Below are 57,671 nucleotides of genomic sequence, written 5' to 3'. Positions count from 1 at the left end.
GTGGAGCTGACCACCGCGTTGCTGATCAACTCGATCGCACTGCTCGCCGACGCAGGGCACATGCTGACCGACGTGGTTGCGGTGTTCATGGGGCTGGCCGCGGTGGTACTGGCCAAACGTGGCAGCTCGTCACCTCCCCGCACCTACGGCTGGCATCGCGCCGAGGTATTTACCGCGGTCGCCAACGCCACGCTGCTGATCGGGGTCGCGGCGTTCATCCTCTATGAGGCCGTGGAAAGACTCAGCACGGCTCCCGCCGTCCCGGGCATGCCGATGGTGGTGGTGGCGCTGGCCGGCCTGGCCGCCAATTTCGTGGTGGCGCTGGTGCTGCGTTCGCACGCGGAGGACAGCCTGGCGGTTAAGGGCGCCTATATGGAGGTGGTCGCGGACACCGTGGGCAGCATCGGTGTGCTGATTGCCGGTGTTGTCACCCTCACCACGCACTGGCCCTACGCCGACGTGGTGGTCGCCGTGCTGGTGGCGCTGTGGGTGCTGCCACGAGCGATCTCGCTGGCCCGGGCGGCGTTGCGGATCCTTTCCGAATCGTCGCCGGCCCACATCGATGTCGAGGAGCTGCGTTCGGCACTGGGCGCCGTCGACGGCGTCACCGAAGTGCACGACTTGCACGTGTGGACACTTTCACCCGGCAAGGACATGTGCACCGCGCACCTGACCAGCGACGCCAACTCCGCCCGGGTGCTGCATGACGCGCGGGCGGTGCTGGCTGCTCGTGGGCTGGACCACGCGACCGTGCAGATCGAGTGCCCCGACGGCGCCGGTGACTGCTCGGAAACCTTCTAGAGCCCGAGCTCGTTGCGGGCCGCGGAGTCACAATCGTCAAGCAGATCCAGGCAGCGTCGGTACTCGTCGGTCTCACCGATGGTGTCAGCGGCCCGCGCCAACGCCGCCACGCAGCGCAGGAAGCCGCGGTTCGGTTCGTGCGAATACGGCACCGGGCCAAAACCTTTCCAGCCATTGCGGCGCAGCTGATCTAGACCGCGGTGGTAGCCGGTGCGGGCGTACGCGTAGGCTGTGATGGCCTTGTGCGGCTCGTCGGAGGCCAGCGCTCCTTCGGCCAGTGCCGCCCAGGCCACCGACGCGGACGGATGCGCGGCGGCAACGGTGCCCGGGTCCTTGTTCGCCCGCAGCTCCGCCTCGGCGGCGCTGTCACCAGGTAGCAGGATCGGATCAGGCCCCAGGAGATCACCCATTGACGTCATGGTCTCTATTCTGCCGTTCGCCTCGTCGCCCGCGCGTGCGGCACCTCGGCCCACGCCCCAATCCGGGCCGGGTCGCTAAGCTCCGAATACTGACTCGATAGCGGGAGGACAGTAACGCTCATGCCCAATGCACCCGAGCCCGACCGCGGCGTCACACCAAACCGCCCCGGGTTCGCTCCACGCGCTGTCGATAAGGACGTCGTGCCCGATCAACCCGAAACCACGGACGACCCAGCCGACGACCCGGCCACGAATCCCGGTGAAGAGATCACCGAGGGCTACCCGCTGGCACATAGCGACTCCGAGACCGAGACGGTGGTGATCACCAAACCCGAGCCGGACCACGATGCCGAGCCGGACGGACAGCAGCACGAGCGTCGCTTCACCGCACCCGGCTTCGACGCCAGTGCGACCGCCATCATTGCCACCACACCGGATCCCGCGACCGAAGTCATCCACCCGCCCCCGACCGGCCCACCGGAGCATCCCGGAATTCCCATGAAAGCTGCTGTGCCGCAATCGATTCCACCGCGACCGGGGACCAAGTTGCGGACATCGCGGCATTTCAATTGGGGCTGGGTGCTGGCGCTGATCGTGATCGTGTTGGCGTTAGCGGCGATCGCAATCCTCGGCACGGTGCTGCTGACCCGCGGTAAACACGTGAAAGCCTCGCCGGCAGACCAGGTTCGGCGCACCATCCAGAGCTTTGATGTCGCGGTGCAAACCGGCGACCTGACGACGTTGCGCTCCATTACCTGCGGCACCACCCGCGACGGCTACGTGGAGTACGACGAGCGTTCGTGGGACGAGACGTACCGGCGAGTTTCGGCGGCCAAACAATATCCGGTGATCGCCAGCATCGACCAGATCGTCGTCAACGGCCAACACGCCGAAGCAAACATCACCACGTTCATGGCCTACGACCCGCAGGTCCGCTCGACACGCAGCCTCGACCTGCAGTTCCGCGACGATCAGTGGAAGATCTGCCAGTCCCCGAGCGGCTAAGACCCCTGGTCGTCGAACGTGCGGCCAGCTTCACGGTCGTCGCCGAATGTGCGGCCAGCTTCACGTTCGGGCATGGCCCGGGCGGCTAGTCAGCTGGCCGTCACCGACTTTCCCGCGCAACGCAGGTCGTTGCAGGCCTCAATCACTCGCTCGGTCATCGATGCTTCGGCCTGCTTGAGATAGCTACGCGGGTCGTACACCTTCTTGTTGCCCACATCGCCGTCGACTTTAAGCACGCCGTCGTAGTTGGTGAACATGTGACCGGCCACTGGGCGGGTGAACGCGTATTGGGTGTCGGTGTCGACGTTCATCTTCACCACGCCGTACCGCAGCGCCTCCTCGATCTCCGACTTCTCCGAACCGGAACCGCCGTGGAACACAAAGTCGAACGGTTTCGAGCCCTCGGGCTGACCGAGCTTGGCCGCTGCCACCTTTTGGCCTTCGGCCAGGATGTCGGGACGCAGCTTGACGTTGCCGGGCTTGTAGACACCGTGCACGTTGCCAAACGTCGCCGCCAGCAGGTACCTGCCGTGTTCACCGGCGCCCAGGGCATCGATGGTCTTCACGAAGTCCTCCGGGGTGGTGTACAGCTTGTCGTTGATTTCGCCGACCACGCCGTCTTCCTCGCCGCCGACCACGCCGATCTCGACCTCAAGGATGATCTTGGCGGCCGCAGCGGCCTTCAGCAGCTCTTGGGCGATGGCCAGATTCTCATCGATCGGTACCGCAGAGCCATCCCACATGTGCGATCCGAACAGCGGATCCTTACCGGCGGCTACCCTGCTAGCCGAGATCGCCAGCAGCGGGCGCACGTAAGTGTCCAGTTTGTCCTTGGGGCAGTGGTCGGTGTGCAGGGCGACGTTGATCGGGTACTTGGCCGCAATGGTGCGGGTGAACTTCGCCAGCGCTACCGCACCGGTCACCATGTCCTTGACGCCGAGCCCGGAGGCGAACTCCGCACCACCGGTGGAGAACTGGATGATGCCGTCGCTGCCGGCGTCAGCGAAGCCTTTGATGGCGGCGTTGACGGTCTCCGAAGACGTACAGTTGATCGCCGGAAAGGCGTACGAGTTCTCCTTGGCTCGTCTCAACATCTCGGCGTAGATCTCCGGTGTTGCGATAGGCATGAAACTTCCTCCTGAAAACTGGGTCTACCCAGTATCGCAACACCGTAATTGGGCGTCGCGGCCAGTCTGGGTGGCGTTTGTGCCCAGCCCGACAAGTGTCACCGGTATGTTGTGACGTCATGAGCACCGCCGTCGTGGCCTTGCCGCACATCCTCGACCCGATGTTCTGGATCGGTCCCCAGGGCCTTTTCGCATCCGCGGTGCTGCCCACCATCCTGGCCATCATCTTCGTCGAAACCGGCCTGCTGTTCCCGCTGCTGCCTGGGGAATCACTGCTGTTCACCGGCGGCCTGCTGGCCGCGAAGGGGACGCTCGATATTTGGGTGCTGGCCCCTGCCGTCGCGGTGGTGGCGGTGTTAGGCGATCAGACCGGGTATTTCATCGGCCGCCGCATTGGCCCCGCGCTGTTCAAGAAGGAAGACTCGCGCTTCTTCAAACAGCACTACGTGACCGAATCGCACGCCTTTTTCGAGAAGTACGGGCCGTGGGCGATCATCCTGGCCCGTTTCTTGCCGTTCGTGCGGACGTTCACCCCGGTGATCGCCGGCGTGTCCTATATGCGCTATCCGTTGTATCTGGGGTTCGACATCGTGGGCGGCGTCCTCTGGGGCGGCGGCGTCACGGTTACCGGCTACTTCCTGGGCAACGTGGGGTTCGTCCACCAGAATTTGGAAAAAATCATCCTGGGCATTCTGTTTGTGTCGCTGCTGCCGGCGCTAATCGCGGCCTGGCGCGGCTACCGGTCGCGGCGCCAGGCAGCCAACAGCCAGACTAGGTGACGCTAAAGGCGGCCTCCATCAGCATCCACCCGGACAGCTGCACCGACAGGTCCCGCTCGGCGACCTCGGAGCTATGCACGGCACCGCCGACGAACTGTGCCTGCCCGCCGGCCGCCGTGGGTAGCTGGGTGTCACGGTCCCAAAAGGGCCCGAACACGGGCAGTCCGTTCACCGATTGCCGGTAGTCCCACGCCGACTTCGCCGACGACAGCACCACCGTGCGGGCGGTCTGGCGGGCCGCGATGTCGTCGGCCGAGTCACCCGGCAGTGTGGTGGCGACCAGCGCGAGGTATCGCGCGGTGATGCCGGCGAACAAGCCGCCGTCCCCGCCACCGGCGCCCCGCAGCACCCCCGACGGCGCCATGTGCTTGTCGACGGCCGCGACCAGACGATGGACCCGAGCCGCATGTCGGGCCGCGGCGGCGGGGTCGGTGCGGGCCGCCAGCTCGGTCTCGAGCCCCAGCACCACGCCCTGGCAGTAGGTGTACTGGGCACAAGCCAGCGAGCCGGCCTTGATGCCATCGAAAACCAGGTGCGTCTCCGGGTCGATCAGGGTGCGGTCGATCCAGTCGGCCATCTGCTCGGCCCGCCGCAGCCGGTCTCCGTAGCGGGCCAGGAAGATTCCCGCCGGCCCATTGGCGGGTGCGTTGAAAAACTGATCTTGCTTGCGCCACGGGATGCCGCCACCGTCCTCAGGCACCCACGCTTTGACGAGCTGGTCGTTGAGTTTGGTCAGCGCGCGCCGACGCCCGACGCCGGCCATCCGGACGGCACGTTCCAGCGCCAGCGCCAGCCACGCCATGTCGTCGTAATAGTTGTTGGTCCACGACCCGTTGTTGCGTAGCCGGTGCGACCGGACTTGCCGGTTGATCTGGGCGCGCCGGGCCGGCTGCGGGTCGCGCAACTGCGCATCGACCAGGCAATCCAGCAGCTGCGCCTGCCACCAGTAGTGCCAGGTGGCGAAGAGCCGGTCCCGCCGGTTGGACGGCCACGAGACCACCCCCAGCTGTGTTCCCGGCAACGCCCAGAGCCGTTTCAGGTGCCGGCGCGCGATGGCGGCTTCGGCGGTAGCCGCGCGGTTCGCCCATACCTGATCCATACCTGCAGATCCCCTCAACCTGCTAGCGCTGCCGGCCTTGCCTCGATATGGCGTTGCAACGCCCAGTGCTGTGATTCGCAAAAGGTGGAAACCACCTCGACCCCAAGACTTTTCGCACGCCGAACAACTTCAGTGGTCAGTCGAGTCCTGCCCACCGCTCCCATCACAGACCCGCGTCCACCCATCGAGCGATCCAGCGTCTCCACCAATCTCGGGCCCAGAGTTTCTGGATGCTCCCAGAATAGGGCGGGATGGCTAACGACGCCGGCGCTGCTCAGGCACGGCACGGTGCTATTTGGCGGTATTCTCGGCATTCATGCTGTACTTCGGCCCATACAGCTGACACCGGCCCCTGAGAGCAAACTGACATGAGCTACCAGCAAACTATCTCGGGCACCACGTACACCTTCGACGGCCTGGTCGACGTGATGGCAAAAGCAACACCGTTGCGCTCGGGTGATCAGCTCGCTGGTTGCGCCGCCGCTTCCGACGCCGAACGTGCCGCGGCCGCATGGGCGCTTGCTGACATACCCCTGACCACGTTTCTCCACGATCTGCTGGTGCCCTACGAAACCGATGAGGTCACCCGGCTCATCATTGACACCCATGATCACGAAGCATTTCGCCCGATCGCCACCTTAACGGTGGGCGGTCTGCGTGACTGGTTGTTGGATACCGCGGCGCGGGACGACAGCGCGACACGGATCGCCGCGATTGCTCCCGGCCTCACCCCAGAGATGGTCGCCGCGGTATCAAAGCTGATGCGCAACCAGGACCTAATCCTGGTGGCGGGCGCCGCAACCGCGACCGCGGCCTTCCGCACTACTGTCGGGTTGCCAGGCCGGCTCGCCACCCGGCTGCAGCCCAACCATCCGACCGATGACCCGCGCGGAATCGCAGCCGGGACGCTCGACGGCTTGCTGATGGGGTGCGGCGACGCGGTGATCGGCATCAATCCGGCGAGCGACTCGCCGCAAGCAACGGCTGAGCTGCTCTACCTTCTTGACGAAATTCGGCAGCGCTTCAGCATCCCGACCCAATCGTGCGTGCTGTGCCACGTGACGACCACCATGGAATTGATCGACCAGGGTGTGCCGGTGGACCTGGTGTTCCAGTCGATTGCGGGCACCGAAGGCGCCAACGCTAATTTCGGTGTGACGATCCCTATGTTGTTGGAAGCCAACGAAGCCGCACGGTCGCTGCACCGCGGAACGGTCGGCGACAACGTCATGTATTTCGAGACCGGGCAGGGTTCGGCGCTGTCCGCTGGTGCGCATCTCGGTGTGGGCGGCAAGCCGGTCGATCAGCAAACGTTGGAGGCGCGAAGCTACGCGGTAGCCCGAGCGTTGCAGCCACTGCTGATCAACACCGTGGTCGGATTTATCGGACCGGAATACCTTTACGACGGCAAGCAGATCATCCGCGCTGGGCTGGAGGATCATTTCTGCGGGAAACTGCTTGGCCTACCGATGGGCGTTGACGTCTGCTACACCAATCACGCCGAAGCCGACCAGGACGATATGGATACGCTGCTCACCCTGCTGGGTGTGGCCGGCGCTGCCTTCGTCATCACTGTCCCCGGTGCCGACGACATCATGCTCGGCTATCAAAGCCTGTCATTTCATGACGCGCTGTACGTGCGGCAGGCGCTGGGGTTGCGTCCGGCGCCGGAGTTCGAAGCGTGGCTGGCGAGCCTGGGCATGGCCGACAGCAACGGCCGAATGCTGCCCATCGATCTGGCGACCTCGCCGCTGCGGGCCCTGGCGGCGGGTTGATGGACGACGCCTGGGCGGTGCTGCGCAACACCACCCCAGCCCGGATCGGACTGGGCCGTGCCGGAAACTCGCTGCCGACTCGACGCGTGCTGGAATTCAACGCCGCTCATGCCGCCGCTCGGGACGCCGTCCATGAGCCCCTCGACGTTGACTGCCTCACCGAGCAGATCAGCAACGTCGGCCACGGCGTGCCCGTGCGCGTGCACAGTAGGGCCGCCTCGCGTGACGAGTACCTGCGCCGACCCGACCTTGGTCGCATCCCCGCAGACCTGTCGGCTCTGCCGACGACCGGCGCCGACATCGGCATCGTCCTTGCCGACGGGCTCTCCCCGCGGGCACTGACTGAGCACGCCGCCGGCATGGTCGTCGCGCTGGTGCGCGAATTTAACGGCCGCTACCGCGTTGCCCCGCCGGTGATCGCCACCCAGGCGCGCGTCGGGATCGGTGACCATATTGGTCAAGTCCTGGGCGTCACGACAGTGCTGGTGCTCATCGGCGAACGCCCGGGACTTTCCGTCGCCGACAGCCTCGGCATCTACCTGACCCACCTGCCGGCGCCAGGACGCACCGACGCGGACCGCAACTGCATCTCGAACATCCACCCGCCCGACGGACTTGACTACCACACGGCCGCGGTCACCGTCGCCGCACTAGTGGCCGGCGCCCGCAAACTTAGTCGCTCGGGTGTCACCCTCAAAGACACGTCGCGCACCGAACTGGTTGCCGGCGGCGCACTAAACGTCGAATCACCGGGGGCGGGCCGATGGCCAGCTATCGTCAGCCGGGTTCCGCACCGCTAGGTCCTGCAGGATTGATACGTGCCAAGAAGTCGGGCAAGGCATTCCAGTGGTCTGCTCCGGCCCGGGCGTAGTCGCTGCGCGTGAGCACATCTTCTCCGGTTGGTCGATTGACCCGTGGAACTTGACCAAGTGGCGGGCTGGCCGCTCGGCGCGGCGTGTCGTGAACTGCTCGTCGGTCACGCTGACACGCAGATGCAGGCTTGCCTCGAGATAGGCGGCTTGGCCTCGCCGACGGTCTGGCGGATAGCTGCGCACAGTCGAGCGCCCCTTCCTCGATGATGAAGGTTCGGAGCGAACTATGTTGGTTCGCAGACGTCTGGATCAGCATCTGGCGGCACAGGCGATTGACCATGGCGCTAGTTCATCTACCGATAGCCATCTTCCCAGAACCAGGGAAGTTCAGAGACACAATGAAATCACTTGTGTCACTTCGGTATCAGTGGTCACGGGCGGGGATTCTGTCGGTGGCCTCCGATAGTTTCGGGGGCATGGGTTGTGGCGCGGTCGTGGATCGGGAGGCGATCACGGCGGCCTTTGATGCGTTGGATGCCGCCGTCGATGGTGTGGTCGCGCTGGATTTTGATGCGCTGTGCGCCCGGGAGTGGTTGGTGTTGTTGGAGCGGGTGGAGCGGGTGCGCCGCAGGATACCTGCCGTCGAACACCCAATGATCAATCAGCTTGCCCGCCAAGCCACCCCCGAAGAGCTCGGCGGCACGCTTTCGCATGCGATTGCTGAGTGGACGCTGATCAGCCGCGCCGAGGCCGCCAAGCGTATCCGGGAGGCCGCCGATCTGGGGCCGCGTCGGGGCTTGACCGGTGAACCGTTGCCACCCGTCTTGGCCGCGACCGCCGCAGCACAACGCGCCGGGAAGCTCGGCGCCGGTCAGGTGACGGTGATTCGGAAGTTCTGCCACGGGTTGCCCGGCTGGGTCGATACGGCAACCCGCGAACACGCCGAAGCGCATCTCGCGAAACTGGGCTCCCAGTTTCGGCCCGAACAATTGGCCGGGCTGGCCGATCGGCTCGCCGACTGCCTCAATCCCGACGGCACCTACAGCGACACCGACCGCGGCCGGCGGCGCGGCTTAACCTTAGGCAACCAGCAGACCGACGGCATGACGGCGCTGCACGGCTGGCTGACCCCCGAGGCCCGCGCCACGCTGGAGGCTGTGCTGGCCAAACTGGCCGCGCCCGGCATGTGTAACCCCACCGATGACACCGCATGTGTGGACGGCGCACCTTCGCAACAGGCCATCGACAAAGACACCCGCAGCCCCGCCCAACGCAACCACGACGCCCTCACTGCCGCGCTACGCGCCCTGCTGTGCTCGGGAAAACTGGGCCAGCACAATGGGCTACCGGCCTCCATCATCGTGTCCACCACCCTGGCCGAGCTCGAGGCCGCCGCCGGCAAAGGCCTCACCGGCGGCGGCACCCTGTTGCCCATGAGTGATGTCATCCGCCTAGCCCGCCACGCCCGGCACTACCTGGCGATTTTCGACAAAGGCAAGGCGCTGGCGCTCTACCACACCAAGCGACTCGCCTCCCCCGCACAGCGAATCGTCTTGTACGCCAAGGACCGTGGCTGCTCCGCGCCCGGATGCACAGTGCCCGGCTACTACTGCGAAGTGCATCACACCATCCCCTACGCCACCTGCCGCAGCACCGACATCAACAACCTCACCTTCGGCTGCGGCCCCCAACACCGCCTCCTGCAACCCGGCGGCTGGACCACCCGCAAAAACACCCACGGCGACACCGAATGGATACCGCCCCCACACCTCGACCACGGCCAACCCCGCACCAACACCTACTGGCACCCCGAGAAACTCCTGCGCGACGAGGACGACGACGAAGGGGACTAAGCGCGGTAACTGTACTCAGCGTCGGATGACTCCCAGAGCGGGCCGATCGCCCGCCAGCGCCAGCAGCAACCGGCGCAGTCCGCTGATCGAGTGCGCCGGCAGGAACAGATCGCAATACGGCAGCGCAGCCGCCATCGAACCGGCAAGCGGCTGGAATTCGCTGTGCGCCGCACGCGGGTTGAGCCACACCAGCAACTCGGCGCGGCGGCGCAGCCTGGCCAGCGCGTGCTCGAGCACGTCGGGGGAATCGCTGTCCCAGCCGTCGGAGGCGATGATCACCATCGCGCCGCGCAGCGCGTTGCCATGGGGCGGCGTCAGCAGGGCGGCGATACTGCGGCCGATGAACGTGCCCCCGTACCGGTCGGTCACTTTTGCGTTGGCCCGATCCAGCGCCACCTCGGCCGAGCGGTGGGACAGCACCGGGGTGAGCCGGGTCAGCGAGGTCGAAAAAGCGAAGACTTCGGGGCGGATCCGGGCCTGACGCAGCACCGTCGCTCGCATCAGGTGTAGATAGATCGCGGCATAGGGCTGCATCGAGCGGCTCACGTCGCAGACCAGGACGACGCGCCGGGGCCGTCGCCGAGGCCGTGTTCGGGCCAACGTCACCGCTTCCCAGCCGGTCACCCGCGAGGCGTTCATGGTCGCTCGTAAGTCGATCCTTTTGCCGTGTGGACTAGGCTCAGACCGCAAGCTGCGGCGTCGGGGCCAGCGCTGTACCGATCCCTCCAGCCAGGAACCGAGCAACCGCAGATCTTCGGGATCGAACCGATCAAACGGCTCGTCGGCTCGTGCGGCAATGCGGCTGGGCAGCACATCGGGCAGTTGCAGACTCGCGCCGGTGGTGTCGTCGTGATCGGTGACGCTCCGAGTGACCCACGGCAATCGCTGGGCTTCGTGGACTTGGCGGGCACTGGATCGGCCGTCGACGCGATGCACCGTGCCGGCCGCCGGTGTGTGAGGACCAGGGACGGGCGACCGCGAATCGGGACCTGTCGCGCCGTTAGGCTCGACGACCCCGAACACCGCGGCGAACACCACGTCGAAGGCGCTGAGATCGTCCATCCGGTTGACCAACGTCAGCCTGGCAGCCCAATACAGCGCCGACGGGGTCGGTGGCGCCAAATGCCGCAGCGCCTGCACGAAATCCGCTGGGCCGCTGGCAGATACCAGCACTCCCGCGTTGCGCAGCCGCGCCACTAGGGCAGCTGCGAACGTCGCCAAATCGACGGCCCGAAACAACAAGGGGGTACTCATGGCGGCTCAGCCCCGGTTTAATCCCGGCGACGCAACACCCGGATCAGCAGTAGCACGGCGAGCACCACCAGCGCTGCGGCGGCGTACTTCTTGAGTTGGCCACCACCGGCGAGCTGCAGCAGATCGATGGGAGCGGGCTCGGCGGCCGGGGCCTGGGCGCGGGGTACGTTATCAGTGGTGCTCACCGGGCTTTCCGCGGTCGACGGGCTGCTGGCGCTCGGCGCGCTCTGCGCCGCCAGTTTCGCTTCCAGCGACTCCACGAACTGGCCCAGCAGTTTCTCCGACACCTGCTGCAGCATGCCGCTACCGAATTGGGCCAGCTTGCCTACAATCTTTAGATCGGTGTCAACGGTGACGTTGGTGTGCTCTCCCGCTTCGCGTAGCTGGGCGGTGACCGTGGCGGCCGCGTTGCCGGTGCCGCGCGACTCCTTGCCCTTACCGTCGATGACCGCGCGGTGCTGGTCGCGGTCCTGCGTGACGAAACGCACCTTGCCACTGAACTCACTGGTGACCGGCCCGACCTTGACCTTGACCTTGCCGAGATAGTCGTCACCCTGGTGGCCGATCAGCTGTGCCCCCGGCATCAACGGGATCACCTGCTCCAGGTCAGACAGCACATCCCAGGCCTGCTCGATCGGCGCACTAACGGTGAACTGGTTGGCGATCTTCATCCGGCGCGTCCTCTCAGGTGCGGCTGTACTCGATAAAGGCGTTACGAATCAGGGTACGGTCGTCAGGTGTCTTGGCCAGCGCCCCCAAACTGGCCAGTGCAGACTCGACCGAATCAGGCGGGGCGAGGTCCGCGACACCGAGCGACACCAGTGCGGCAACCCAATCGATGGTCTCGGCCACCCCGGGCGGCTTGTCAAGATCGAGATCGCGTGCGCTGCTGACAAATTGGGTAGAGTTCTCAATCAACGGCGCAGTTGCTCCGGGTACCGTCCGGCGGACAATCGCGGCAGCCCGGGATGGCTCCGGGTAGTCGATCCAGTGGTACAGGCAACGTCGCCGCAACGCGTCATGGAGGTCTCGGCTGCGGTTGGACGTGAGCACCGCGATCGGCGGGCGCTCAGCGACAAAGGTGCCCAGCTCCGGCACGGTGACCGTGGACTCACCGAGGAACTCTAGCAGCAACGCCTCGAATTCGTCGTCAGCACGGTCGATTTCATCGATCAACAGCACCGGAGGTGTCGGACCACGATGCCGCACGCACTGCAGGATGGGCCGATCCACCAGGTAGGTCTCGGTGTAGAGATCTGCTTCCGAGATATCCGAGCTACCCGTACCGCGCGCCTCGGCCAGCCGGATCGACAGCAGCTGGCGTTGGTAATTCCAGTCATACAGCGCCTCGTTCGCGGTCAACCCCTCGTAACACTGCAGCCGGATCAACTTGGTATTCAGCACCGCTGCAAGAGTTTTCACCGCCGTCGTCTTACCGACGCCAGGCTCGCCTTCCAGCAGCAGCGGCCGACCCAAACTGACCGCCAGATAGATCGCCGATGCGGTGCCGGCGTCGAGCAGGTAATCCTGCGTATCAAACCGGCGGATCACCTCGTCGGTGTCAGCGAACATCACGACGACTCCACCAGTCGCTGGTAGTCGTCCCAGGTGTCGACGTCAAGCGGGATGGGACCATCGACCGCGAGTTCGCGCACCTCGTGGCGCCCCGATTCCACCAGTTTCCAGACCCCCTTGTCGCCGTGCAGGTGGCCGAGTTCGCTGAACATGCTGCGGCTCAACCAGAACGGATGCCCGATGCCGTCGTCGTAGCGGCAGACCATGATGCCGGTGACCGGTCCTTCAGCCGCCAGCCGCCGCACAGTTGCGGGATCTACCCGCGGCTGATCGCCGAGCATCAGCACGATTCCTGCGGCCTGCGGGTCCACCCGCTGCAGCGCGGCGCGCAGCGAGCCCGAACACCCATTCCCAGAGTCGTTGACGGTCACCACGTCGGCTCCGTCTAGCGGTACCGCAGCACGCACCGCTTGGCCAGCGCCACCCAGAGTAACGATGAGCTGGTCGAATCCCGCGCCGCGAGCAATATCGAGACTAGCTCCGAGCACGGTCGTATCACGATATGGCAGAAGCTGTTTGGGTGTACCTAACCTACTGGAACCGCCGGCCGCGAGAACAACACCGGTGACCCGCCGGGCGGTCATGCGTCGGCTTCCTCGGGAGCAGGCACGATCAGGCTGCCTCCACGGAGGGCAGCGATGAGTTCAGCGGCGATCGACACCGCAATCTCCGCCGGGGTCTTGGCGCCGATGGCCAATCCGGCCGGGGTGTGGATGCGGGACCTCTCGGCCGCGGAGAGTTCGAGCCCATTCACAATCGACGCACCGCGCACCTTGCTGGCCACCAGACCGATATATCTGACATCGTTATCCAATGCGGCGCGGATAATTTCGGCTTCCGGACCACCATGGCTGGCGATCACCACTGCGGCGCTGCCGGCTAGATCGCTGTCGCGCCGAACGTCGTAACCGACTACCTCGCACAGTTGGGCCAGGGCGTCGCCGATGGGTGTGGCTCCGTAGATCTGGATCAACGGGGCCGGCAGCTGGGGCGTCAGAAAGATCTCCAGCGACCCGCCGGATAGGCACGGGTTGACCACCACACAGGCGCCAGGGGCTTCTGGAAAGTGCACGTCCCCGTCGGGAAGCACCCGCAGCAATACACTTTCGCCTGCCTGCAGCACCCCCAGCGCTGCCTTGCGGACGGAATTCTGCGCGCACTGGCCGCCGATGAATCCCTCGATTGTCCCGTCCGCCAACAGAATTGCTTCGGCACCAGGATATGACGAGGTAGGCGGCTGGGCCCGCACCACGGTCGCGTGCACAAACGGTGTCCGGGCCGCCACCAACTGCTGAACGCGCTCGCTGATCGTCATTGACAGCCTCTAGATCGGCGGTCTGGCACGGCCTTGCATGGCCTCCCAGACCCGCGACGGTGTCAACGGCATATCGGCATGACGAACCCCGAACGGCGCCAACGCATCCACCACCGCGTTCACCACCGCCGGCGGCGACCCGACGGTGGCCGATTCGCCGATTCCCTTCGCGCCGATCGGGTGGTGCGGCGAGGGTGTCACAGTATGCCCGGTCTCTAGATGCGGCACCTCGAGCGCGGTCGGGATCAGGTAGTCCATCAGCGACCCGCCCAAGCAGTTGCCCTCCTCATCGAAGGCGATCATTTCCATCAACGCCATCCCGATACCATCGACGATGCCGCCGTGTACCTGGCCCTCGATGATCATCGGGTTAATGCGGGTGCCGCAGTCGTCGACCGCCAGGAAGCGCCGCACCTTGACCACCGCGGTGCCCGGATCAACGTCCACCACACAGAAATACGCCCCGTACGGGTAGGTCAGGTTCTCCGGGTTGTAGCAGACCTCGGCGTCCAAGCCGCCCTCGATGCCCTCGGGTAAATCGCCCGCCCCATGCGCGCGCATCGCGATGTCCTGGATCGTCACCGACGCCGACGGGTCACCTTTAACGTGGAACGAACCCTTCTCCCACTCCAAGTCGGCGACCGATACTTCCAGCATGCCTGAGGCGATGATCTTCGCCTTGTCGCGCACCTTGCGGGCGACCAGGGCGGCGGCCGCACCCGACACCGGAGTCGACCGGCTGCCGTAGGTGCCTAGCCCGAACGGTGTTTGGTCGGTGTCGCCGTGCACCACGTCGATGTCGTCGGGCGGGATACCCAGCTCCTCGGCAACGATCTGGGCGAACGTCGTCTCGTGGCCCTGACCCTGGGTCTGCACCGAAAGCCGCACCACGGCTTTGCCCGTTGGGTGTACCCGCAGCTCGCAGCCGTCGGCCATGCCGAGGCCGAGAATGTCCATGTCCTTACGCGGGCCGGCGCCGACGGCCTCGGTGAAAAAGGACATCCCGATACCCATTAGCTCGCCACGCGCGCGCCGCTCCCGTTGCTCGGCGCGCAATGCCTGATAGCCGATCATGTCCATGGCCTTACGCATGGTGGCCTCGTAATTGCCCGAGTCATACACCCAGCCGGTCTTGCTCTTATACGGAAACTGCTCAGGCCGCAACAAGTTTCGCAGCCGCAGCTCGGCCGGATCCATCTTCAACTCGAACGCCAGGCAGTCCACCAGCCGTTCCACAAAGTACACCGCTTCGGTGATCCGGAACGAGCACGCGTAGGCCACCCCGCCAGGTGCCTTGTTGGTGTACACCGCGGTCATGTGGCAGTAGGCGGCCTCGATGTCGTAGCTACCGGTGAACACCCCGAAAAACCCGGCCGGATATTTCAAGGGCGCAGCCTGACCGTTGAACGCCCCATGATCGGCCAGCACATTGGACCGGATCGCCAGAATCTTGCCGTCGCGGGTGGCGGCGATCTCGCCGACCATGATGTAGTCGCGCGCAAACCCGGTGGAGGTCAAATTCTCGCTGCGGTCCTCCATCCACTTAACCGGCTTGCCCAGCACTAGCGAGCCCACGATCGCACACACGTAGCCGGGATAGATCGGCACCTTGTTGCCGAACCCACCGCCGATGTCGGGTGAGATCACCCGGATCTTGTGTTCGGGCAAGCCAGCGACCAACGCGTACACCGTGCGGTGTGCGTGCGGCGCCTGCGAGGTGGTCCACAGCGTCAGCTTGCCGGTGACCGGATCCAGATCGGCTACCGCACCGCAGGTTTCCATTGGCGCCGGGTGCACCCGGGGGTAGACGATCTCCTGTTTCACGACGACATCGGCCTTCGCGAATACCGCCTCGGTAGCCGCCGCGTCGCCGGTCTCCCAGTCGAAGAGGTGGTTGTCGGTCTTGCCGTCCAGGTCGGTGCGGATTACCGGAGCCGACGGGTCCAGCGCCGTGCGAACATCCACGACCGGATCCAGCGGGTCGTAATCCACATCGATTAGTTCCAGCGCGTCCCGGGCCGAATACCGGTCCTCGGCAACGACGAACGCCACCTCCTGGCCCTGGAAACGCACCTTGTCGGTGGCCAGCACGGCCTGCACATCGTTGGCTAGCGTCGGCATCCAGGCCAGACCTTTTTCGGCCAGGTCGGCGCCGGTCACCACCGCTTTGACCTTCGGATGTGCAAGGGCCGCAGTCACATCGATGCCGACGATGCGGGCGTGCGCATACGGCGAGCGCAGGATCGCCAGGTGCAGCATGCCCGGCAGCGCGACGTCGTCGACGTAGGTGCCGCGGCCGCGGATGAATCGCGGATCCTCTTTGCGCAGCATCCGGCCGTGGCCACACGGCTTTTGGTCGTTATCCGCAGTGTCTTCGGGTGAAGGTGGCCGGGACTCGATGGTCGTCATGAGCTGACCGCCTCTGTCTTGGAGTGCTGCGCGGCCCATTGGATAGACCGTACGATCGTCGTGTATCCGGTGCACCGACAGATTTGCCCGGAGATCGCCTCCCGGATGGTCTGCTCGTCGGGGTGGGGGTTGCGGTCCAGCAGGGCGCGGGCGGTGATCATCATTCCTGGTGTGCAAAAGCCGCACTGCAGCCCGTGGCAGCGCATGAACCCTTCCTGCACCGGGTCGAGAGAGCCGTCTGGTCCCGCTAGCCCTTCTATGGTCCGGACGCTGTGCCCGGATGCCATCGCGGCGAGCATGGTGCACGACTTCACCGGTACCCCATCCACCTCGACGACGCAGGTTCCGCAGTTGCTGGTGTCACAACCCCAGTGAGTTCCGGTGAGCCGCAACTGATCACGCAGAAAATGCACCAGCAGCATCCGCGGTTCGACCTCGGCGGTCACCTGCTCGCCGTTGACGGTGATGTTTATCTGCATCGCCTTCTCCTTTTTGGCGGCGACCCGCTGCGCCCGGCTTCGCCGCGCTTGCGATCGCCTTAATTTCCTTCCGGCGCAGGCTGGTTGCGCACGCGTTCGGCCGCCGTGCGCAGCGTGCGGATGGTTAGCTCAGCGGCCAGGTGCCGCTTGTACTCGGCGGTCCCGCGGACATCGGTCACCGGATCGCAGGCGTCGCTGACTTGCCGACCCGCCTCGGCGAACACCTGCTTGGTGGCGGGCTGGCCGACTAGCGCCCCCGAGATCTCGGCTAAGGCGGCCCAGTCGGGATTCACCGCGGTCAACCCCACCCGGGCAGCCACTATCGAGTCACCGTCCAAGGTGATGGCCGCTCCTGCTGCCGTGACCGCCCAGTCGCCAACCCGCCGCTCCACCTTCGCGTAGGCGTTGGACGTCTTGTGCCGCACTGGGATCCGTACTTCAACGAGCATCTCATTGAAGGCGAGCGTGGTCTCGTATGGCCCGGCTAGAAAGTCATCGATGGCTATCTCGCGTTCACCCGACGGTCCGCGCGCCAGACACACCGCACCCAGCACCAGGCACACCGTCGACAGGTCCTCGGCCGGATCTGCCTGGCAGAGTGAACCGCCCAAGGTCCCGCGATTACGAACCACCGGGTCGGCGATCACCCGTTCGGCGTCCCGAAAGATTGGGCACACGGCCGCCAAGCGGTGCGACTCCAGCAGTTCGCGGTGCCGGGTCATGGCGCCAATGCGCACCAGGGTCGGATCGGTGATCACATATCCAAGCTCGAGCGCCAGGTCGTTGATATCGACGAGGTACTCGGGGTTGGCGATGCGCAGCTTCATCATGGGCAGCAGGCTGTGCCCGCCGGCAACCACTCGCGCACCTTCCCCCAGCCGATCCAGGAGTCCGATGGCGTGGTCAACACTGGTAGCACGTTCATATTCAAAGGGCCCAGGCACTTGCATTCCGTCAGTGTCGGCCGCCTGCTGAATGGCCGTCAATATCGAGTTAAGTGATCCTTTAATTCGCCTTCTACCTGCGCGTCATGGTGAATGCTGCCGACGATTTCGGTCAGCGGACGGCCCCCGCCGCCCCAGCGTCGGGCGATGATGTCGGCCGCGATCGAGACCGCTGTCTCCTCCGGGGTGCGCGCGCCAAGGTCTAGTCCGATCGGGCTGGACAACCGACTTAGCTCGGCGTCGGTCAGTCCCGCCTCTTTCAGCCGGGTCGTCCGGTCGTCATGGGTCCGACGCGATCCCATCGCCCCCACATATCCGACGCGGGGCAGGCGCAGCGCCACCGCGAGCACGGGGACGTCAAACTTCGGGTCATGGGTGAGCACGCAGATCACCGTGTGCTCGTCGATGGCGCCCGCCTCGGCCTGGGCGGCGAGATACCGGTTGGGCCAGTCGACGACGACCTCGTCGGCAGTCGGAAAGCGTGCCGACGTGGCGAACACCGCGCGCGCATCGCAGACGGTGACTCGGTAGCCGAGGAACGACCCCTGCTGCGCGAGGGCAGCAGCGAAGTCGATCGCGCCGAATACCAGCATCCGCGGGCGAGGGCTGTAGCTGGATACGAAAACCTCCATGCCTTCGCCGAGACGCTGCCCATCGGGGCCGTATTTAAGGACCTCACTGCGCCCGACCGCGAGCAGGCCACGCGTATCGTCGGTCACCGCGGCGTCGGCGCGAGCCGAACCCAGTGATCCCGCCACGGGTATGTTCGGAGCCGGCCGGACGACGAGCCTGCGGCCAACCCACTGCGGGTCAGGGTGGGCGATGACGGTCGCGACCGCGACCGGCCGGTGCTCGCCGATGTCGTTGGCGACCGAGCCCAGTTCCGGAAATGTCACCCGCGACATGGATTCGACGAAAACGTCGATGATGCCGCCGCAGGTCAGGCCCACCGCGAAGGCATCGTCGTCGCTCACCCCATAGCGTTCCAGCCGTGGTGTTCCCATCTGCACCACCTCGGTGGCCAGCTGGTACACCGCGCCTTCCACGCATCCCCCCGACACCGACCCGCTCACCGAACCGTCCGGCGCGACCACCATCGAAGCCCCTGGCGGTCGCGGCGCCGAATGGAATGTTCGGACCACCGTGGCAAGCCCCGCGGTGTCACCGGCACGCCAGATCGAGATCAGCTCGGCAAGCACGTCACGCACGAATCCCAAAGTAGGCTCACAGTCATGACTCCGGCTCAACTTCGAGCCTATTCGGCGGTGGTGCGGTTGGGTTCGGTGCGAGCGGCCGCCGCGGAACTGGGCGTTTCCGACGCCGGGGTGTCCATGCATGTCGCGGCGCTGCGCAAGGAACTTGACGACCCGTTGTTCATCAGGACGGGCGCCGGGCTGGCGTTCACGCCCGGCGGGCTGCGGCTGGCCAGCCGCGCGGTGGAAATCCTGGGTCTGCAACAGCAAACCGCGATCGAGGTCACCGAGGCCGCCCACGGGCGCCGGTTGCTGCGTATCGCGGCGTCCACCACCTTCGCCGAACATGCCGCCCCGGGGCTGATTGAGCTCTTCTCGTCACGAGCCGACGACCTATCTGTCGAGTTGAGCGTCCATCCGACGAGCCGATTTCGCGACCTGATCTGCTCACGCGCCGTCGACATTGCGATCGGCCCAGCCAGCGAAAGTACGGTAAGTACGATCGGCTCCGACAGCTCAATCTTCGTGCGGCCCTTCCTGAAGTATCAGATCATCACCGTGGTAGCGCCGGATAGCCCGTTGGCTGCGGGTGCGCCGACACCCACGCTGTTGCGCCATCAGCAGTGGATGCTGGGCCCGTCGGCCGGAAGCGTGGACGGCGAGATTGCAACCATGTTGCGCAGCTTGGCAATTCCGGAGTCGAGGCAGCGCATCTTCCAGAGCGACGCAGCGGCCCTCGAGGAGGTGCAGCGAGTCGGTGGTGCCACGTTGACTATTGGCTTTGCGGTCGCCAAGGACCTCGCGGCCAGGCGGTTGGCGCACCTGACGGGTCCTGGTCTGGATAGGTCAGGCGAGTGGTGTGCGATGACCCTGGCTCCATCGATGCGCCAACCCGCCGTGTCCGAATTGGTTCGCTTCATCATCACCCCGCGATGCATCCAGGCGATGATCCGAGGAACCGGCGTCGGAGTGACCCGGTTTCGCCCGAAGGTACACGTCACCTTGTGGAGCTAGCGGCGTTGAATGTGCGTCCAGGGCGGGAAATCGCCGAAATCCCGCCGTCAGCGCACACTCGACGCCGTCAGTGCACACTCGACGCGTTCACCAGGCGCGGGACAGGTCCGCGTGCTGCCTGATCCAGGCATGCATCGCGATCCCGGCGGCGACACCGGCGTTGATGCTGCGGGTCGAGCCGAACTGGGCGATCGACACGGTCATCGCCGCGCCCGCCCGGGTGTCGTCGGTGATGCCGGGGCCTTCCTGACCGAACACGAACAGACACTGCCGCGGCAACGTGGTCTGTTCCAGGCGCGCCGCCCCCGGAACGTTGTCCACCGCGACCACGGTCAAGCCGGCGCCCGCCGCGAAGTCCAGCAGCTCGGCGGTGCTGTCGTGATGACACAACCGCTGGTAGCGGTCTGTCACCATGGCGCCCCGCCGGTTCCAGCGCCGACGCCCAACGATGTGCACGGTGTCAACGGCGAACGCGTTGGCGGTGCGCACCACCGAGCCGATGTTGGCGTCGTGACCGAAGTTCTCGATCGCCACCTGCAAGGGGTGGCGGCGCTTATCGATATCGACAATGATCGCTTCGCGGGTCCAGTAGCGGTAGGCGTCGACAACATTGCGAGTATCGCCGTCCCGTAACAAGGCTGGGTCATACCGCGGGTCATCCGGGAGGTCACCGACCCAGGGGCCGACACCGCCGGCCGATGTCCCCCATTCGGTAGGCCCTAGTTCATTCACCGGACGGTCCACACCCCGGCGTGCGTCCCGGCAAGCGCCACCGTCGCGTACAGCAACGCCTGGTTGATCTCGCCCTGGGTGCACAGTGACGCGTTGATGCGCACCGCATCCAACGACGCGTCGGGCAAGATCAGCACCGACGAGCCATACGCCGCGCAAGCCGGGTTGAGTCCCCGGCCGGGCAAGGTCGGCGAAGCGAGCAGCATCATCGGGCCACCGCGGGAGACGGAGTCGTCGCGATATCGGGCCGCAATAGCGTCGGCGACAAGCCCAAGCAGCATGTAGCCGTCGCCGGTGAATGCCCCCGGGTCGCCGAGTTGCGCTTTGGTAATTGGGGCGCCGTCAGCGCGCCAAGCCGACAGGCTGGCGGTCTTGACCACCAGACCGGTGTCGTTCGGGTTTGTCGGCAACAGCCCCACCGGAAATGCCGCCGGATAGGCCGCCGCAGTGTTGGGAATCCGGTCGCGCGGCGAGTAGCCGTACACCCCGCGGACGGCACTTCGGTCCTGCAGCGGGCCCAGGCAGACCGTGCCGGTGAGCCGGTTGGCAGGCGCCGACAACGGCGAGGCAACATCGGGCACGCGGGCCAGCTCGCTCTCGCAGCTGCCCAGTCCGGTGGACTCCATCGGGTGGGCAAGCGCACCGTAGAGCCCGAACCGGATGTCCTCGGGTTTGGCGTGCGGGGCGTGCGGATCCGTCGGGTCCGCCAAACTAGCTGAGACATCGATCAGCACGTAGTCGCCGCCCCACCGCAGATTCGACACCGCTATGTTCCAGCCCAGCAATGCCAGCGATTCGCCGATCCGCGCGCCCTGGGCACCATAGGGACGACCGACATGGTTCGGGCCCGAGCAGCCCGCCAGACAGGCGACCATGGCGACCATGGCGACGAAAGCACGCACCATAATCCCGCTGGGTTGGATGGCCCGGCTCCTCCTCATCGCTTCGCTCTGCATCGTCGCCGAGCTAGGAACTACTCCAGCCCCAGATCGGCAAGGCCCAACACGCTGCGGTACAGCAGTCCTTGCGCTTTGATGGCCTCGGCGGCGCCGGTAGCACGGTCCACCACGGTGGCCACGCCGACCACGTCGCCACCCGCGTCTTGCACCGCACGCACCGCTGTCAGTGCCGAGGCGCCGGTCGTACTCGTGTCCTCCACCACCAACACGCGCTGACCAGAGACCTCGGATCCCTCGATAAGACGTTGCAGACCATGGGTTTTCGCGGATTTACGGACCACGAACGCGTCGATCGGACGCCCGGGCGAGTGCATGATGGCGGTCGCGACCGGGTCGGCGCCCAGGGTCAGGCCACCGACCACCGCGTAGTCCCAGTCTTCGGTGAGTTCACGCATCAGCCGGCCGATCAGCGCGGAGGCCCGGTGGTGCAAGGTGGCGCGGCGCAGATCGACGTAGTAGTCGGCCTGTTTGCCCGACGACAGCGTGACACGCCCGTGCACTACCGACAGCCGACGCACCAGATCAGCCAACTCCTGCCGGTCAGGTTCTGCCACGGCCGCCTCCTACTCGTTTGTTTACGGCACGCAGCAGACTCCGCGGAATCATTCGCCCCGCGGTGACAAGCGCCTTGTATTGCAGGCCCGGAATGCTGATCACCTTGCCGCGCGCGATGTCGGCCAGGCTCTGGCTAACCACGTCGTCGACCTCGAGCCACATGAACGACGGCAGCTTGGCCATGTCGATCCCGGCCCGGGCGTGGAATTCGGTGTGCACGAACCCCGGGCAGACGGCATGGACACCCACGCCGGTGCCCTTCAACCCGCCGGCCAGGCCTTCGCTGAAAGCGATCACCCAGGCCTTAGACGCCGAATAGGTCGACCCGCGGCCGGTCAACAGCCCGGCAACGCTGGCGATATTGACGACGGTGCCGCTGCCAGCGTTGAGCATGGCCGGCAGCGCCGCGCGAGTCAGGTGCATCACCGCGGTCACATTGACGTCGAGCTGGGCCTGCAGCAGGGCCGGATCCGCCGTCCAGAATTCGCCGGACGTGCCGAAGCCGGCGTTGTTCACCAATACCCGAACACCCGCGCGGAGCCGGTCGGCGACTTTGTCGCGGTCGGCGGGATCGGAAAGGTCCGCAGGCAAAATTTCGGTACACCCGGCTTCGCACTGCAGCTCATCCGCCAATTGCGTCAACCGGTCGACATCGCGCGCGACCAGAATCACGTCGTAGCCGTCGCGCGCGTAGCGTCGCGCGTAGCCGGCGCCGATCCCGGACGTGGGCCCAGTGATCAGGGCGGCGGGGCGGGGCATGAGCGACAGTGTACTGAGCGGGGCCTATCCGTCCCGGGCCTGTCCCGGGCCACGCCCGGCGCGCTGTCAGTATTGGTAGTTCGTGGCCTGATGGCCGTTGCGTCCCACCGACGGTGGGCGTCGGATGCCGTCCCAGCGACCCTCGTCACGGCGAATAGGTTCAGCGGGTCGACCGGCCTGAACATCCGAGCCCAGCAACCCGGCGACATCCGACTCGACGCCCCTGGCCGGCGGCAACTCCGCCCGGCCGGCCGGCGCCAACGGACGGCTCGGTGCCGCGTTGCGGGCCGATGCTCCCGCTTCCTGCGGGGTCTCGGCGGGCAGCGGCGGCAATACCCGCAGCAGATCGTTGAATTGGCGCACGGTGCGCAGGCCCTCATCCCACTGGGCGCGCGTGCTGCCGATCGGCATGCTGACCAGCGTCCAGTTCTGTTCGTTCCACATCACCTCGGCGCAGTCAGGTGCGGTGTGCGCGAAGGTGACCATGCGCCGGTCGCAGGCCCGCCGAGCCGCGTCCAGATTGGTGGAGTACACCATCCGCGGCCCAATCGCACCCAGCAGCCAGATGTCGCTCTCTCGTGGCTCTTTAAGCCCCTTGAGCCGCAGGTCGACCACGACGTTGGTGCCCACCTTGCGATGCAGCGCGATCACCGTCGCGACTTCCTCGAGGTCGAAGATGTACACCGCCTCACCGCGGATCTGACCCAACACGACGTTGTGCGCGGGAACATCGCCCACCGTCGACATCACGCCGCGCTGCCACCGCTGCAGGATCTCGGTGGATTCGCGTTCGTAGTCGAATCCGTGCGATCGCGCCCACGATTTACGGCGTCTGCTGCGTCCGCGGCGTCGATCGATGTCGACGTAAAGCAGCACCACCGCGCCGACGAAGCACAGCGCGGAGAGCGTGAACCAAAGCGGGACCATCCCAAGAAGGGTATCTGCTGTGCGGCCGGAATAGAGAACCCGAGCAGGTCACAACCCAGTCACAGGTCGTGGCGATCGCGAGCGCGGCCGAGCCGGGCGAAGCGGGTCGCCACCATCTGGCTCAGCCCAGGACGAGCGAGTCGCCGCCCGGACTCACATTGACCGGAACCACGTCCCCGTCGTGTACCTCGCCGGCCAGCAGCATTTTGGCCAATTGATCGCCGATTGCCTGCTGCACCAGTCGGCGCAATGGCCGGGCGCCATAGACCGGGTCGAATCCGCGCTGTGCCAACCAGCGTTTAGCCGGCATCGACACCTCCAGCTGCAGCCGCCGCTGCGCGAGCCGCTTGCCCAGCTGCTCCAGCTGAATGTCGACGATCCGCACCAGCTCTTCGGGGTTGAGTCCGTCGAAGATCAGTACGTCATCGAGGCGGTTGATGAACTCCGGCTTGAACGCCGCGCGCACCGCCGCCATCACCTGCTCGTCGCTGCCGCCCGACCCCAGGTTGGAGGTCAAAATGAGGATCGTGTTGCGGAAGTCGACCGTGCGACCCTGCCCGTCGGTGAGCCGGCCTTCGTCGAGCACCTGCAGCAGCACATCGAAGACGTCCGGGTGGGCCTTTTCGACCTCATCGAACAGCACCACCGTGTAGGGCCGCCGGCGCACCGCCTCGGTGAGCTGACCGCCCTGGTCGTAGCCGATGTAGCCGGGCGGCGCACCCACCAGACGGGCCACCGAGTGCTTTTCGCCGTACTCGCTCATGTCGATGCGGACCATGGCGCGTTCGTCATCAAACAGGAAGTCGGCCAGCGCCTTGGCCAGCTCGGTCTTGCCGACGCCGGTGGGGCCGAGGAATAAGAACGATCCGGTCGGCCGGTTGGGGTCGGCGACCCCGGCCCGAGAGCGCCGCACCGCATCGGATACAGCCTGCACAGGATTTTTCTGTCCGACCACCCGGCGGCTCAGCTCGTCCTCCATCCGCAGCAGCTTGGCGGTCTCGCCCTCCAACAACCGGCCGGCCGGGATGCCGGTCCACGCTGACACCACGTCGGCGATGTCGTCGGGACCGACCTCTTCCTTGAGCATTTGAGCTTCTTGAGCCCTCGCGGTCGGAGCTGCCGCGTCGAGCTTCTTTTCCACCTCGGGGATGCGCCCGTAGCGCAGTTCGGCTGCCTTGGCCAGGTCACCGTCGCGCTCGGCGCGTTCGGACTCGCCACGCAACGTCTCCAGCTGTTCCTTGAGTTCGCGGACAATGTCGATCGCGTTCTTCTCGTTCTGCCACCTCGTGACTAGCACTGCTAGCTCGGCCTTCTTATCGGCCAGTTCCGCGCGCAACTTCGCCAAGCGCTCCTTGGAGGCCTCGTCCTCTTCTTTGGCCAGCGCCATCTCTTCGATCTCGAGGCGACGCACCAGCCGCTCGACCTCGTCGATCTCGACGGGCCGCGAGTCGATCTCCATGCGTAACCGGCTGGCCGCCTCGTCGACCAGGTCGATGGCCTTGTCCGGCAGGAAGCGGGCGGTGATGTAGCGGTCGGACAGCGTGGCCGCGGCCACCAGCGCAGAGTCGGTGATGCGCACACCGTGGTGCACCTCGTAGCGGTCCTTGAGGCCACGCAGGATGCCGACGGTGTCCTCGACCGACGGCTCGCCGACGAAGACCTGCTGGAAACGCCGCTCCAGCGCGGCATCCTTCTCGATGTATTTGCGGTACTCGTCGAGCGTGGTGGCACCGACCAGACGCAGTTCGCCACGGGCCAGCATCGGCTTGATCATGTTGCCGGCATCCATCGCCGACTCACCGGTCGCACCGGCTCCGACAATGGTGTGCAACTCGTCAATAAACGTGATGATCTGGCCGGCGGAGTTTTTGATGTCGTCGAGCACGGCCTTAAGTCGTTCCTCGAACTCGCCGCGATACTTGGCACCGGCCACCATCGACCCGAGATCCAGCGCCACCACGGTCTTGTCGCGCAGGCTCTCCGGCACATCGCCGGCGACGATGCGCTGAGCCAAGCCCTCCACGATCGCGGTCTTGCCGACACCGGGCTCGCCGATGAGCACCGGGTTGTTCTTGGTGCGACGGGACAGCACCTGCACGACACGACGAATCTCGTTGTCGCGCCCAATAACCGGGTCGAGTTTGCCCTCGCGCGCCCGGGCGGTCAGGTCGGTGGAGTACTTCTCCAACGCTTGATAGGTGGACTCGGGATCGGGGCTGGTGACTCGGGCACTGCCACGCACCTTGACGAACGCCTCGCGCAACGCCTGCGGCGAGGCGCCGTGCCCGGTCAGCAGCTTCGCGACATCGGAGTCGCCCGTGGCCAGCCCCACCATCAGGTGCTCGGTGGACACGTACTCGTCGTCCATCTCGGTCGCCAGCTGTCCAGCGGTGGTGATGGCAGCCAGCGACTCGCGCGACAACTGCGGCTGCGAGCTGGAGCCGCTGGCCTGGGGTAGCCGGTCCAGCAGCCGCTGCGCCTCAGTGCGAACGGCGGCGGGCTCCACACCGACGGCCTCCAGCAGCGGTGCGGCGATCCCGTCGTTCTGCGTGAGCAGCGCCAACAGCAAATGCGCGGGCCTGATCTCGGGATTACCTGCGGACGACGCGGCCTGCAGCGCCGAAGTCAGGGCCGCCTGCGTCTTGGTGGTCGGATTGAAAGAGTCCACGACGATCTCCATTCGGGGTACGTCAAAAATGCTTGTCGGGTTGTTCAACGCCGTCAAGGTTGAGTCTGTTCCACTCAATTTTATCGTGACATTAACCCGGCCTAGCGGGCGGGCTTAGATCCCGTTTGCGCCCTCCCCGGCCGGCTGATCGCCGAGGCAGGCGCATGGTGGCCACGGTCAGGCCCGGGCCACGGTCACCGCGGTGAATTCCAAAGCACTAGCTCGAGATGCAGCCCCCCCCCCCCCCCCGCTAGATCAGATTCGCCGGCGCGGATCACGGGTGCGGTGACTATCTGGGTCGCGACACGGTCACGGATGCATACCCATCAGAACATCACTGATCACAAACATCACACAGGCCACTATCGTCACATCAGCCAATCGCGGGCGTCACCGTGACGTCCTGCCCCGGGGAAGGTATGCCATGTCGGCGTTTCGTCGAATCATTACGGTAGTCGCTGCGTCAGCGGCCGCGGCCGGACTCGTAGTCGCGGTGGGCTTCGCGCCACCGGCTAGCGCCACGCCATGTAGCGCGCCCGAAGCCAACGTCCCGCCACCGGCGGCACCCCCAGCGATGCCCGCGCCGGCACCGATCGTCGAACCACCGACTGGGCGCCGGCCGTCCAACGCGAACGACCATGCGCCGCTGCCCAAGCTGGGGCCGCTAATCGCGTCGTTGTTCAAACCGGCTGCTCCGAATACTCGGTACGCCGCGCCGCTACACCCTCAAGCAGAGGTAGTGCCGCCCGGACCCAACCCTGTTGTCCCGGGACAGCCCCCGAATGCCGGCCAGCTTGTTCCTAACGCACTTCCAGTCCAGCCGCCGGCACCCCGGCCGGAGCCGGGACCACCACCTCCTGCCTCCATCGCGGGGGCACCGACGTCGCTCGTCGAATGGGTGACCGGACCCAACAGCCCAAACAAAACGCTCCAACGTTTCGGCATCTCCGGGACCGACCTCGGGATCCCTTGGGACAATGGCGATCCCGCCAGACCTCAGGTCCTGATGGCTTTTGGCGACAGCTTTGGCTATTGCAGCGTCAAAGGCCAGCAATGGCGATACAACATCTTGTTCCGCAGTTCAGACCACGATCTGTCGCACGGAATCCACGTTGCCGACGGCGTGCCTAACGACAAGTACTCCGGCTCACCGGTGTGGACAACCGGCCTCGCTAAGCAGGTCGTCAACACCATCCATCGGGCGCCGCACGAGACGGGAATCATTCCGACAGCCGCCATCTCCATCGGGAAGACCCAATACATGAACTACATGTCCATCAGGAAATGGGGCCGCGACGGCGAATGGACAACGAACTACTCGGCACTCGCACGATCGCTCGACAATGGCCAAAGTTGGGGGATCTACCCGGGCACCATCCGCGCCGCCTCGCCGGACGCCATCCCCGGGACCAACTTCGTTCCGGGAAACGAAAACTTCCAGATGGGGGCGTTCATGCGGGGTAACGACGGTTATCTCTACTCGTTCGGCACCCCGTCCGGACGCAGCGGTGCGGCGCACCTCTCCCGAGTTCCACAGAACTTTGTGCCGGACCTCACCAAGTACGAATACTGGAACGGCGACGGCGGCGGACACTGGGTCCCCAACAATCCAGGAGCGGCGACGCCGGTGTTCCCGGGTCCGGTGGGCGAAATGTCAGCCCAATACAACAGCTATCTGCAGCAATATCTCGTGCTCTACAGCAACGGCGGCAGCAACGACGTTGTGGCGCGAACAGCGCCGGCGCCGCAAGGACCATGGAGTCCAGAGCAGCCGCTGGTGTCGTCGTTCCAGATGCCTGGCGGCATCTACGCGCCGATGATCCATCCCTGGTCGTCGGGTCGAGACCTGTACTTCAATCTGTCGCTGTGGTCGGCGTACGACGTCGTGTTGATGCACACCGTGCTGCCCTAGCAGCTGCGTAAATCCGCTGCTGGCCGGCGTTGCGGCGGGCTTAGAATCGAGGTCCGTGAGCTTAGACAACAGGGATGCATTACGCGTGTTACGCGACGTCTTCGCGCAGGAGGACCTGGACCGGGCAAACGAAACCAACGAACTCGTCCGGAAGTTCTATACTCACTGGTTTGCCCTCGACGCCTCGGTACGCGACCTGTTCCCGCCTGAAATGGATGGCCAGCGAGCAACTTTCGCCCACGCACTGCACTGGGTATACAGCGAGCTGGCTGCCCAGCGTGCGGAAGAGCCGGTGACCTTTCTTGCCCAGCTTGGCCGCGACCACCGCAAATATGGTGTGCTGCCAAGCCATTACGAGACATTGCGCCGCGCTCTGTACACCACGTTGCGCACTCGTCTGGGCGAAGCGTGGACCGATGCCGTCCACGACGCGCTCAGTCAGTCACTCAACCTGATCACCGGGGTAATGAGCGGCGCCGCTGACGCCGACGAGGGACCCGCCTGGTGGGACGCAACGGTCACTGAACACATTCGGGTGTCACGGGATCTCGCAGTCGTTCGGCTGCGACTAGACCGGCCAATGCACTATTACCCCGGCCAGTACGTCAACGTCCACATTCCGCAATGCCCGCGCCGTTGGCGATACCTCAGCCCCGCCATTCCTGCTGCCTCAGACGGCGCGATCGAGTTCCATGTCCGTGTGGTCCCCGGCGGCTTGGTCAGCACCGCCATCGTCGGCGAAACTCGGCCCGGCGACCGGTGGCGGTTGTCCAGTCCGCACGGCGCAATGCGGGTCGATCGCGACGGCGGGGACGTGCTGATGGTGGCCGGCAGCACCGGTCTGGCACCGCTGCGGGCGCTGATTGTGGACCTCAGCCGCTTCGCCGTGAACCCACGGGTCCACCTGTTCGTCGGCGCACGCTACCGCTGCGAGCTCTACGACCTGCGCACGCTATGGCAGGTCGCCGCGCACTGTCCGTGGCTGGCGGTCTCACCAGTATCGGAGTACCGCCAAGACCCGTCCTGGGCCGCCGATTACCCCGACGTCTCGGCGCCGCGTGGCCTGCATGTGCACCAAACCGGCCGGCTCCCTGACGTGGTGACCAAATACGGCGGTTGGGGCGACCGACAGATCCTGATCTGCGGCGGACCGGCCATGGTGCGCGCGACCAAGGCCGCTCTGATCGCCAAAGGCGCTCCGCCAGAACGCATTCAGCACGATCCGTTGTCACGCTAGCTGAGCAGTTCTCGATTCGCGGGTAGGTGACCTAGCCCGGTTGGCCCGCATCACCGTCGGCGCCCAACAGCCCGCGAGTGCCCCGGCGCCGCCCGCCTAGCGCGGCTTTCGCGGCTGCCAGAGGACCAGCGCTGTGCTCTTGGGTACCACCGCGAGATCGCGGCGCTGGTTGGCACGCAACACCACCAACTCATCGGTCAATTCCTGCAGCTTCAACTGCAGCGCATCAACCTGATTGGTCAGCTCGATGATGCGCTTGATGCCAGCGAGGTTAACCCCCTCGTCCTGCGAGAGTCGCTGTACCTGGCGCAGCAGCTCGACGTCATGCTGCGAATAACGACGCCCACCACCGGAAGTCCGGCTCGGGCTGACCAGCCCGAGCCGATCGTAGGTGCGCAAGGTCTGCGCATGCATGCCGGCCAGCTCGGCAGCCACCGAGATCAAGAACGTCCGGGATTCTTGCTTTCTGGGGTCTCGAGAGTTTCTAGCCATCACCGATTACCTGCCCATCCCGCCCGCGGGTTAAACCCACTTGACCGCTCGGCGGCCGCATAGGCCTCCAGCGCCTGTTGCGCGGCACCTTCCAAGTTCGGCGGGACCGCCACTTTAACGGTGACAAGTAAGTCCCCATGGCCACCGCTGCGTTTAGGTACACCGCGTCCTCGCACCCGCAGGATACGGCCATCGGCGGTACCTTTAGGCACCCGGACGCCGACGGTTCCGTCCAGTGTGGGCACGGAAAGCGTTGAGCCCAAAGCCAGTTCGGTGAAGCTAACCGGAATGGTCACGGTGAGGTCGTCGCCGTCTCGACCAAAGATCTTGTCTGGCCGCACATGCACGGTCACATACAGATCACCCGACGGGGCACCGCGCAACCCGGCCTCGCCCTGCCCTGCCAGCCGGATCCGTTGTCCGTCTTCGACACCGGGCGGGATCCGCACATTGATGGTGCGGGTACGGGTGGTGACGCCGGTGCCTTTGCACTCGTCGCAAGGGTGCTCGATGATCGACCCACTGCCCCGACATTCGGTGCAGGGCTCGGAGAAGCCGAACGCGCCCTGGTTACGGTTGATCACGCCGGAGCCGCTGCAATTGGGGCACACTTTCGGACTGGTGCCCGGCCGCGCACCGCTGCCATGGCAGTTAGTGCACGGCGCCGGGCTGGTCAGCCGCAGCGGCATCGCTACGCCTTGGGCCGCCTCGACGAAATCCAAGTCCGTCTCGGTCTCCAGGTCGTTGCCGCGTCGCGGCCGACTGGGGCGGGTGCTGGCGCCGCGTCCGAACAAGCCACCGAACAGGTCACCGATGTTGGTGCCGCCGGTTCGACTGGCAGCATCGAACAAATCGTTGAGGTTGAACTCGGCCCCGTCGCCGCCCATTCCAAAGCCGCCGAAGCTACCGTCGAACCGACGACCACCTAACCCGCCACCGGCGAACAGCCGGCGAGTTTCGTCGTACTCTTTGCGCTTGACCGGATCCGACAACACGTTGTGCGCCTCCGACACCGCCTTGAACCGTTCGCCGGCGGCGGGATTGTCGGGGTTCGCGTCGGGATGTAGGTCGCGCGCCAACTTCCGATAGGCGCGTTTAATCTCTTCGGGACTGGCGTCAGAGGAGACGCCTAGCTCCTTGTAGAAGTCCTTTTCGACCCATTCACGCTGGGCCATATCGCGTCACCCCCTCACCGTCCTCTTTGTGTTGTACTAATTCCTCTACTAATTGTCTTGATTCTGGGCCCTATTCACCTGCGGTGTCGCGTTATCGTCCGGGTCGGCTTGCTCGGTTTCGGCAGTGCCGTCGACGGGTTCAGCGGTGGCGACCGTCTCGGCACCGTCGGCGGCCATCGTGTCGACCACCCCGACCAGGGCGTGCCGCAGCACTTGCTCGCCCAGTTTGTAGCCGTGCCGTAGGACGTCACCGATCACCGGCTTAGAGCCTTGCCCACCGTCGCCCTCATGCTGCACGGCTTCGTGCAGCACCGGGTCGAAGTCTTCGCCCTCGGCACCAAACGCCACCAGCCCGAGCCCGGTCAATGCGCTCATCAGCTTGTCGGCGACCGACTTCAGCGGACCCGAGTCCAGATCGCCGTGCTTGCGTGCCCGATCGAGATCGTCGAGCACGCCCAGCAGTTGGCTGATAACGGTGGCCTTGGCGCGATCCGCAGCCGCCTGCTGATCGCGCAGCGCTCGCTTACGGTAGTTGGCGAAGTCGGCCTGTACCCGTTGCAGATCGCTAGTCAGCTCAGCAACTTTGTCGATCGTCGTGTCGGTCGTGTCGGCGCTCTGGTCCGCCAGGCCAGCCGGCTCGCTCCCTCCCGGCATGTCGCCGGGAGGGATGTGCCGCACTTCGCCAGTCTCGGGATCGATCCGCCGTTTGTCGGTGACCGTCACCTGTTCGTGTGGATTGCTATCCGCGTTTTGATTTCCTTGGGTCACTTGGACTCCCGGTCGTCGTCGACCACCTCCGCGTCCACCACATCGTCAGCAGACCTCGATCCGCCGGGCGAGGAGGCCGCGTCGCCGGCCGGCGACGCGGCCTGAGTGGCCTCATAGATCGCCTGCCCCAGCGCCTGAGACTCCTGGCCCAGCTTCTCCATCGCCGACTTGATCGCGGCGATGTCGGTACCGCCGAGCGCCGTCTTGGCTTCTGCCACAGCGGCATCCACCTTGTTCAGGGTGTCTTCGGGAACCTTCGAACCACCTTCGGCTTCCCGTTGTTCCTTGACGAATTTCTCCGTCTGGTACACCAGCGTCTCGGCCTGGTTGCGGACGTCGGCCTCCTCGCGACGCTTGCGGTCCTCCTCGGCGTGCGCCTCGGCGTCTTTGATCATCCGGTCGATCTCCTCCTTGGACAAGCCGGAGCCTTCCTGGATTTTGATCGTGTTCTCCTTGCCGGTGCCCTTGTCCTTGGCCGTGACGTGCACGATGCCGTTGGCGTCGATGTCGAAGGTGACCTCGATCTGCGGGACACCACGCGGAGCCGGCGGAATACCGGTCAGCTCGAAGGAGCCGAGCAGTTTGTTGTGCGAGGCGATTTCGCGCTCACCCTGGTACACCTGGATCTGCACCGACGGCTGGTTGTCGTCGGCGGTGGTGAAGGTCTCCGAGCGCTTGGTGGGGATCGTGGTGTTGCGCTCGATGAGCTTGGTCATCACACCGCCCTTGGTCTCGATACCCAGGCTCAGCGGCGTAACATCGAGCAGCAGAACGTCTTTCACCTCACCCTTGAGGACACCGGCCTGCAACGCGGCGCCAACGGCCACGACCTCGTCGGGGTTGACACCCTTATTGGGCTCCTTGCCACCGGTAAGTTCCTTGACCAGATCGGTCACCGCGGGCATCCGGGTCGAACCGCCCACCAGCACGACGTGATCGATCTCAGAAACCGAGATACTGGCGTCCTTAATCACCGACTGGAACGGCTGACGGGTGCGGTCCAGCAGATCCTGTGTGATGCGCTGGAATTCAGCGCGGGTCAGCTGCTCGTCGAGGAACAGCGGGTTCTTGTCCGCGTCGACGGTGATGTAGGGCAGGTTAATCGAGGTGCTCTGGCTCGAGCTGAGCTCGATCTTGGCCTTCTCGGCGGCCTCACGCAGCCGCTGCATGGCCATCTTGTCCTTGGTCAGGTCAATACCGCTGGTGCCCTTGAACTTATCGACGAGCCAGTTGACGATACGGTCGTCCCAGTCGTCGCCACCGAGGTGGTTGTCACCACTGGTGGCACGCACCTCGACCACGCCCTCGCCAATTTCGAGCAACGAGACATCGAAGGTGCCACCACCCAGATCGAACACCAGGATGGTCTGTTCGTGCTCACCCTTGTCCAGGCCGTAGGCCAGCGCCGCGGCGGTCGGTTCGTTGACGATCCGCAGTACGTTCAAGCCGGCGATCTGGCCGGCTTCCTTGGTGGCCTGGCGCTGGGCGTCATTGAAGTAGGCGGGGGTGGTGATGACCGCGTCGGTGATGTCCTCACCGAGGTAGGCCTCGGCGTCGCGCTTCAGCTTCATCAGAACGCGGGCGCTGATCTCCTGCGCGGTGTATTTCTTGCCGTCGATCTCGATGGACCAGTCACTGCCCATGTGCCGCTTGACCGACCGGATGGTGCGGTCGACGTTGGTAACCGCCTGGTTTTTGGCGGGCTGGCCGACGAGCACCTCGCCGTTACGCGCGAACGCGACAATTGACGGAGTGGTCCTCGACCCCTCGGAGTTGGCAACGACGACGGGGTCGCCACCCTCCAGAATGGAGACGACGGAGTTAGTGGTCCCGAGGTCGATGCCGACCGCACGAGCCATGGTGATTCCTCCTGAGTAGTAGAGCTTTTGTCGTGCACTATGCTGAGTGAACCCGGCTCAAGCCTGCGCCTGTAGCCGCGGTGCTGTCAACTCAGGCTTGAGTCTATCCCACTCAACTTGTCGCTGGGTCAACGCCCCAGCTTCGCGGTTTTGTTCCCAGCTGGTTAAGGTGTCGCAATTTCGTCAGCTCGTCGGATTTCCAGCTAGCTGTCGGCGGCATGCGATAAATCGGATGTTCTGGACTCGTAACATTGCGATAAGTGGTCATTTCACCGGGACTCGGCGTTGAAACTTTGGCTAGGCATCCGACTCCTTAGCGACAGTTACCAACCGACGCACGATTGCAGAAGCTCTAGTCGTCAATAGTTCCAGCCGACACCTGCCCCGACTGCCGACATGAGGTGCCGAGGCCGTGTCGCGGTGAGCCGGTTCGACCCCGCCAGGCGGCGAATCAGGGAACTTTGGCGGAATTAACGCAACACGCAACTTTGTGCAGCATGCTCACCTATTATTGCGGAGCTGCCGATTATTCCCCGTGATGGCACCGCGATGTCCGCGCCGTCATGAACTGGGAGGTATCTGATGTCGTTTGTGATCGCAACTCCGGAGATGGTGGCAGCCGCAGCGGCGGATTTAGCGAATATCGGTTCGACAGTCAGCGCGGCCAACGCCACCGCGGCTGCTCCCACGATCGGGATGCTGGCCGCGGGTGCCGATGAGGTGTCGGCAGCCATCGCGGCGCTGTTCGGTGCGCACGCCCAGGCGTATCAGAAGCTCAGCGCCCAGGCGGCGGCATTTCATAACCAGTTTGTGCAGGCCTTGAATGCGGGTGCGAACACGTATGCGAGTGCGGAAGCCGCCAATGTGTCGCCCTTGCAGACCCTCGAGCAAGATCTGCTGGGCGTGATCAATGCGCCCACCGAGTTGCTGCTGAATCGCCCGCTGATTGGCCCTGGCGCCGACGGCGGAACCGTCAACGGAGTGGGCCAACCTGGACAGGCCGGGGGGCTGCTATTCGGCAACGGCGGAGCCGGTGGTGCGAGCACGGCCACCGGAGTGGCCGGTGGCGCGGGCGGTGCCGCGGGGCTGTTCGGCCAGGGCGGCGCTGGCGGCCAAGGCGGGCCCGGCGCGGCCGGTGGAGCCGGCGGCGCCGGCGGGTGGATCGCGGGCAACGGCGGCGCCGGCGGCCTCGGTGGAGTCGGAGTGGCCAGCATCAACGGCGGCATCGGGGGTGCGGGCGGCATCGGCGGCAGCACCTGGCTTATCGGCGACGGCGGGGCAGGAGGGATCGGCGGAACGGGGCTAGCCGGGGCAGACAATGTTGCCCCCACCGTCAGCCCCGCAGCGTCTGCGTCCGGTGCGCTAGTCGCCGGTCAGGACGGCGGCAGCGGTACGGTAACGCCGCCGCCCCCCGCCTCGGGCGGTGCCGCTTCAGTCATCGGCAGCGATGGCGCCCCGGGCAGCAACGCGACAGGCAGCATTCTTTCTGGCGGCGACGGTAGCGCCGGCGGTGTCGGCGGTCACGGCGGCGCCGCCGGCCTGCTGGCAGGCAACGGTGGTGCCGGCGGCGCCGGCGGCACTGGCGGGGCGGGCGGCGTAGCAGGCCCCGCAGATGGCGGCGGCGCGGGTAATCCTGGCACCTCGGTTTCGCTGTCCAAGGGCGTCGGTGCCCTAGCGCAGGCCGGCGCCGGCGGCAACGGCGGCAGCGGCGGCGACGCGTCAGGTAACGCTGGCTACGGCGGCGCTGGAGGTGCCGGTGGGGCCGGCGGCGCCTCCTCGCTGTTATTCGGTAACGGCGGCGCTGGCGGAGCCGGCGGCACAGGAGGAGCCGGCGGCACGGGTACCGCCGGGGGTGCGGGCGGCTTCGGCGGCCACGGCGGCACCGCGACGCTCACCGGCAACAGCAGCAACAGCACCGCTATCGGCGGCAGCGGCGGCGCCGGCGGGGACGGCGGCAACACGTCAAGTAATGGTGGTAACGGCGGCGCCGGCGGGGACGGCGGGGCCGGTGCTGCCTCCTCGGCGCTGCTATTCGGCAACGGCGGCGCTGGCGGTGTGGGCGGGGCCGGCGGTGTGGGCGGGGCCGGCGGCGCCGCTGGGGCGGGCGGCACCGGCGGTGGCGGCGGTGACGTGCAGATTCTGGGCAGCAGCAACGTCAACAAGGGTGTCACCGGCGCCGGCGGCAACAATCTCGCTGACTCCGGTGGCGCCGGCGGCAACGCGACGGGTCACGGTGGTACTGGGGGCAACGGTGGCGCGGGTGGCACTGGCGGCAGCACCTCAGCGCTGTTCGGCAACGGCGGCAATGCCGGCGCCGGCGGCGCGGGAGCCGCGGGCGGTGCCGGAGGCGCTGGCGGTGCGGGCGGCGACGGCGGCTCCGCAGGCAGCGGCGTTCTTGCCCACAAAGCCGCTGGAAACAACATCATCCTTGGCGACCCCGGGACCGGCGGGACCGGCGGATCGGGCGGCGCCGGCGGGGACGGCGGTAACGGCGGGGCCGGCGCCGCAGGCGGACACGGCGGGATACTCTTTGGCACGCCCGGCACCAGCACCGCTACCGCTGCGGGCGGTGCGGCCGGCGCTCACGGCGCTACCGGGACCCACGGTCAGCCCGGCGCGTCGGGCACAGTGATCATCGAAGGTTGAGCTAGCGACAGCGCTCTCTTGCCTACGCCATCGTGGCGGCGTCAATGGTGCACCGATACTAGAGCAGTCGCTCTGTTACTGTGGGGCGCGATGCCTCGTCCCCGTGTGCATGACCCGGATCGGGTTCTAGATGCCGCCGAGTCGTTGGCTGTCGCGTCTGGGCCGGCCGCGGTGACCATCCGTGCGATTAGCGCGGCGATCGGCGTCTCCAATGGCGCCGTCTATCACACGTTCGCGTCGCGTGCGGCGCTGATGGGTCGGGTATGGCTGCGGGCGGGACACCGATTCCTGGAGACGCAAACCGCATTGGTTGATCAGGCCCTGTCGACGTCGGGACGGCGGGCCGGAGTCGAGGCTGTGGTGGCTGCCGCCGATGCACCGGTCGTCTTTGCCGAGCAGTATCCAGACTCCTCCCGACTGCTACTGACGGTGCGCCGGGAAGAACTGCTCAAACCGGGCCTGCCCAACGAGATCGAAGTTGAGCTCCGCGATCTCGACGCATTACTGGTCGGTTTGATGATTCGGCTCGCGGTCACCGTCTGGGACCGCAAAGACGCCGGTGCCGTCGACACGATCACGACATGCATCGTCGATCTGCCGACAGCGATCCTGCTACGCCGTGACCGGCTGGGCAACACGACGGCACGAGAGCATCTCCATGCAGCGGTACGCGCGGTTCTCGAGGTCGGACCACCACCGCACAGTGACCAACAGCAGAAAGGAAGAACCCGATGACCATCGGCCTGAACTACGATGAAAAGATCGCCATCTTTGAACTTGGCGATGACGAAAACCGGTTCACACCTGTCTTTCTCGACGAAATCAACTCCTGCCTCGATGAGATCATCGCCAGCGGTGCCAGCGGCTTGGTGACGACGGCGCTGGGCAAGTTCTATTCCAATGGGCTGGACCTGGACTGGCTGTCCGCACACGGTGACCAGACTCACTGGTATGTCGGCCGGGTGCAGGGACTCCTGGCTCGCCTCCTCACGCTGCCCATTCCTACTGCAGCGGCCGTTGTTGGCCACGCGTTCGGTGCCGGGGCAATGTTGGCCATGGCTCACGATTTTCGGGTTATGCGCGCTGACCGCGGCTACTTCTGCTTTCCCGAAGTGGACATCCGCGTCCCGTTCACGCCCGGCATGGCCGCGCTGATCCAAGCCAAACTTGCTCCCCAGGCAGCGACCGCTTCGATGACCACCGGGCGCCGGTTCGGCGGCGGCGAAGCCGCCGGCCTCGGAATTGTCGACAGCACGGCGGCCGAGGATGCCGTGACCGCCGCGGCAGTCGACCTGCTTCGTCCGCTCGGCGGCAAGGACCCCGGCACCCTGGGCGCCATCAAGCAGACCATGTTCGGCCACGTCGTGGCTGCTCTTACCGCCAATTCCTATGAGCCGAAAGTGAATTGACATCACGTTGGTTCGTCCCGCGGCCGGTCGATATCGCGTCCGCTGGCGAGGTCGTCACAGTCGACCGACCGCTCAGATACGCTGTCGCCCGACGGCACCTTGTCAGCGGTGCAGTCGGCGTTGTGGGAATGCCACGGGCTGCAATGCGGCTTCTGCACGCCGGGTGTCGTGATGTCACTGACCGCATTGCTGCGTGACAATCCTGCCCCCACCGACGACCAGATACGCGCCGGCCTGTCCGGGAACTTCTGCCGGCACACCGGTTATCAAGGCATCGTCGCTGCGGCTCATCGCGCCGCAGCGATGACGGCTGGGTCCGTGCCGCAGCGGTAACACTTTGTCATCGGCGCCGTTCCAAAAAGGCGTCACCGCAGTAACTTGCGTCACCTCATGCGTAACCTGACTGCCGGTGTCTCAAAATTTTGGGGAGTAGCGCGTGCGGTTTTCGCAAAAGACACGGCGGAGTCTGGCCGGTGGCTCGCTGCTGCTCGCCGCCGTGCTGGCCAGTCCTATGCTGATCGACGGCTGCAGCTCCATCATCGAGGGCAAGCCGGTCGCCATCATCGAGGGCAAGCCGGTCGCCGTGCCGGGAACGGGACCAACTGAACCGTCCTTCCCCACACCCAGGTCGACGCCACCGACCACCAGAAGCCCTAACGCGGCCCCACCCAGCGCACCGGCAGGCCCGGCCGGCGCGATCCCGCTCCCGCCCGACCAGAACGGTTATGTCTTTATCGAAACCAAGTCCGGAGTGACGCGCTGCCAGATCAGCACCACCAGCGTCGGGTGCGAGGCACCTTTCACCCACTCCCCTATGCAGGATGGCGAGCACGCCAACGGCGTCAACGTCACCGCGAACGGATCCGTGCAGTGGGTGCTGGGCAACCTCGGGGCCATCCCCACCGTCACCATCGACTACAAGATCTACGCCGCGCAGGGCTGGACGATCGACGCGACTGCGGATGGCACCCGGTTCACGAACAATCGCACTGGACATGGCATGTTCGTCAGCATCGACAAGGTCGACACGTTCTAGGCGGCACGGGTCACGTCGCCGGTTGGGACCGCAATAGGACCGTAGCGGCGTACTTGATGTCGGCCTCCAGGCTGTCGGCAACGTCGCGCAGATCGTCATCAAACAACTCCGCGCGCTGTGCGTGCCAGTCAGGCCCAGTTCTCGACTTTTCGTTTCTTTCGTTTTAACCTGGGCGTATGTCCGCCATGCTTACCGTTGAAGAACGGACCGTGCTACCACCCGAGGAGCCTAGAGACCTCACGCCGCTAGTTGAGGCACTCGCGTGTGAGCAGGTTTCCGTATGCGGCATTAATGGCCGTCCGCTTGTCCTGCCCGAGCCGGTGCGTGAGGCACTGTTCAACGTGGTGAATGCGATGGCGCACGGCAGGGCCATCACTCTCGTACCGCGACAGCAGAAGCTGACCACCCAGGAGGCAGCCGACTTGTTAAACATCTCCCGTCCGACGCTGGTCAAACTCCTCGAAGAAGGCCGTATTCCGTTTGAGAAGCCAGGTCGGCATCGCAAGGTCAGCCTCGATGCGCTACTGGAGTACCAGGAGAAGACGCGGGCCAACCGGCACGCCGCCCTAGACGAGCTAACCCGGGACTCGGCCGGCGAAATCACCGCAATCCTCAAGGCGCAGTAGGAGGTAAGCGGGTATGGCGTTTCCAGTGGTGTTGGACGCTTGTGTGCTCGCTCGCTATCCACTCGTTGATGTGCTGCTGCGGCTAGCTAATGAAGGCATCTATCGGCCCCTCTGGTCGCATGACACCTTAATTGAGACACGTCGCACCATGGTCGAAAAGCTCGGTGTGGCAGCGGAATTTGCTGATAAGCGGCTCAATACGATGCGGCAACACTTCATTGACGCCGAAGTCACCGGGTACCAGGAGCTCATCGACGCGATGCGGAACAATGAAAAGGACCGCCATGTGCTCGCTGCAGCGGTCAGGGAACGTGCCGAAGTCATCGTCACCACCGATCACACGGGCTTTCCAACTGAAGCCGTCGAACCATACAACATCGAGGTATCCCACCCCGACGACTTCTGCTCGACCAGATTGACCTCTATGAATATGCCACCCATATAGCCCTTTGTCGGCTCATGGCCGCTTGGACGAACCCATCCTTCACCGCACACCAGCTTCTCGACGCGTTAGCCGCTACGGCGCCGAAGTTCGCAGCTGAGGCGCGTCGGCTGTTTCCGCTCGGCTAACCGCACAGCGGCAGTTGACAGGTGGTGTCAGTACCATCGGTGCGGTGGCACGCTACGGCCCACCGGACGATTTCACAACCAGCCGACGCAGTACGCGAACGTCGGCCGGGGCGGATACCCACCATCCGATCCACCGCCCACAGCCCCCAACCCAGCAACCCACGCATCAGCTGCCTCGGCGGCCACATCTGCCGCCGCTACCGTCGGTCATCACTATTCCTGAGGTGCCGACGGTGATTACCCTGCCGCCTGGCCTCACCGACATGGGCTAGTCGCACACGTCGCGGCCAGATCAAGGTTTAGCCGCCGATCGGTAGCCGCCCGCGCGGCCGGGACTGGCACCGGGCCCTGGCCGATACGATCGGCAGCCGTAGCACACCACGCCGACCACCAGCAAACAACGAACACAGGGGTACCGGATGTGAGCGAGTCACTCGGCTTGTCGATCGGGGCGGCCAACCTGGTCGCGGCCCGGGTAGGCAACGCGCCGGTGAGCCGCAGATCCGTTTTGACACTGTTCGATCATCGGCCCGCCGAAGTCGGTCTGCCGGAGGAAAACCCGAGCCTGACAGAGCCCGGACTGGCGTTGCGGGGATTTGTCGAACGGGTCGGGGACCGGGCTCCGTTGGTGGCGGCCGACGGGACGAAGTACCTCGGCGAAGCGGCGACGGTAGCGGCGCTCGATGCATTGGCGCGCACCGTCGGGCGCGGGACACCGGTCGCTATAGCGATCCCCGCCTATTGGTCCGACGGTCAGTTCATGGCGCTGCGTGAGGCGTTGGTCGCCCAGCCAGCCCTGGCGTCCGACGGCGCGCCTGCCCTGATGATCTCCGACGCTAAGGCCGCGCTCGCAGCGCTGTACGCCAAACCGGGATTCCCGACAGACGGCGTTGTCGCTTTGTGCGACGTTGGCGCTAGCGGCGCCAGCGTCACTTTGGTCAACGTGGGATCGAATGCCGGGTCCAACTTTCAGCAGATCGGTCACACGGTCCGCACCGCCGAGCTCTCCGGTGACGCGATCGATCAGCTCATCCTGACGTGGCTGCGGGCGGGCGGCCCGGATGCCAACACCACCGAGCTCGCCAGCACCGCACGCATGGGGTCGCTGACCAGCCTGCTGGTCGAATGTCGGCGCGCCAAGGAAGAGTTGTCTGCGGCCGCAGCGACCACCATTCGTGCCGGATCATTGGGACCCAACACCGATATTCGGCTGTCTCGCACAGAGTTTGAGCAACTTGTCGCTGGGCCACTGGACCACTTCATCAGCACCGTCGAAGAGACGTTGCAGCGCAACGGGATTCCGCGAGGCAACCTGGCCGCCGCCGCGACCGTCGGCGGTGGCGCAAGCATCCCGCTGCTGACCGCACGATTGGCGGAGCGCTTGCAGGTGCCCATCTTGACTACATCGCAGCCCGCGCTCAGCGCCGCCATCGGTGCGGCGGTGCTCGGTCAGCAGCAATCGTTATCGGGCATGCCGACCACCATGGTCGGCGGCATCGACGCGCCCACCGACTTGGTCGCCCCGCCAACCGAGATGAGCCCATCGGCATGGGCCGCCCAGACCGCTGGCGACGACAAATCGGCTACGTACCGAGCCCTGGCTTGGTCACAGGAAGCCGCTAACGTAGACGAACCGATACCCTACACAGGCCCCGATGTCGCCGACGAGTATAACAGGGAGACAACGGGATTCGGCTATCCAGACGACCAGCGCTATGCGGCCGAAACCGCACCGCTGCCGTGGTACAAACGCACGGTCCTGATCTTCGGGGTGGGGGCCGCGGGCGCAGCCGTGCTGGCAGCCGTGTTGCTGGCGGTGAACGTGGGCCACGGCAAAAACAAGCCCGCCATTCCCACGACCACCGAACCAGCACCACCGCCGCCGTCGCAGACCGTGACCATGACCGGGCCGAACAACAGCCCTACCGTGACGGTGATCCCGCCGCCGCCCACCACCATCACCAGCACGAGCGGGCCAGCGACCACAACATCTAGCCAGCCCGCTACAACGACGACAACCACACCGGCCACGACCATAACCACGACCACCAGCCAGCCGGCAACGACCACTCCGACCACGTCGTCACCGGTGACGACCACTGCACCGCCGCCGACGACCTCGCAACCAACAACATCGGAAACGCCCATCCGGCCCACCCGGCGTGAACCACTCTTTGAGCCCCCGTTTAGGCGCTAACGCACATGCAACGTTGGACCCGTCAAACTCCCCGCGCCTATGCTCGATAAGCACCGACGCGAAGTCGCCACCATAATGGGCAACTTAGGGTTGCCTTTCTCGCGTTGAAACTTGCACAGATGTCACTATGAGCAGGCCAAAGCAAGCAACAACGGCGCCCGTACTGACATTGCCTGCTACTGAGATCGACTGGTCCGGTGCAGTAATGCCGAAGTAACTATGCATGGGAGATACCTTCTGTGACCACGCAGACGCTGATCAGAATGGTGCTGGGCCTGAGCATGACCGCGGTCGTACTGCTGTTCGCGGCACGGCGCGTCTTGTGGCTGTACAAGCTGATCATGTCCGGCCAACCGGCCAGCGGGCGCACCGACGAGCTAGGCACCCGCATCTGGACGCAAATCGCCGAGGTTTTCGGACAACGACGGCTGTTGCGGTGGTCACTGCCAGGTTTGGCGCACTTCTTCACCATGTGGGGCTTCTTCATCTTGCTTACGGTCTACATCGAGGCCTACGGCGTGCTGTTCCAGCCGAATTTCCACCTCCCGATCATCGGCCGCTGGAACGCGCTGGGCTTTCTGCAGGACTTCTTTGCACTGGCCGTGCTGACCGGCATCGTCACGTTCGCGATCATCCGCATGCGCAGCAAGCCAAAGGAATACGGCCGCAAGTCCCGCTTCTACGGCTCACACACCGGCGGTGCGTGGCTGATCCTGTTCATGATCTTCAACGTCATCTGGACGTATGCCATTTTCCGCGGGGCGTCGGTCAATGCGCTCGGCGACGAGTTCCCTTACGGCGGCGGCGCCTTCTTCTCGCACGCCATGGCCGCCCTGCTGCATCCGTTGGGTCAGGGCGCCAACGAGATCATCGAGACCGTTGCGCTGATGCTGCACATCGGCGTCATGCTGGCCTTCCTGCTGATTGTGCTGCACTCCAAGCACCTGCACATCTTCCTGGCGCCGATCAACGTCACCTTCAAGCGGCTGCCCGACGGGCTGGGCCCACTGCTGCCGATGGAATCGGGCGGTGAGCCGATCAACTTCGAAGATCCTAGCGAGGACGCGGTTTTCGGTCGCGGCAAGATCGAGGATTTCACTTGGAAGGCCATGCTCGACTTCGCCACCTGCACCGAGTGCGGGCGCTGCCAGTCGCAGTGTCCGGCCTGGAATACCGGCAAACCCTTGTCGCCCAAGCTCGTCATCATGGACCTGCGCGACCACTGGATGGCCAAGGCGCCCTACATCCTGGGGGAGAAACCTGCCGACGCGCTGCAGGGTCTCGACCTGGAGACCACCGCACAGGAGGGCCACCATGTGCCGGAATCCGGGTTCGGCCGGGTGCCCGGACACGGGCCCGAGCAGGCGGCCCGCCCGTTGGTCGGCACTGCCGAACAGGGCGGAGTCATCGATCCCGACGTGCTGTGGTCATGCGTGAGCTGCGGCGCCTGCGTCGAGCAGTGCCCAGTTGATATTGAGCACGTTGATCACATTATTGATATGCGGCGCTACCAAGTGATGATGGAGTCGGAGTTTCCCTCCGAGCTGTCCACGTTGTTCAAGAACCTAGAAACTAAGGGCAACCCGTGGGGGCAGAACGCCGGCGATCGGACCAACTGGATCGACGAGGTCGATTTCGACGTCCCGGTCTACGGGCAGGACGTTGACAGCTTCGACGGCTACGAATACCTGTTCTGGGTCGGCTGCGCCGGCGCCTATGACGACAAAGCCAAAAAGACCACCAAAGCCGTCGCCGAACTGCTGGCCATCGCCGGGGTGAAGTACCTGGTGCTGGGCACCGGCGAAAGCTGCAACGGCGACTCCGCGCGCCGCTCGGGCAACGAGTTCCTGTTCCAGCAGCTAGCCGCTCAGGCCGTCGAGACCTTGGACGGGCTGTTCGAGGGGGTAGAGACCGTCGACCGCAAGATCGTCGTCAGCTGCCCGCACTGCTTCAACACCATCGGCAAGGAATATCGGCAGCTGGGCGCCAACTACACTGTGCTGCACCACACCCAGTTGCTCAACCGGCTGGTGCGCGACAAAAAGCTGGTCCCGGTCACCCCGGTGTCTCAAGACATCACCTATCACGACCCGTGCTATCTGGGCCGGCACAACAAGGTGTACGAGGCACCGCGCGAGCTGATCGGGGCTGCGGGAGCCAACCTCACCGAGATGCCTCGGCACGCCGAGCGCAGCTTCTGCTGCGGCGCGGGCGGCGCGCGGATGTGGATGGAAGAGCACATCGGCAAGCGGATCAACCACGAACGCGTCGACGAGGCGCTGGCCACCAACGCCGCCACCATCGCGACCGCCTGCCCGTTCTGCCGAGTGATGGTCACCGACGGTGTCAATGACCGGCAAGAAGAAGCCGGCAGCGACCGGCCTCTTCCTGAGGTGCTTGATGTGGCCCAGGTGCTGCTCGGCTCGCTCGACTACGACAAGGCGACGCTGCCGGCGAAGGGCACGGCCGCCAAAGCGGCCGCCAAGGCTGGTTCCAAAGCGGGTCCCAAGGCTGCCGCGGCTGCCCCGACCGCACCCGCGAAAGAGCCCACCGAGGCACCCGCTGAGACACCGGCGCCGCAGCAGGTGACTCAGGCCGCGCCACCCGCCGCGCCGGCCAAGGGACTGGGCATCGCCGGCGGCGCCAAAAAGCCCGGCGCCAAAAAGGCGGCACCGCAAGCCCAGTCGCCCGCGGCGCCCGCCAAGGGGCTCGGGATGGCCGCCGGCGCCAAGCGACCCGGCGCGAAAAAGAGCCCTGCCCCAGCCGAAGCTGCCAGGCCCGCCGAGCCGGAACCGGAGCCGTCCGACCACGCCGATGGCGACCCGGCTCCGCCGACCGCGCCCGCCAAAGGGCTGGGCATCGCACGGAGCGCACGACCGCCGGGCAAGCGCTGACGACCGATTTGACGGTGTCAGGACGGCAGTCAGTCGGGCATGATGTGACGAGCAATCCTCAGGAGGCCAAGCCAAGGAACACCATGAGCGACCGTTCGATGTCTGCCATGAGCGTGGTGGACACGCGACCGACCCGCGCTCCGAGGTTTGAACGGCGGACTGTCGTGATCTTGTCGACCATGGCGAAGCTGGGCTCGGCGATGCCAGTTGTCGTCGGGACCGCGATTCGCGCTATTGCCACGCCAGCCACCGCTGTCGTGGTCAGCGGGATGACGACGACCGATTCCGTTGCGGTGAACAGGTCGTCCTGAACAATGATCGCCGGACGAGGCTTGGCCGCATAGACGCCCCCCGAAACGGTCCAGAGCTCGCCACGGTTCACTCGTCGTCATCCAGTGGGGCCAGATCGTCGGAGATCGCCTCAACAAAGTCCATGTCATCGCTGTGCCGGTCGGCTTCGGCCAGGGCTAATGCTACCCGGTGTGCCTCTTCGGCGAACCGTGGCGACCGGACGTCAGGCACCCACATTTGGACTGGGCGGTATCCGCGTTCGCGCATGCGTTGGCGGTATTCGCTGCCTCGCCGTGTCGATGTGCCACTCATACCGTCCATGTTGCATGAAACGCATGTTGCATGCAACGGTTCCAGCTTGCGCCAGACGCCTATCAGCAAATTGCGTTGGACAACAATGGCACCATGAGTGACGTGACTGCTCACCAGCTGCCCGTGCATACCCCTGGCCATCACCGGCAGCGTGCCTTCGCGCAGTCGTCCAAGCTCCAGGACGTCCTCTACGAAATCCGTGGCCCGGTGCACCAACATGCCGCACGGTTAGAAGCCGAAGGCCACCGCATCCTCAAACTCAATATCGGTAACCCAGCGCCGTTCGGGTTCGAGGCACCCGACGTGATCATGCGCGACATGATCCAGGCGTTGCCGTACGCGCAGGGGTACTCCGACTCCCAGGGCATCCTGCCCGCCCGTCGTGCGGTGGTTACCCGCTACGAGCTGGTCGACGGGTTCCCCCGATTCGATGTCGATGACGTCTATCTCGGCAACGGTGTCTCCGAGCTGATCACGATGACGCTGCAGGCCCTGTTAGACAACGGTGATCAGGTGTTGATCCCCTCGCCGGACTACCCGCTGTGGACGGCGTCGACCTCGCTGGCCGGTGGCACACCTGTGCATTACCTCTGCGACGAAACCCAAGGCTGGCAGCCAGATATCGCCGACGTGGAATCGAAAATCACCGAGCGCACCAAAGCGCTGGTCGTGATCAACCCCAACAACCCGACCGGCGCCGTCTATAGCCGCGAAATCCTTACCCAGATGGTCGATCTGGCGCGTAGGCATCAGCTGCTGCTGCTTGCCGACGAGATCTACGACAAGATCCTGTACGACGACGCCAAGCACATCAGCGTGGCCTCGATTGCGCCTGATCTGCTGTGCCTTACCTTCAACGGTCTGTCGAAGGCCTACCGGGTCGCCGGGTACCGGGCCGGCTGGTTGGCGATCACCGGACCCAAGGATCATGCTAGTAGCTTCATCGAGGGGATCAACCTGCTGGCGAATATGCGGTTGTGCCCGAATGTGCCTGCGCAGCACGCGATCCAGGTAGCCCTCGGTGGCCACCAGAGCATCGAAGATCTGGTGCTTCCGGGCGGCCGGCTGCTCGAGCAGCGCGACGTCGCCTGGGCCAAACTCAACGAGATCCCGGGGGTGTCATGCGTCAAACCCGCGGGTGCGCTGTATGTCTTTCCCCGGCTGGACCCGGAAGTCTATGACATCGTCGACGACGAGCAACTGGTCCTTGATCTGCTGCTACAGGAGAAGATCCTGGTCACCCAGGGCAGCGGATTCAATTGGCCGGCACCGGATCATCTGCGCTTGGTGACGCTGCCATGGTCTCGTGACTTGGCGGCCGCGATCGACCGGCTGGGTAACTTCCTGGTCAGCTACCGGCAATAAGAGCTGCGCCGGGGACGGCGTCCACTAACGCAAGCGATCGACCATAAGATGGTCGGATTGACGACCGCGACACTTAAACTGTTGCAGCGACACGCCGAGCGGATGCGCAGAGGTTGCAATTTCGGTGCGTGGCCGAAATCAACGCCGTTCCAACAGTTCCGACAGGTAACGGCCATACCCCGACTTAGCCAAGCTGTGCGCGCGCAGGGCGAGTTGTTCGTCGTCGATCCAGCCCATCCGCCACGCCACTTCCTCAGGAATGCTGACCTTCAAGCCCTGCCGACGTTCCAGTGTGCGGACAAAGTCGCTGGCGTCCAGCAGCGAGTCGAAAGTCCCGGTGTCAAGCCACGCCGTCCCGCGAGCCAGCACCTCGACCGCCAGCCGGCCCTGGTTGAGGTAGGTCTGATTGACCTCAGTGATCTCATACTCGCCCCGCGCCGATTTGGTTAAGCCCCGGGCAATTTCGACCACGTCATTGTCATAGAAATACAAGCCCGGCACTGCGTACTGAGATTTCGGTGTGGCGGGTTTCTCCTCTAACGAGAGCGCTATGCCGTCGGCGCCAAACTCGACGACACCGTAGGCCGACGGATTGGCCACCCAGTAGGCGAAAATGGCTCCGCCGCTGACAGATTGGAAACGGCTCAGACTGGTCCCCAGCCCGGGGCCGTAGAAAATATTGTCCCCCAACACCAATGCCACTGTGTCGGTGCCGATGTGATGAGCACCAATGACGAATGCCTGCGCCAGACCGTCGGGGTGATCCTGTGTCGCGTAGCTGATGTTGACGCCAAATTGCATGCCGTCGCCTAAGAGCCGCTGAAACCCGGGTGCGTCGTGAGCGGTGGTGATCACCAGGATGTCGCGGATGCCGGCCATCATCAGCGTGGACAGCGGATAGTAGATCATCGGTTTGTCGTAGACCGGCAGCAGCTGCTTGCTGATGCCCATCGTGATTGGGTACAGCCGTGTGCCCGAGCCGCCGGCCAAGATAATCCCCCGCATGGGTGGCTCCTAACGCTTTCTATCGACCGCTAATTGACGAAGTCAGCTTCGGTGAGGTCGGTGGCTGCTAGCGCCGATGCCAGGTCCTCGTGCCGGAACACCGACGTCACGTGATCGTGGACCACCCGAAAGGCCGATGCGGCGGTGGTGATGGCGCCGGAGTCTTCCGGACTGCTGATCTTCTGTTCGACGACGACGACGCCCTGGCGCACGTACATCCGGCCCAGCTCCGCCGTGGTCTTGACGGACGTGGCCCACCGGCGCAGCGCCGCGTGGCCCTGGGCGGCTCCGTGCGCGTCGCCGATGTCGATGTCGTCGCTGGACAAGACCACCAGGGTCTCGAGGTCCGCGACGTTGAGGGCGTCGTGCCACGCCAAAACGGTGGCGATCTCCGATGTGGTCATGGTCTGCAAACTACCGTGTGGGCTGAGCATCCAACATCGTCGGCCGACGCTAAAGCGGCGTGCGGTCCAGCCAGTTTTGCCACACGACGTCGTCGCCGTAGATCTCGATACTGGTAGCGGCAACGGAAACTCGGCGCACCATCGCCAGCAACAGCTCGGTGGCGCCACCGCGTAGCGCCACGGTGCCCTTGCCGTGCTGGTGCGACCAGGTGATCCCGGCTTCAGAAACACCGATCGTCCATTCGCCGGATTCACCCAGATCGGGATCGGTGGCGTGTAAGTGCAGGACGTTGCCTGCCTCAAGCGGCAGTGCTGCCCCGTCGCTCCCGGCCTGAATCGCGATACGCTCCAGCCATTCGGTGATCCCGTCAGCCGCCACCACGGGTGGCAGGGTGAAGCCACCCCCGACCGTGAGAGCGGCGTCGGCCCGGTGCACTGCGACCTCATGTAGCCGACGCCGGATCCACCAATTCGCCGGGCGCGGCCCGAGGAATGTCCATACCGGTGTTTGCGCACCAGACTGCTCGACGGCCTCGACCAACCGCTGCGCGCCACCGTGCAGCCAGGAGACGGCATCGGCGGGATCCGGTGGCGGCTTGCCACCTTCGACGCTGTGGGGATCGAGGAAGTGGTCGAGTCGTTCCCTGACGATCTGCGCGGCCCAGCGGTCACCGCGGCCGACGTGGCGGACCAGTTGCCTAAGGCTCCAACCCGGGCACGTCGGCACCGGGCTGGATTCGTCGGCATCACGGATAAGGTTCGAAAAGGCGCGGTTCTGCTCGAGGAATGCGGCCGCGTAGTCCACCTGGCCAGGTTACCCGGCGGTCACAACCGATTGAACCGCCGCGACTGGCCGCTGGCGTTATCCAGCAGCAGCGGACAGCATGTTTTGTGCCCAATGCCCTCGGTCCCTGCCTCAACGTCAACGGCGGCGTGGCTAACCCTGGGACTCCGGTGATCGCCTACCACTGCATCGCCGATGTCGCCGACGAGCAGTGGGACAGTGTTGCGTGACCCCCTCGGCAACGAGCCCTCGATGCCGGCCGCGTCACGAGGGCCGACGCGCGCCGAGCCTGAATACCCGCCAACCTGCCTGCTGCCAACGGGCGACGTCCAGGCAATTACGGCCGTCGACGATGACCCGGGCCCGCACGTGGTCGGCTAAGTCGGCGGGGTCGAGGTCGATAAACTCCGGCCACTCGGTCAGCACCAAGACCGCATCCGCATCCTCGCAGGCCTCCACCACGGAAACCGCGTAGTTCAGCGTGGGGAATTGGCGACGCGCGTTGTCCAGGGCCTTGGGGTCGTACACGTTCACCGCGCCACCGTTGAGCTGCAGCTGACCCGCGACGTTGAGCGCGGGCGAGTCGCGCACATCGTCGGATCCGGGTTTAAACGCCGCGCCGAGCACGGCGATGTTGGCCCCGAGCAGCGAGCCACCGCAAGCGGTGGTGGCCAGCTCGACCATCCGGGTGCGTCGGCGCATGTTGATGCTGTCCACTTCACGCAGAAACGTCAGCGCCTGATTGGCTCCCAGCTCCCCGGCGCGGGCCATAAAGGCGCGGATGTCCTTGGGCAGACAACCACCGCCGAATCCCAAACCCGCATTGAGACATTGGCGTCCAATCCGCGAATCGTATCCGAGCGCATCGGCGAGCAGGGCGACGTCGGCACCGGCGGCTTCGCACACCTCGGAGACCGCGTTGATGAACGAAATCTTGGTTGCCAGAAACGCATTAGCAGACACCTTCACCAACTCCGCGGTCTGCAGATCGGTCACCAAGAATGGCACACCAGCACCCAGCAGCGGCGCGTACAGCTCGCGAACAGCCGCCTCGGCGCGCACCGAATCCTGCTGTACGCCAAGCACAATGCGGTCCGGCTTCAAGGTGTCGTGCACCGCGAAGCCTTCACGCAGAAACTCCGGATTCCAGGCAATTTCGATGTCGACTCCCCGGGTTGCCAGGGCAGCGGCCCGCCGGCCCAACTCGGCTGCGGTGCCCACCGGGACCGTCGACTTGCCGACGAGTATCGATGAACTCGTCAACCGAGGCACCAGCGCGTCGATGACAGCGTGGACATAGCGCAAGTCGGCACCGTATCCACCCTTCTTTTGTGGCGTGCCAACCCCGAGGAAATGCACATCGGCGAACTCGGCCGCCACGTCGTAATCGGTGGTGAACCGAAGACGTCCCGCGGCGAGATTGTCGATCAGCAGCTTGCGCAGACCGGGTTCGTAGAACGGAATGTCGCCCCCGGCGAGCTTGGCGACTTTACCCGGGTCGATATCGACCCCGACGACGTCGTGTCCCAGTTCCGCCATCCCGACGGCATGGGTGGCACCCAGATAGCCCGTCCCGAACACGGTGCATCGCATATACCTGTGTGTAGGTGGCCGCGATGAGCTAACTGCATCGCGGCGCTGAGCGCCAGGCAAACGGCAGGTGACAGGTGGTCTAGCGAGGAATTTGCCGAACTACAGGCCGGGGATACCGGGGATATCGAACCCACCGCGGCCCCCGCCCGGGAACCCGCCGCCGTGCCCCCTACCCGGGAACCCGCCGCCATGACCGCCACCCGGGAACCCGCCGTGGCCCGGCGCCATCGGGGGACCGAGGATCGGCGGTAATGCCGGTACCGGAACTGGCACGGGAATGGGCGCCGCCGGTACTGGGGCAGGGGCAGGCGCCGCCGGTACCGGCACGGGAGCCGGAGCGTGAACCTGAACAGGCGCCGGAGCGGGAACCGGAGCAGGCGCCGGGGCGGGAGCTGCCGGTGTCGGCTGCTGGGTAGGGGCCACCATCTGCTGGCCGGGATCGGGCCGCACACCGACCGTCGGTCGAATGCTGATCGCAAGTGAAACGACCAGCGCTGCCACACCGACGACGAAGACCGCCGCCAACGCGCTACCGAGCAACGTGAACGACCTCCGCTCACCGCGATCTACTAGGCGGGTCGAAGCGGTCAGCCCGTCGGTGTAGGCATCGACCGACTCGTCGGAGACAGCACTGTAGGCGAGAGCGCCTGCACCCGCGTCCACGCCGGCGGGGACGTCGACATAACCGGGGGCAAGTACACACCGGTTTACGCCGCCGGTGCCTGGATCCTGCGCATAAGCCCGGGCCGCGGTGGACGACCAGAACAGCGGTGCGTGCGCCGATGCCAGCGCCGCTCCCCGCGCGAGCGCCGTATCGGGCTCCTCGGCCGCGGTCAACGGCAGCGTCGTCGCTGCCTCCAGCGCGGGCTTGATCAGCGGGATGTCGATGCCAGAGCCGACGACGAACACCGCGTCCGGGCACGTCTTGAGCGCTTCCACCCCGGAAACCATCGTGGCCAATTCGGCGACCGCCGAGTCGTCGTCCTCGGGTAGAGCTTGCCGTTGAATGTCGGCGATGGACCCGTCAGCGGTATCGACAACCGCCAAGGTCGCTGCATCTGGCTCAATGAACAACAATGCGGTGTGCGCGTAGTTGGTTTGGTTGCCAACCGCATGCGTCAGCGCAGCCGCGGCTAGAAACGCCGAGACCAACATGACGTTCTCGATCTTGTGCGCGACCAGCGCGTCACGCAGCGCCGCAGCTTCGACGGGGTCCGTCCAGGTAACTCCAGTCGACGTCAGCTGATAGCCGCCCGCCACCGCACCCTCCCGGGTCCCCAGGATCGCCGAGAGCACCTGGTCAGCCGCGCTGACCGATGCCATATCGCCGTCAGCGCTGACGTCGAAATTGTCTTCATCTATGGTGGCGCCGTTGCCGTTTTCGCCTTCAACCAGAACCATCTGGACTGACGTCGGCGCCATCGACACACCAAGCACGGTGTCCAAAGCTCCTCCAATAGTTTGGCGAGCTAGTTACCTCCACAGACGATCGTCCTCGCCGTGGGCCCCTGGCATTCCCGTATTGCCGCAGTTTACCTGCGTTCCGGCGACCGGGGCCTCACGCAAAGGTCCCCCAGTGTTACGGCCAGAGGCCCCGCCCTAGGCGGCGATGGCCCCAGCCAGGGTGTTCGCGCGGGCGCAACGGCGGCTCTTCTTGCGGAGGACGAGTCCAGATCGGCGCCGCCGGTGCGGGCGCTATCGGCGGCGCCTCAGTCACCGGAGCGGGCACGGCTGAGGGAGGGGCGGGCACTTCGATTTTCGACGCCGGCGCCTGACTGGCCGGGACGACGACGTTCTTGCTAAGACTGGACCGCTGTTCGGCATGCGGCCGGATTCCGAGCGCCAGTACCAGCGCCAATGCCACCGCCCCCGCAACGACGACGGCCAACGCGCTCATGGCGAAGACAAAACGGTTGCGGCTGCGCCAGTCGTCGTGCCTGGCGCCGTAGTCAAGGTAGCCGTCGTCCTGCTGATCCGGAACCGCGCTGTACGCGAGCTCGCCCACCCCTAGGTCGGCGAGCGCATCCACATTTAGCCACGCGGTAGGGGGATCCTGCGCAGCGGCCATCACGATTGTGGGCGGCGCTCCCAACGACGCATTCGCCGACGCCAGCGCCGCCCCACGCGCCAACGCCATCTCCGGCTCCTCAGGTACGGTCACCGACAGCGATGTCGACGCTTCCACCGCGGGCTTGAGCAGCGCGATGTCTACGCCAGAACCGACCAGGAACAAGCTCTCCGGGCGAGCTTCCATCGCTGCAACACCAGAGACCATCGCGGCCAGCTCAGCCACCACCGCGTCGCCGGCCTCGGGCAGCGGCCGCCGACGCACATCGGCGATCGCCCCGTCGGAACTGTCGACGACAGCCAGCGTCGCGGTGGTCGGCTCAACAAACAGCAGCGCGGTGCGGGCGCAATTGGTTGCGCTGCCGACCGCCTGAGCCAGCGCGGCGGCCGCCACAAACACCGAGACCAGCATGACGTTCTCGACCTTGTGGACGGCCAGGGCATCACGCAGCGCCGCGGCCTCAATGGGATCCGTCCAGGTCACCCCACTCGATTGCACGTGGTAGCCGCTCTCGGCCGCACTTTCCCGAGTCCCGAGGATGGCCGCGACCACCTGATCCGCCGTGGTAGCCGCGGCCGATTCGGGAGCGACTTCGAAGTTGTCCTGGTCAACCGTGACCCCGCCAGCGCTTTCACCTTCCACCAGGACCATGCGAACTGTCGTTGGTGCCATAGACACACCAAGCACAATGTCCACCGCACCTCCAAGTCCTCAAAACCGGTTTGCTGTACTACCCGATGTCCGCTGCACAACGCGATGTTCTGGCTAGGCGAGCACAGAGTTCGTTGCCACAGCATCGCGAGGCGTCATCATCCGGAATTAGCTAGATTTTATAGAATCCTGGCGGTTTACCAAACCAGTGTTTGGGCGCCGGCCAGCTCGGGGCTGTGAGCTCGCTGCTGCGGGCTGGCTTACCTGTGACCGAAACCGCCCGAAGCCGCCACCACCGGCGAACCGGCGGGACGAGCAAGGTCACTGCCGGTACTCAGCCAGAACGTAGCGGTCAAGTAGTTCTTATGAAATTCTCGTAGCTCCGGGATGGCGTCGGCCCCCGTTGACCCTGGTATTTCGACCCCACGCTCGCACTGCCATAGGGATGTTCCGCCGGACTGGTCAAGCGCAAAATGCACAGCTGACCGATCTTCATGCCCGGCCACAGGGTGATCGGCAGATTAGCGACATTGGACAGTTCGAGCGTGATGTGGCCGGAGAAGCCGGGATCAATGAAGCCCGCGGTCGAGTGCGTCAACAGACCCAGCCGGCCCAACGATGACTTGCCTTCCAGCCGTCCCGCCAGATCCTCGGGCAGGCTGAAGAACTCCAGCGTGGAGCCAAGCACGAATTCACCCGGATGCAGCACAAACGGTTCCCCGTCAACCGGTTGGACCAGGCTTGTCAGCTCATCCTGTTGCCGCGCGGGGTCGATGTGGGTGTAGCGGGTGTTGTTGAACACGCGGAACATGCAGTCAAGGCGAACATCAATGCTGGACGGCTGCACCAGGGCGTCGTCGAACGGGTCGATGCCCAACCGGCCGGCGGTGATTTCGGCCCTGAGGTCACGATCAGAGAGCAGCACCCGATGAGCGTATCTGCCGCTGAGTGCGTTCGATTCGGGTCACCGGCTCCACGCCTTAGCGAAGGTAGTTTTCCCGACCCGTGGGGTATCCGCCCCCCGTCGTGGTGACGTGGACGTGGTCATAGTGGCCGAACCCCGTCGCTTGTGCGCCACCGGGTGTGTAGTACACGCCGCGCCAAATCACATCTTGCATCCCAAATCGGGTTGCGTTGTCGAACACGAAGCCGACAATCGCATTTCCCAGCGCGACGCCCTCGGCGGTGCCGGCGTTAGGAACCATCACATCGATCGCAAAGCCCTCCGGATGCCATCTCAACGAATCCGGTCGCACACCACCGATTTCATGTATCGCGGGGAAAGCCGCGCTGATGGCGCGCGCCGCCAAGATGGTCTTGACCTGTAGGCCCTGCTCCGGTGCGACCCCAGCAGGCAAAAACCGAGCGTGATTGTCGACCCGCCACCTCGATGCCCGAGCGTGCTGGCCCGCGTCGAGACCCCCAGCCACCGCGCTCCCGGGCAGGCCCGCGGGCGCAGCTGCTGCCACGATTTGCAGGCAGCACGCCGGAACGTCGGCCACACCCGGCTTAGCGTTGTTGCGGGCAGCGAGGGAATGAACATCTCCCGCCGCTGCTAAGAGCACGGCAGCCGGGGCGAGGACTGCAGCCAGCATCAGTGACGACTTTCGTCGGTTCCTGGGCAATTTATGGCAAACCACGGAGAGCACTTTACGAGATCACGAAAGAATAAACATCCCCCGGTCAAAATCTGGCATTGACCCGTCTACCAGGACGAACGAGTTAATCGGCTGGTGCCAGAGAAAATTACCCACGCTTTCACGTCGGCGCTGCAACATTTCGGCGTCCAAGCCGGCCAAGTCGGAAAGGGCGCCTTGAGGTCACGCTCAGTGAGCAGCAGGGAGCCTATCGGCCGGCGCGATGGCGGATGCTAGCCTTTCGGAGCAACCGCGCCGATGTAGTTCAATGGCAGAACATCAGCTTCCCAAGCTGAATACGCGGGTTCGATTCCCGTCATCGGCTCCAGTCTGACCAGGTCAGACTTGAGCGTAGAGACGCTCGGCGGCTCGCGTGGTCGCAGCGGATCAGATCTTAAGCGCGATAATCCAAGCATAAGATTCGCCAAGGCCCGTTCACTGGCCCAGCATCAGCTTATGCTTGCCTTTCGAAGCATAAGCCGGTCCAGATCTCCTCAGAGAGCGTAGCATTGTTTTATGCTTGCTTTTCCGAGCATAAGGGAGGGACATGGCCAGGCCGCGCAGGACGAGACCGCACCCCGACATTTCTATGCCTGAAACAGCACGCATCGGGCGCGTCTTTGCAGACCGCCGCATCGACCTGCGCTTGACGCAACAGACACTTGCAGATCTGGCCGGCGTCTCCCGCTCAAGCGTTCAGTCACTCGAGCGCGGTGACGGGTCGATCAAATTTGGCTCTGTCGCCGAGATCGCGAACATACTCGGCATGCAGATACAAGTGGGCGCCAAGACCGAATGACGACGCCTGCCCGTTCGGACCTACGCGAAATAACCCACGCCGACGTCTACATCAACAATCACCTTGCCGGGTCCATGGTTCGCCGGACCGACGACTCCATCAGCTTCGACTACGTCGATAACGAACGCGTCACCGAAGCACGTGTTCGTGACCAGTCGGTCTCTTGGTCGCTGCTTCGAACGGGAGACCACGACCCGGTAATCACCACGGGTGGTGCCGTAGCCCCGTTCTTCGCCGGACTCCTCCCGGAAGGAGTCCGACTCGGCGTTGTCATGTCCTCCACAAAGACATCGGCAGACGATCACCTCACCCTACTGCTCGCGATAGGCGCTGACACGATCGGCAACATCCGGGTGTTGCCCGCCGGGGTCCAACCCACTGAGCAGCTTCCCATGTTTCAGCCTCAGCGCGACAACGACTTTCATGCGGTCTACAAAAAGCTGACGGGATCGGTCGATGCTGACCCGGTGGGCTTAGCGGGTGTCCAGCCGAAAGTCAGCGCCGCGACATGGTCAACGCCGACTCAAACGACGTCGGGCCCGGCGATCCTCAAGCTCAACCCCGTTGACTATCCGTTAATCATCGAGAACGAACACTTCTTTATGGGTATGGCCGCAGCCTGCGGTCTACGGGTTGCAACGACTTCGCTTATCCACGACGCCACCGGTCACAGTGCGCTACTGGTCACCCGGTTCGACCGCGATGGATCGAACCGGATAGCGCAAGAAGACGCATGCCAGATTGCGGGCGTGTACCCGGCGTCGAAATACCGAATAAAAACCGAGACCGCGATCACTGTACTTGCAGACGCATGCGGTCGCGGTGGCGGGTCCCGGGCAATCGCTGTCTTGGAACTCCTCAAAGTTGTTGTCTTCTCATGGATTATCGGCAACGGCGACCTCCATGGCAAGAACTTGTCCATATACAATCCAGGAGGAGTGTGGCAACCCACGCCTGCGTATGACCTGCTTAGTACTCAGCCCTATAAAGCCTGGAAAGATCCAATGGCCCTCAATTTTTACGGTCGGGCCAACCGACTCACGCGTACGAACTTCGTCGACGCCGCTACTCGCCTCGGCCTACGAGAACGCGCCACCGCAGGAATGATCGATGAGATCATCGAGGCTGCCCAAAGCTGGCCGGATCGGTGCCAAGAAATCGGTTTCGATGATCGACGAACCGAGCTACTCGCAGAAATGCTGCGCACACGCATCAAAAGCTTGGAGTAGCCAGACCCGGTCTCGATGCAGCATTGCGGATTTTCTATTTGTCCTCGATTCCCAAGCTGACTACGCGGGTTCGTTTCCCGTCATCGGCTCCACATCTCGCACGAAACCGGCACGGTCACTGGCGGGCGATCAGCTCGTCTCGCACGAACTGCACGAGGATTTCTTTCATCGCGGAGACGGACATGCTCAACGCCCCGGTCAGCACCTTGATCGCGGCACCATCCGTCAACGCGGTGAGGCGATGAGCCATCATCTCGGG

At 65.0% G+C, this 57,671-nt stretch carries 55 protein-coding genes, 1 tRNA gene and 1 pseudogene (2 of these 57 running past the window's edge); 24 read left to right on the top strand and 33 right to left on the bottom strand.

From position 1 onward, the window contains the following. On the top strand, positions 1-801 hold the 3' portion of the coding sequence (locus B586_RS02130; RefSeq protein WP_054878839.1) for a cation diffusion facilitator family transporter. It extends 99 nt beyond the left edge of the window; only the last 801 of its 900 coding nucleotides appear in the window; its start codon lies beyond the left edge, outside the window; the stop codon is at positions 799-801. On the opposite strand, the gene B586_RS02125 is transcribed toward B586_RS02130, so the two are convergent. Continuing rightward, a complete protein-coding gene (locus tag B586_RS02125; RefSeq protein ID WP_047313821.1) occupies positions 798-1,220 on the bottom strand; it encodes a DUF3151 domain-containing protein in 423 nt (140 codons plus the stop codon). The two genes, B586_RS02130 and B586_RS02125, sit on opposite strands and share 4 nt — an antisense overlap. Positions 1,221-1,340: 120 nt before the next feature. On the opposite strand from B586_RS02125, the gene B586_RS02120 reads away from it, so the two are divergent. Beyond that, positions 1,341-2,225, top strand: a complete 885-nt coding sequence (locus tag B586_RS02120; RefSeq protein WP_054878840.1) for an Rv0361 family membrane protein — start codon at positions 1,341-1,343, stop codon at positions 2,223-2,225. Between the two features lie 89 nt (positions 2,226-2,314). Here B586_RS02120 and fbaA read toward each other — a convergent pair whose 3' ends face one another. Beyond that, complete coding sequence (gene fbaA, locus B586_RS02115; RefSeq protein ID WP_047313748.1) at positions 2,315-3,352, bottom strand: class II fructose-bisphosphate aldolase; 1,038 nt, start codon at positions 3,350-3,352, stop codon at positions 2,315-2,317. Positions 3,353-3,471: 119 nt separating this feature from the next. Between fbaA and B586_RS02110 the strand changes: the two genes are divergently transcribed. Next, entirely contained in the window at positions 3,472-4,131 is a 660-nt protein-coding gene (locus tag B586_RS02110; RefSeq protein WP_054878841.1) for a DedA family protein, read from the top strand. Here B586_RS02110 and B586_RS02105 read toward each other — a convergent pair. Then, positions 4,124-5,230 (bottom strand): glycoside hydrolase family 76 protein, encoded by a 1,107-nt coding sequence (locus tag B586_RS02105; protein ID WP_054878842.1) that lies wholly within the window; start codon positions 5,228-5,230, stop codon positions 4,124-4,126. The two genes, B586_RS02110 and B586_RS02105, sit on opposite strands and share 8 nt — an antisense overlap. Positions 5,231-5,598: 368 nt before the next feature. Between B586_RS02105 and B586_RS02100 the strand changes: the two genes are divergently transcribed. The 3 genes from B586_RS02100 to B586_RS02090 all read left to right on the top strand — a co-directional run bounded on the left by B586_RS02100 (position 5,599) and on the right by B586_RS02090 (position 9,670). Next, positions 5,599-7,005, top strand: a complete 1,407-nt coding sequence (locus tag B586_RS02100) for an ethanolamine ammonia-lyase subunit EutB (RefSeq protein ID WP_047313751.1) — start codon at positions 5,599-5,601, stop codon at positions 7,003-7,005. After that, a complete protein-coding gene (gene eutC, locus B586_RS02095; RefSeq protein WP_047313752.1) occupies positions 7,005-7,805 on the top strand; it encodes an ethanolamine ammonia-lyase subunit EutC in 801 nt (266 codons plus the stop codon). The genes B586_RS02100 and eutC overlap by 1 nt, the downstream gene beginning before the upstream one ends. A gap of 488 nt (positions 7,806-8,293) precedes the next feature. Further along, complete coding sequence (locus tag B586_RS02090) at positions 8,294-9,670, top strand: HNH endonuclease signature motif containing protein (protein ID WP_054878843.1); 1,377 nt, start codon at positions 8,294-8,296, stop codon at positions 9,668-9,670. 15 nt (positions 9,671-9,685) lie between these two features. Here the strand turns inward: B586_RS02090 and B586_RS02085 are convergent, their stop codons facing one another. From B586_RS02085 to B586_RS02045, 9 genes are read right to left on the bottom strand one after another with little or no spacing between them, the layout of a single operon-like run. Next, positions 9,686-10,924, bottom strand: a complete 1,239-nt coding sequence (locus tag B586_RS02085; RefSeq protein ID WP_054878844.1) for a vWA domain-containing protein — start codon at positions 10,922-10,924, stop codon at positions 9,686-9,688. Between the two features lie 17 nt (positions 10,925-10,941). After that, positions 10,942-11,595, bottom strand: a complete 654-nt coding sequence (locus B586_RS02080; protein ID WP_047313755.1) for an SRPBCC family protein — start codon at positions 11,593-11,595, stop codon at positions 10,942-10,944. A gap of 13 nt (positions 11,596-11,608) precedes the next feature. Further along, positions 11,609-12,499 carry an AAA family ATPase gene (locus B586_RS02075; protein WP_156166294.1) on the bottom strand — a complete coding sequence of 297 codons (891 nt, stop codon included), beginning with the start codon at positions 12,497-12,499 and terminating at the stop codon, positions 11,609-11,611. Next, positions 12,496-13,083, bottom strand: coding sequence for a nucleotidyltransferase family protein (locus B586_RS02070; protein ID WP_054878845.1), 588 nt, complete (start codon positions 13,081-13,083; stop codon positions 12,496-12,498). The genes B586_RS02075 and B586_RS02070 overlap by 4 nt, the downstream gene beginning before the upstream one ends. Then, positions 13,080-13,814 carry an XdhC family protein gene (locus B586_RS02065; RefSeq protein ID WP_054878846.1) on the bottom strand — a complete coding sequence of 245 codons (735 nt, stop codon included), beginning with the start codon at positions 13,812-13,814 and terminating at the stop codon, positions 13,080-13,082. The genes B586_RS02070 and B586_RS02065 overlap by 4 nt, the downstream gene beginning before the upstream one ends. A gap of 9 nt (positions 13,815-13,823) precedes the next feature. Further along, complete coding sequence (locus B586_RS02060; protein WP_054878847.1) at positions 13,824-16,223, bottom strand: aerobic carbon-monoxide dehydrogenase large subunit; 2,400 nt, start codon at positions 16,221-16,223, stop codon at positions 13,824-13,826. After that, positions 16,220-16,702 (bottom strand): (2Fe-2S)-binding protein, encoded by a 483-nt coding sequence (locus B586_RS02055; RefSeq protein WP_047313760.1) that lies wholly within the window; start codon positions 16,700-16,702, stop codon positions 16,220-16,222. Before B586_RS02055 ends, B586_RS02060 begins: the two co-directional genes overlap by 4 nt. 59 nt (positions 16,703-16,761) lie before the next feature. Beyond that, complete coding sequence (locus B586_RS02050; RefSeq protein ID WP_047313761.1) at positions 16,762-17,652, bottom strand: FAD binding domain-containing protein; 891 nt, start codon at positions 17,650-17,652, stop codon at positions 16,762-16,764. Between the two features lie 32 nt (positions 17,653-17,684). Continuing rightward, entirely contained in the window at positions 17,685-18,854 is a 1,170-nt protein-coding gene (locus B586_RS02045; protein WP_054878848.1) for an XdhC family protein, read from the bottom strand. A gap of 24 nt (positions 18,855-18,878) precedes the next feature. Between B586_RS02045 and B586_RS02040 the strand changes: the two genes are divergently transcribed. Then, positions 18,879-19,853: a LysR family transcriptional regulator gene (locus B586_RS02040; RefSeq protein WP_047313763.1), complete on the top strand. Its 975-nt coding sequence runs from the start codon at positions 18,879-18,881 to the stop codon at positions 19,851-19,853. Between the two features lie 87 nt (positions 19,854-19,940). Here B586_RS02040 and B586_RS02035 read toward each other — a convergent pair whose 3' ends face one another. The 6 genes from B586_RS02035 to clpB all read right to left on the bottom strand — a co-directional run bounded on the left by B586_RS02035 (position 19,941) and on the right by clpB (position 26,453). Then, positions 19,941-20,585, bottom strand: a complete 645-nt coding sequence (locus tag B586_RS02035) for a TrmH family RNA methyltransferase (protein WP_054880763.1) — start codon at positions 20,583-20,585, stop codon at positions 19,941-19,943. Continuing rightward, complete coding sequence (locus tag B586_RS02030; protein WP_211141605.1) at positions 20,582-21,490, bottom strand: hypothetical protein; 909 nt, start codon at positions 21,488-21,490, stop codon at positions 20,582-20,584. The genes B586_RS02035 and B586_RS02030 overlap by 4 nt, the downstream gene beginning before the upstream one ends. 68 nt (positions 21,491-21,558) lie before the next feature. Continuing rightward, positions 21,559-22,098: an orotate phosphoribosyltransferase gene (gene pyrE, locus B586_RS02025; protein ID WP_047313824.1), complete on the bottom strand. Its 540-nt coding sequence runs from the start codon at positions 22,096-22,098 to the stop codon at positions 21,559-21,561. Continuing rightward, positions 22,085-22,858 carry an SDR family NAD(P)-dependent oxidoreductase gene (locus B586_RS02020; protein ID WP_054878849.1) on the bottom strand — a complete coding sequence of 258 codons (774 nt, stop codon included), beginning with the start codon at positions 22,856-22,858 and terminating at the stop codon, positions 22,085-22,087. The genes pyrE and B586_RS02020 overlap by 14 nt, the downstream gene beginning before the upstream one ends. A 66-nt stretch (positions 22,859-22,924) precedes the next feature. Next, on the bottom strand, positions 22,925-23,785 hold the full coding sequence (gene ttfA / locus B586_RS02015) for a trehalose monomycolate transport factor TtfA (RefSeq protein ID WP_047313765.1): 861 nt from the start codon (positions 23,783-23,785) through the stop codon (positions 22,925-22,927). Positions 23,786-23,906: 121 nt separating this feature from the next. Beyond that, positions 23,907-26,453: an ATP-dependent chaperone ClpB gene (clpB, locus tag B586_RS02010; protein WP_054880765.1), complete on the bottom strand. Its 2,547-nt coding sequence runs from the start codon at positions 26,451-26,453 to the stop codon at positions 23,907-23,909. A gap of 424 nt (positions 26,454-26,877) precedes the next feature. On the opposite strand from clpB, the gene B586_RS02000 reads away from it, so the two are divergent. Both B586_RS02000 and B586_RS01995 read left to right on the top strand, forming a co-directional pair. Next, complete coding sequence (locus B586_RS02000) at positions 26,878-28,365, top strand: DUF4185 domain-containing protein (RefSeq protein ID WP_082607479.1); 1,488 nt, start codon at positions 26,878-26,880, stop codon at positions 28,363-28,365. A 55-nt stretch (positions 28,366-28,420) separates the two neighbouring features. Then, positions 28,421-29,602, top strand: coding sequence for an FAD-binding oxidoreductase (locus B586_RS01995; protein WP_054878851.1), 1,182 nt, complete (start codon positions 28,421-28,423; stop codon positions 29,600-29,602). 96 nt (positions 29,603-29,698) lie between these two features. Here B586_RS01995 and B586_RS01990 read toward each other — a convergent pair whose 3' ends face one another. From B586_RS01990 to dnaK, 4 genes are read right to left on the bottom strand one after another with little or no spacing between them, the layout of a single operon-like run. Then, positions 29,699-30,094 (bottom strand): heat shock protein transcriptional repressor HspR, encoded by a 396-nt coding sequence (locus B586_RS01990; RefSeq protein ID WP_047313768.1) that lies wholly within the window; start codon positions 30,092-30,094, stop codon positions 29,699-29,701. Next, entirely contained in the window at positions 30,094-31,269 is a 1,176-nt protein-coding gene (dnaJ, locus tag B586_RS01985; protein WP_047313769.1) for a molecular chaperone DnaJ, read from the bottom strand. The genes B586_RS01990 and dnaJ overlap by 1 nt, the downstream gene beginning before the upstream one ends. Positions 31,270-31,317: 48 nt before the next feature. Beyond that, positions 31,318-32,037: a nucleotide exchange factor GrpE gene (gene grpE, locus B586_RS01980; RefSeq protein WP_047313770.1), complete on the bottom strand. Its 720-nt coding sequence runs from the start codon at positions 32,035-32,037 to the stop codon at positions 31,318-31,320. Next, entirely contained in the window at positions 32,034-33,896 is a 1,863-nt protein-coding gene (dnaK, locus tag B586_RS01975) for a molecular chaperone DnaK (RefSeq protein WP_047313771.1), read from the bottom strand. The genes grpE and dnaK overlap by 4 nt, the downstream gene beginning before the upstream one ends. Positions 33,897-34,478: 582 nt before the next feature. Here dnaK and B586_RS01970 point away from each other — a divergent pair. The 10 genes and pseudogenes from B586_RS01970 (at position 34,479) to B586_RS01930 (ending at position 45,274) form a co-directional block, all read left to right on the top strand. Continuing rightward, positions 34,479-36,542: a PE family protein gene (locus B586_RS01970; RefSeq protein ID WP_054878852.1), complete on the top strand. Its 2,064-nt coding sequence runs from the start codon at positions 34,479-34,481 to the stop codon at positions 36,540-36,542. Positions 36,543-36,632: 90 nt separating this feature from the next. Beyond that, positions 36,633-37,277: a TetR/AcrR family transcriptional regulator gene (locus B586_RS01965; RefSeq protein ID WP_054878853.1), complete on the top strand. Its 645-nt coding sequence runs from the start codon at positions 36,633-36,635 to the stop codon at positions 37,275-37,277. Continuing rightward, positions 37,274-37,951, top strand: coding sequence for an enoyl-CoA hydratase-related protein (locus tag B586_RS01960; RefSeq protein WP_047316868.1), 678 nt, complete (start codon positions 37,274-37,276; stop codon positions 37,949-37,951). The genes B586_RS01965 and B586_RS01960 overlap by 4 nt, the downstream gene beginning before the upstream one ends. An 84-nt stretch (positions 37,952-38,035) precedes the next feature. Continuing rightward, positions 38,036-38,284, top strand: a pseudogene (locus tag B586_RS01955) ((2Fe-2S)-binding protein); the annotation flags it as partial. Positions 38,285-38,387: 103 nt separating this feature from the next. Then, positions 38,388-38,987 carry a hypothetical protein gene (locus B586_RS01950; protein ID WP_054878854.1) on the top strand — a complete coding sequence of 200 codons (600 nt, stop codon included), beginning with the start codon at positions 38,388-38,390 and terminating at the stop codon, positions 38,985-38,987. Positions 38,988-39,163: 176 nt separating this feature from the next. Further along, positions 39,164-39,613 carry a helix-turn-helix domain-containing protein gene (locus B586_RS01945; protein WP_047316866.1) on the top strand — a complete coding sequence of 150 codons (450 nt, stop codon included), beginning with the start codon at positions 39,164-39,166 and terminating at the stop codon, positions 39,611-39,613. A gap of 13 nt (positions 39,614-39,626) precedes the next feature. Further along, entirely contained in the window at positions 39,627-40,058 is a 432-nt protein-coding gene (locus B586_RS19770) for a PIN domain-containing protein (RefSeq protein ID WP_211141559.1), read from the top strand. Positions 40,059-40,072: 14 nt separating this feature from the next. Next, positions 40,073-40,183 carry a VapC50 family PIN domain-containing toxin gene (locus B586_RS22895; protein WP_470364202.1) on the top strand — a complete coding sequence of 37 codons (111 nt, stop codon included), beginning with the start codon at positions 40,073-40,075 and terminating at the stop codon, positions 40,181-40,183. Positions 40,184-40,604: 421 nt separating this feature from the next. After that, positions 40,605-42,380, top strand: a complete 1,776-nt coding sequence (locus B586_RS01935; RefSeq protein WP_054878855.1) for an Hsp70 family protein — start codon at positions 40,605-40,607, stop codon at positions 42,378-42,380. A 239-nt stretch (positions 42,381-42,619) separates the two neighbouring features. Further along, complete coding sequence (locus B586_RS01930; RefSeq protein WP_054878856.1) at positions 42,620-45,274, top strand: (Fe-S)-binding protein; 2,655 nt, start codon at positions 42,620-42,622, stop codon at positions 45,272-45,274. Positions 45,275-45,332: 58 nt separating this feature from the next. Here B586_RS01930 and B586_RS01925 read toward each other — a convergent pair whose 3' ends face one another. Next, positions 45,333-45,656, bottom strand: a complete 324-nt coding sequence (locus B586_RS01925) for a type II toxin-antitoxin system PemK/MazF family toxin (protein ID WP_047316863.1) — start codon at positions 45,654-45,656, stop codon at positions 45,333-45,335. After that, positions 45,653-45,877, bottom strand: a complete 225-nt coding sequence (locus B586_RS01920) for an antitoxin MazE family protein (protein ID WP_047316871.1) — start codon at positions 45,875-45,877, stop codon at positions 45,653-45,655. Before B586_RS01920 ends, B586_RS01925 begins: the two co-directional genes overlap by 4 nt. Positions 45,878-45,952: 75 nt before the next feature. On the opposite strand from B586_RS01920, the gene B586_RS01915 reads away from it, so the two are divergent. Further along, positions 45,953-47,242, top strand: a complete 1,290-nt coding sequence (locus tag B586_RS01915; RefSeq protein ID WP_047316870.1) for a pyridoxal phosphate-dependent aminotransferase — start codon at positions 45,953-45,955, stop codon at positions 47,240-47,242. 138 nt (positions 47,243-47,380) lie between these two features. Here B586_RS01915 and rfbA read toward each other — a convergent pair whose 3' ends face one another. The 3 genes from rfbA to B586_RS01900 are packed head-to-tail and all read right to left on the bottom strand — an operon-like array spanning position 47,381 to position 49,456. Next, a complete protein-coding gene (gene rfbA, locus B586_RS01910; RefSeq protein WP_047316862.1) occupies positions 47,381-48,247 on the bottom strand; it encodes a glucose-1-phosphate thymidylyltransferase RfbA in 867 nt (288 codons plus the stop codon). Between the two features lie 29 nt (positions 48,248-48,276). Further along, positions 48,277-48,651 carry a hypothetical protein gene (locus B586_RS01905; RefSeq protein ID WP_047316869.1) on the bottom strand — a complete coding sequence of 125 codons (375 nt, stop codon included), beginning with the start codon at positions 48,649-48,651 and terminating at the stop codon, positions 48,277-48,279. 49 nt (positions 48,652-48,700) lie between these two features. Continuing rightward, positions 48,701-49,456, bottom strand: a complete 756-nt coding sequence (locus tag B586_RS01900) for a maleylpyruvate isomerase family mycothiol-dependent enzyme (protein WP_054878857.1) — start codon at positions 49,454-49,456, stop codon at positions 48,701-48,703. An 86-nt stretch (positions 49,457-49,542) separates the two neighbouring features. On the opposite strand from B586_RS01900, the gene B586_RS22385 reads away from it, so the two are divergent. Further along, on the top strand, positions 49,543-49,665 hold the full coding sequence (locus B586_RS22385) for a hypothetical protein (protein ID WP_257720471.1): 123 nt from the start codon (positions 49,543-49,545) through the stop codon (positions 49,663-49,665). Between the two features lie 34 nt (positions 49,666-49,699). On the opposite strand, the gene B586_RS01895 is transcribed toward B586_RS22385, so the two are convergent. From B586_RS01895 to B586_RS01875, 5 genes are all read right to left on the bottom strand, one after another. Further along, positions 49,700-51,028, bottom strand: coding sequence for a UDP-glucose dehydrogenase family protein (locus B586_RS01895; RefSeq protein WP_047316860.1), 1,329 nt, complete (start codon positions 51,026-51,028; stop codon positions 49,700-49,702). Between the two features lie 99 nt (positions 51,029-51,127). After that, positions 51,128-52,474, bottom strand: coding sequence for a DUF7159 family protein (locus B586_RS01890; protein WP_418001113.1), 1,347 nt, complete (start codon positions 52,472-52,474; stop codon positions 51,128-51,130). A gap of 133 nt (positions 52,475-52,607) precedes the next feature. Further along, positions 52,608-53,792, bottom strand: coding sequence for a DUF7159 family protein (locus B586_RS01885; RefSeq protein ID WP_082607477.1), 1,185 nt, complete (start codon positions 53,790-53,792; stop codon positions 52,608-52,610). Between the two features lie 307 nt (positions 53,793-54,099). Next, complete coding sequence (dcd, locus tag B586_RS01880; RefSeq protein ID WP_054878859.1) at positions 54,100-54,672, bottom strand: dCTP deaminase; 573 nt, start codon at positions 54,670-54,672, stop codon at positions 54,100-54,102. 55 nt (positions 54,673-54,727) lie between these two features. Continuing rightward, entirely contained in the window at positions 54,728-55,342 is a 615-nt protein-coding gene (locus B586_RS01875; RefSeq protein ID WP_054878860.1) for a VldE C-terminal domain-containing protein, read from the bottom strand. Between the two features lie 296 nt (positions 55,343-55,638). Here B586_RS01875 and B586_RS01870 point away from each other — a divergent pair. The 3 genes from B586_RS01870 to B586_RS01860 all read left to right on the top strand — a co-directional run bounded on the left by B586_RS01870 (position 55,639) and on the right by B586_RS01860 (position 57,412). Further along, positions 55,639-55,712 (top strand) — tRNA-Gly (locus B586_RS01870). A 261-nt stretch (positions 55,713-55,973) separates the two neighbouring features. Beyond that, positions 55,974-56,183 carry a helix-turn-helix domain-containing protein gene (locus tag B586_RS01865; RefSeq protein ID WP_047316745.1) on the top strand — a complete coding sequence of 70 codons (210 nt, stop codon included), beginning with the start codon at positions 55,974-55,976 and terminating at the stop codon, positions 56,181-56,183. Beyond that, a complete protein-coding gene (locus B586_RS01860) occupies positions 56,180-57,412 on the top strand; it encodes a type II toxin-antitoxin system HipA family toxin (RefSeq protein WP_054878861.1) in 1,233 nt (410 codons plus the stop codon). The genes B586_RS01865 and B586_RS01860 overlap by 4 nt, the downstream gene beginning before the upstream one ends. A 115-nt stretch (positions 57,413-57,527) precedes the next feature. Here the strand turns inward: B586_RS01860 and B586_RS01855 are convergent, their stop codons facing one another. After that, positions 57,528-57,671, bottom strand: partial view of a TetR/AcrR family transcriptional regulator gene (locus tag B586_RS01855; RefSeq protein WP_231584658.1) — the end only. 492 nt of this gene lie beyond the right edge of the window; only the last 144 of its 636 coding nucleotides appear in the window; its start codon lies beyond the right edge, outside the window — the gene reads right to left on this strand; it ends in the stop codon at positions 57,528-57,530.

Origin of the sequence: Mycobacterium haemophilum DSM 44634 (assembly GCF_000340435.2) — a bacterium.
GTDB classification, from domain to species: domain Bacteria; phylum Actinomycetota; class Actinomycetes; order Mycobacteriales; family Mycobacteriaceae; genus Mycobacterium; species Mycobacterium haemophilum.
This window is presented reverse-complemented; position numbering and strand designations above follow the sequence as displayed.

Coding starts and splice junctions, on each gene's coding strand:
- B586_RS02125 (WP_047313821.1), bottom strand. CDS start 1,220: ATGACGTCAATGGGTGATCTCCTGGGGCCTGATCCGATCCTGCTACCT.
- B586_RS02120 (WP_054878840.1), top strand. CDS start 1,341: ATGCCCAATGCACCCGAGCCCGACCGCGGCGTCACACCAAACCGCCCC.
- fbaA (WP_047313748.1), bottom strand. CDS start 3,352: ATGCCTATCGCAACACCGGAGATCTACGCCGAGATGTTGAGACGAGCC.
- B586_RS02110 (WP_054878841.1), top strand. CDS start 3,472: ATGAGCACCGCCGTCGTGGCCTTGCCGCACATCCTCGACCCGATGTTC.
- B586_RS02105 (WP_054878842.1), bottom strand. CDS start 5,230: ATGGATCAGGTATGGGCGAACCGCGCGGCTACCGCCGAAGCCGCCATC.
- B586_RS02100 (WP_047313751.1), top strand. CDS start 5,599: ATGAGCTACCAGCAAACTATCTCGGGCACCACGTACACCTTCGACGGC.
- eutC (WP_047313752.1), top strand. CDS start 7,005: ATGGACGACGCCTGGGCGGTGCTGCGCAACACCACCCCAGCCCGGATC.
- B586_RS02090 (WP_054878843.1), top strand. CDS start 8,294: ATGGGTTGTGGCGCGGTCGTGGATCGGGAGGCGATCACGGCGGCCTTT.
- B586_RS02085 (WP_054878844.1), bottom strand. CDS start 10,924: ATGAGTACCCCCTTGTTGTTTCGGGCCGTCGATTTGGCGACGTTCGCA.
- B586_RS02080 (WP_047313755.1), bottom strand. CDS start 11,595: ATGAAGATCGCCAACCAGTTCACCGTTAGTGCGCCGATCGAGCAGGCC.
- B586_RS02070 (WP_054878845.1), bottom strand. CDS start 13,083: ATGACCGCCCGGCGGGTCACCGGTGTTGTTCTCGCGGCCGGCGGTTCC.
- B586_RS02065 (WP_054878846.1), bottom strand. CDS start 13,814: ATGACGATCAGCGAGCGCGTTCAGCAGTTGGTGGCGGCCCGGACACCG.
- B586_RS02060 (WP_054878847.1), bottom strand. CDS start 16,223: ATGACGACCATCGAGTCCCGGCCACCTTCACCCGAAGACACTGCGGAT.
- B586_RS02055 (WP_047313760.1), bottom strand. CDS start 16,702: ATGCAGATAAACATCACCGTCAACGGCGAGCAGGTGACCGCCGAGGTC.
- B586_RS02050 (WP_047313761.1), bottom strand. CDS start 17,652: ATGCAAGTGCCTGGGCCCTTTGAATATGAACGTGCTACCAGTGTTGAC.
- B586_RS02040 (WP_047313763.1), top strand. CDS start 18,879: ATGACTCCGGCTCAACTTCGAGCCTATTCGGCGGTGGTGCGGTTGGGT.
- B586_RS02030 (WP_211141605.1), bottom strand. CDS start 21,490: ATGGTGCGTGCTTTCGTCGCCATGGTCGCCATGGTCGCCTGTCTGGCG.
- B586_RS02020 (WP_054878849.1), bottom strand. CDS start 22,858: ATGCCCCGCCCCGCCGCCCTGATCACTGGGCCCACGTCCGGGATCGGC.
- ttfA (WP_047313765.1), bottom strand. CDS start 23,785: ATGGTCCCGCTTTGGTTCACGCTCTCCGCGCTGTGCTTCGTCGGCGCG.
- B586_RS02000 (WP_082607479.1), top strand. CDS start 26,878: ATGTCGGCGTTTCGTCGAATCATTACGGTAGTCGCTGCGTCAGCGGCC.
- B586_RS01990 (WP_047313768.1), bottom strand. CDS start 30,094: ATGGCTAGAAACTCTCGAGACCCCAGAAAGCAAGAATCCCGGACGTTC.
- dnaJ (WP_047313769.1), bottom strand. CDS start 31,269: ATGGCCCAGCGTGAATGGGTCGAAAAGGACTTCTACAAGGAGCTAGGC.
- dnaK (WP_047313771.1), bottom strand. CDS start 33,896: ATGGCTCGTGCGGTCGGCATCGACCTCGGGACCACTAACTCCGTCGTC.
- B586_RS01970 (WP_054878852.1), top strand. CDS start 34,479: ATGTCGTTTGTGATCGCAACTCCGGAGATGGTGGCAGCCGCAGCGGCG.
- B586_RS01965 (WP_054878853.1), top strand. CDS start 36,633: ATGCCTCGTCCCCGTGTGCATGACCCGGATCGGGTTCTAGATGCCGCC.
- B586_RS01960 (WP_047316868.1), top strand. CDS start 37,274: ATGACCATCGGCCTGAACTACGATGAAAAGATCGCCATCTTTGAACTT.
- B586_RS01945 (WP_047316866.1), top strand. CDS start 39,164: ATGTCCGCCATGCTTACCGTTGAAGAACGGACCGTGCTACCACCCGAG.
- B586_RS19770 (WP_211141559.1), top strand. CDS start 39,627: ATGGCGTTTCCAGTGGTGTTGGACGCTTGTGTGCTCGCTCGCTATCCA.
- B586_RS22895 (WP_470364202.1), top strand. CDS start 40,073: ATGGCCGCTTGGACGAACCCATCCTTCACCGCACACCAGCTTCTCGAC.
- B586_RS01920 (WP_047316871.1), bottom strand. CDS start 45,877: ATGAGTGGCACATCGACACGGCGAGGCAGCGAATACCGCCAACGCATG.
- rfbA (WP_047316862.1), bottom strand. CDS start 48,247: ATGCGGGGGATTATCTTGGCCGGCGGCTCGGGCACACGGCTGTACCCA.
- B586_RS01905 (WP_047316869.1), bottom strand. CDS start 48,651: ATGACCACATCGGAGATCGCCACCGTTTTGGCGTGGCACGACGCCCTC.
- B586_RS01895 (WP_047316860.1), bottom strand. CDS start 51,028: ATGCGATGCACCGTGTTCGGGACGGGCTATCTGGGTGCCACCCATGCC.
- B586_RS01875 (WP_054878860.1), bottom strand. CDS start 55,342: ATGCTGGCTGCAGTCCTCGCCCCGGCTGCCGTGCTCTTAGCAGCGGCG.
- B586_RS01865 (WP_047316745.1), top strand. CDS start 55,974: ATGCCTGAAACAGCACGCATCGGGCGCGTCTTTGCAGACCGCCGCATC.
- B586_RS01860 (WP_054878861.1), top strand. CDS start 56,180: ATGACGACGCCTGCCCGTTCGGACCTACGCGAAATAACCCACGCCGAC.